This is a genomic window from uncultured Veillonella sp., from assembly GCF_963551295.1.
GTDB lineage: Bacteria > Bacillota > Negativicutes > Veillonellales > Veillonellaceae > Veillonella.
On record NZ_CAUVFT010000012.1, the window covers coordinates 1 to 57,671 of the forward strand.

Sequence of the window (57,671 nt, forward strand, 5' to 3'; positions counted from 1 at the left end):
TAGGTGATGCTAAAAACTTCCTTCTTGAAAATATGGAAGTATCCATCATGTTCTTCCAAGGTATCGTAATCGGTATCGATTTACCTGTAGCTGTTGAACTTCGCGTAGTTGAAACAGATCCTGGCATCCGTGGCGATACTGCAACTGGTGGTAATAAACCAGCTGTATTAGAAACAGGCTACACTGTAAAAGTACCTCTCTTCATTGAAGTAGATGATGTACTTCGTATTGATACTCGTACAGGACAATACATCGAACGTGCCTAATACTCATTGATATGTATTGGGGCTAGATCTTTTCATGGAATCTTATTCCCCATATATCGTAACATTTGCACTGTAAGCACTTGTCGTCTATGTAATTATATATAGGGACAAGTGCTTTTTTGAAAGAGGCCAGTATGACCAAGAAAAATACTGAACTAGAGTCTGGTAAAATCAAGATTAACGAAGATGTATATGCCACAATTGTAACAATGACTGCACTTGATACAAAGGGTATACATCATATGAGCTCCACCTTTAATGATGGTGTTAATACCTTTTTTAGACGTAAGTCCGATCATGAAGGTGTTAAGATATCTTTTAATGATGAAGGAGCTATATTAGTTACACTATATGTATGCATTCAATACGGATATCGTATTCCTGATGTTGTTTTACGCCTACAAGAGCGCATTAAAACTGCTTTAGTCTCTTATACAGAAATTGAGGTTCAAACCATTGATGTAGTTGTACAAGACATTATTTTTGATGACTTAGTAACGCCGCAACATCCATAGGAGGTATCTCTATGAGTTCAGACAATCAATTAAATTATGGCTTAGATACGGATACCATTGATATTGCAGATTCTGTCATCATTGATGTAGCGACGAAAACTTTAGGTACTATTCCTGGTATTCATTCTTTAAGTCCACGCTTTTACGATGAGTTAGTAGAGGGTATTACCCATGCGTTTGGTCAACGTAGCTTACCTGGTATCAATGTAAAACATCGTAAAGGTTTTATTGAAATTAATATTTATATCAAAGCATTGTATGGATATAATCTTATTGAATTATCCAAACAGCTGCAGTTAGAAATCAAACAAATCTTAAAAAATATGTTAGATCTTGATCATGTTAAGGTTGATGTGCATATTGAAGGGATTGTAAAAGAAAAGGAGCCAGTTTTACATGGTAACTAAGCGAAATCGGCGAGAAGCTCGTCAATACGCATTCCAAATGTTATATGCTAATGAATTTCATACCGATCAAAATGATGTTCAATTTCCTGAAGGAAATATCCATAAAGCAATGGATAAGGCATATGCCAATAGTATTATAGAGGGTGTATTATCAAATACTGAAGTAATTGATGCTACATTACAGTCATTCTGTAAATCTCGTAAGGTAGCAAATCTAGATAAGGTGGATCGGTCTATTTTACGCATTGCCGTTTGGGAAATGACAAATGAAGTGGAACCGTTAGAGCCATCTATTGCTATTAATGAAGCCATTCAATTAGCAAAAGAGTTTGGCTCTGATACATCTTATAAATTAATTAATGCAATCTTAGACGCATATAATAAGAGTAAATAATGAAACGATATTACTTAGGCATTGATACGAGTTGTTACACCACAAGTTGTGCCATTGTAGATAGCGACTTTCACATAGTAGGGGAAGCACGTAAAATCTTAGAGGTAAAACCAGGTGAGCGAGGACTACAACAATCAAATATGGTCTTTCAGCATACAAAGGCATTGCCTAAACTAATGTCAGAATTGCCTCAGGTACCAATTAGCGGTATAGGTATTAGTGGCTTTCCACGCCGTGAAGAACGCTCTTATATGCCTGCCTTTATGGTCGGATTAGGACAAGGGCAAACCTTGAGTCATCTTATGAATGTACCTTTACACATTTTTGCACACCAAGAGAATCATATATTAGCAGCACTGAGAGATTTAGCACATATTCCGACTGATCCATTTTTGGCATTACATCTGTCAGGTGGTACTACAGAGCTAGTATATTGTCATTATCAAGGTGAAGGGATTTTTGAATCTCAGATTGTTGGCGGTTCTAAAGATTTACAAGGTGGACAATATGTTGATCGCATCGGTGTCGCTATGGGCTTACCATTTCCTGCAGGTAAACATTTAGAGGCATTAGCATTACAAACTACAGAATATGAACCATTGCCATCATCTGTAAAAGACGGATGGATTAGCTTTGCCGGCCCTTGTAGTGCTGCTATGCGACGTATAAGCGAAGCTATGAGTGATACGGATAAATCTAATTTAGCTAGAGCTGTTTTTACTTCTATTGGAAATGCTCTAGAGAAAATGATAACTTATCATACTAAAGAGAAACCTGTACGTACACTTATCGCTGTAGGTGGTGTGATGAGTAATAGTTTACTTCGTAAGCGGATGGAAACCTATTGTAAACGAAATTATCTAAAATTACATGTGGCACAGCCACAATTTTCTGTTGATAATGCCACAGGTAATGCTTTTGGTGCTGCGTATTTACAAGAATCTAGAGGATAATCGTGAATGTATTAACCATTACACAATTGAACAATCTCATAAAGCGTACTTTAGATCGTGAGTATCTATTAAAGAATGTATACGTAAGTGGTACCATCATTAATGCCAAACGCCATAGTAGTGGACATATGTATTTTTCTTTAAAAGATGAGGAATCTGCTATTGATGTGACAATGTGGTCTAGTACCGTTATGCAAAAGGGACTAGCTAATGCCATTCAAAATGGTTTATTAGTAACTGTAAAAGCATCTGTTAACTTTTACAATAAGATGGGCCGTTTAAATCTCATTGCATCAGATATGCAGATAGGGGCTAAAAGTCCGTTACAGCTCGAATTTGATGCTTTAAAACGTGAATTAACTGCCCTAGGGTACTTTGATGATAGTCATAAACAAAGTTTACCGTACATGGCGAGTTGTATTGGTATCGTTACATCTCAATCTGGTGCCGTATTGCATGATATTCTACATGTCAGTGAGAGACGCAATCCATTGGTTCAATTTAAACTGTTTTCCGTTCCTGTACAAGGTAATACCGCAGGTCCAATTATAGCTAAAGGAATAGCTACGGCAGATGCTGATCCAGATGTTGATGTCATCATCATTGGTCGTGGTGGTGGATCTATGGAGGACTTGTGGTGTTTCAATGATAGAGCTGTTGTAGAGGCAATTTATAATGCTCATACACCGATTATTTCGGCGGTAGGTCACGAAACGGATTATACATTATGTGATTATGTTGCTGATGCACGTGGTGCTACGCCTAGTCATGCTGCAGAAATGGCAGTACTTCCAATTACTACATTACAAGATCAGCTGACAGAAAAAGAAGAGTATTTACACGAATATATGCGCTATACACTACAACAAAAACGTACAGATTTAACATTGCTCTTTAATCGAAGACTTGGCATTCCAGCTCTGCAATTTTTACATAAGCAAAAATCACATTTACAAGAGCTTTCACAAACTTTAACTAATGCAACTAAAGAACGTTGCAATACAGAGAGACATAGCTTAGCATTATTGGCACAACAGTTAGAGTCGCTAAACCCATTACAAATAATGGTTAAAGGCTTTGCAAAGGTTGAACATGATAACGAACCTATTACATCGGTTGTCCAATTACAAACAAATGATGATATACGAGTTACACTAGCTGATGGTTATATTACTGCTACGGTAAAGGAGGCGCACAAGGATGGCCGCATCACTAAAAAATTATGAGAAAAAATATAAGGCCTTAGAAGGGATTGTTAAGCAATTAGACGATGGGGATATGACCATTTCTGAGCTTTTATCACAATATAAAAAGGGCTTAACTTTGGTAAAAGAATGTGCTGAAATGCTTGACTCTGTTGAAGATGAAGTACAACAAATTATCGAAGAAGTCCGCATCAGTGAATAAGGAGATTCTATGTTCAAAGATTATTTAGCGTCTAGCAAACAAAATATTGAACAGTGGTTAGGGGAGGTATTAACTAGCCCAAATCAAGAATTTAAACCACTTTATGAATCTATGAATTATAGTTTAATGCAAGGTGGCAAACGAATACGACCTATTTTAACTAAGGCTGTGTTAGAAATGCTTCATAAAAAGCCAGCTGATTATAAGGAATTTCTATGTGCTATGGAGTGTATCCATACTTATTCATTAGTTCATGATGATTTACCAGCTATGGATAATGATGATTATCGCAGAGGTAATTTGACTAATCACAAAGTATACGGTGAGGGGCTTGCTATTTTAGCCGGTGATGGGTTATTAACATATGCATTTCAATTGATGACATCAAATACAATTGCTAGTGCACAGCAAAAACTAGATGCTGTACGATGTGTTGCTACTGCGGCTGGTCCTGAAGGTATGGTTGGGGGACAAGCCTTTGATTTACTCAGCGAAGACAAACATATTTCTTTAAAAGAATTAAAGGTTTTACATAGTGGTAAAACAGGTGCACTATTTAACGCTTCTGTAGAATTAGGTCTTATTCTTGGAAATGCTAATAATACTACACGAACAGCCCTTATGGAATATTCTAATTGCTTGGGATTGTTATTCCAAATCACTGATGATATTTTAGATGTAACCGGTACTATTGAAGAATTAGGGAAAACACCTGGTAGTGATATTCGCCAACATAAATCTACCTATGTATCTTTACTAGGCTTAGAGGAGGCAAAACAACAAGCCTCCTTAGTAGGACAACAAGCTCATGATGCGTTAAACTTGCTTTCTTATGATACAACTATACTGGCAGCATTAATTGATTATCTTTTAGAACGTACGAATTAATAGGTATTACCTGTAGAAGGTATAAACAATGATTGATATATTACCACAAATAACACATAATTATATCGCACAAGCTGCATTTTGGGGCTGGTTTACTGCTCAAGCTATTAAATTCGTATGGCAACTTGTAAGACATGGTAAATTTCGTCCAGAGCGCCTTGTTGGATCTGGTGGTTTTCCAAGTTCACATACATCATTTGTTATCGCTACAACAACAGCAATTTATTTAAAAAATGGTGTATCAGATCTTTTTATATTATCTTTAGTATTTTCAATTGTTGTTATGTATGATGCGTCTGGTGTACGATTAGAGGCAGGACGACAAGCTCAAATACTTAATCAAATTGTAGATTATTTTACCAAAAAGAATATACCTGTTGTCATTACACGTAAAGAAGCATTAAAAGAGTTGTTGGGACATACACCTATCGAAGTATTTGGTGGTTTAATTCTCGGCATTCTCGTGGCCTTTATTCAGTTTTATTGTATTTATCATGGTGTAATATGAGCAACAAAGAACGATTAGATATACTCCTCGTTAATCGAGGTCTTTTTGAAAGTAGAGAAAAAGCAAAAGCAGCTATTATGGCGGGCCTTATATTTATGGATACTACACGTATAGATAAAGCAGGCACCAAGATTCCTGTGGATGCCAATATTATTGTAAAAGGCAATACTTTACCTTATGTAAGTCGTGGAGGACTTAAATTAGAAAAGGCTATTCAAACTTACCCTATCGATTTACATGGGGCTGTGATGATTGATATAGGAGCTAGTACAGGTGGTTTTACAGATTGCGCATTACAAAACGGTGCGTCTAAGGTCTTTGCCATCGATGTAGGATATAATCAATTAGCTTGGAAATTACGCCAAGATTCACGTGTAATCAATATGGAAAAACAAAATATCCGTACAGTTACTGTTGAACAAATAGGTGAACTTGTTGATTTTATTTCTATTGATGTAGCATTTATTTCTTTAGACAAAGTTTTACCAGTAGCTACTAATTTATTAAAAGATACGGGCTCACTTGTGGCCTTAATAAAACCACAATTTGAGGCTGGTAAAGAAAATGTTGGTAAGGGTGGTATAGTACGAGATAGTGAGATCCATAAAGAAGTATTACATCGTATTCTACAAGTTGCGTATGACTGTGGTTTATATACACACGGCTTAACTTTCTCTCCAATCAAAGGAATGGAAGGGAATATTGAGTTTTTAGGTTATTTTAAAAAGTACGAAGAAGGGGCTTTATCGATTAACGATGAATTAATTGATTCAGTCGTTATAAACGCTCATTCACTATAGGAGATTACTATGCGTATCGGATTCTTCCCTAATATGGGGAAAAGCAATATTATGGCAGTTTTAAAAATGGCTGCACATATTTGTAAAGATGAAGGTATCGAAGTATTTTTGCCAGATGATCTCGAATCAGATGCACCTGCACGAGTACTTAAGATTCCTGAAACTCATATTTTAAGTCGCCCAGAAATTTTTAAAGAAATAGATATTGCCTTTAGTTTTGGTGGTGATGGTACCATCATCCATCTTGCAAGACAAATTTATCCATATAATGTACCTGTTTGTGGTATTAATCTTGGCGAATTAGGTTTTTTAAACCAAATTGAAGTTCACCAAATGCAAAGCCATATTAAACGTATCGCTAACGGTGATTACAATATTGAAAAGCGCGGCCACTTATATGCATATATTGACCGCAATAATGGTAATGAAGAAGAGTTAGTACCAATCATTAATGAAATTGTCATTACTCGTGCTGAACCTGCTAAAATGGCTCGAATTAATATGTCTATTAATAATCAACACACGCAAATGTATCCATCGGATGGTTTAATTATTTCCTCTGCTACAGGTTCTACGGGCTATAATCTATCGGCTGGTGGTCCAATCATGAAACCAGATAATCGATCAATCATTGTCACCCCAGTAGCACCACATTTAATTCAAGGTGTAAGCCTTGTTTTAGAGGAACATGATACGATTCAAATTACAATGCCGGAAAGAGAACCACAATTACATATTTGTATTGATGGTACATTTGACTATACTTTTACAAATAAAGAAACCTTACATATAAGCTCTAATCCTGTATATTGTTTATTTGTACGATTCAAGGATCAATGTTTCTTTGGTACACTATTTAAAAAGTTAGCATCTCGTCGAGATGAATTGTTATAACCAAATCTCAAGTGGGGTGGTTTTGTGATTAACATTAACAATGCTGTTCAATTCCAACATTTAATCTGGGATCGATGCATGGAAAATGCCAAAGTGGTAGTAGATGCTACATGTGGTAATGGCCATGATCTTTTATACCTTTCTAAACGGGCACAAAAAGCATGCCATCTATATGGAATTGATATTCAAATGAAAGCTATTAAAACTAGCAAGGAGCTTTTACAATCAAATGATATTGCGCCAGAAGTAAGTTTAACGTTTATTCATGACTCTCATGATTTGGCGGTAGCTCATCAATTAAAAGATGAAGTTATTGATTTAATGATTTTTAACCTCGGATATTTACCTGGAGGAGATCACCAAGTTGTAACAAAACCGCACCAGACCATTGATGCCATAAATGAAGGTTTACAAAAACTTTCCAAGTCTGGAGTTATTACAATAGTTGCTTACCCTGGAACAACAGAGGGATTTGAAGAAATGCAGTCTCTTAAATCGTATTTATCAGATTTAGATCAGAAAATATATAATGTATGTCATTGGCATCCGATGAACCAAATACATAATCCACCTGAGTTATTTATATTGCAAAAACGATAAAACGAAATATATCTTTATTCATTATGAATAAAACTCATACTCAGTTAGTAAAACCCCCTTTATAGGGGATTTTAATTATACATGTATATTTTTCTATTTTTAAATTATTAATTCCCTATAAATAGATGAACCTTATTAGCTATGAATTTGTACGTTGTTATTATATAGAATATTAACAATATTTTAAATATTAATATAATATGCATAAGACGTATAATATATGCGATTTATACCATATATTAATTATGAATATATGGTATAATATTATCAGAAAGATACTATTCTCTTTTATGTGCAAGGTTTAAAAAAGGGAGTTCAAAATGAAACGCTATCGCTATAACAAAATTAAAGAGATCGTGCAGTCCAAGGCGATTGAAACACAAGAGGAGTTAGCTGCGGCTTTACTAGAAGAAGGTATTGAAGTAACACAAGCTACAGTTTCTCGTGATATTAAGGAATTGATGTTAATCAAAATTCCTACAGGCGATGGACATTATCGTTATGCATTATCTCCAGAGGAAAATGTAGTTTTATCTCGTAGTCGTATTAACCGACTATTCCAAGATTCTTTGATTAAGGTTGATCACAGTTTAAACCAAGTTGTATTACATACAATCCCTGGTTCTGCTCAATCTGTAGCATTTTCTATCGACCATGCAAAATGGTCTGAAATTATTGGTACATTAGCAGGGGATGATACTATTTTGTTAATTGCAAAATCTGAAGCTGAAGTTCCAGCAATTTTAGCGAAAATTCAAGATTTAATGAAGGACTAATAATATGTTAACGCAAATGAGCATTCGCAACTTTGCGTTGATTGAGCAAATGAATATTTCATTTAATGATGGCATTACTATCTTTACCGGCGAAACTGGGGCAGGGAAATCCATTCTTATGGATGCCTTTAGTATCCTATTAGGAGAACGCGCAAGTAGCGAGTTTATTCGTCACGGTAAAGATAGTTTTGTTATTGATGGAATATTTGATATTGCTAATCACCAAAGTATTCAAGACCTATTAGAGTCTAAAAATATCATGATAGAAGAAGGCCAGTTAATTCTATCTAGATCTTTTAACCGTAATGGCAAATCTAGTATTTTGGCTAATGATCAACCAATACCTTTAAAAGCTTTAAAGGAAATCGGTCAATACTTAGCAGATATTCACGGACAATATAGCAACCAACGCTTACTAGATGCTGATACACATCATGAATATTTAGATACTTTTAATAAGGAAGGAAAAGAAGCCTATAAAGCTTATACTGATGCGTATAAAATTTATAAGCAAGCAAAACAAGATGTAGATCATTTACAAGAAAATATGTCTGAGCGAGCTCGGGATCTTGATATGCTTAGATACCAAATCGACGAAATTGAAGACGCTGGTCTAAGTGTTGGTGAAGATGTAATTATTGCTGAAGAACTTAAGCGTTTAGACAGTTTTGAACATATTGATAAGGTATTAGGTTCTTGTTATGATGCTTTTTATAATGGACGTCAACCATTACTTGATACGATTAACTCGATTAAGGCAGAGGTTAATGATTTGGTAAAATACGATAGCGAGTTAAAAGAAGTATCAGAAATGGTGGACTCTGCTTATTTTCAACTAGAAGAAGCCGCGCAATCTTTAGATCGTTACAGAGACACCATCAGTTACGATGAAGAACGTTATAAGTATTGCCAAGATCGAGATACAACCATTTATGGGTTAAAGAAAAAATATGGTGAAACCGTAGAGGAGATTTTAGCTTACGAAGAAAAGGCGCAAGCTCGCTTAGAAGAATTAGAAGGGCTTGTATTTGCGCAAGACGAATTAGAAGCTCGTTTAGAAGAAGCGAAAAAGGCAGCAGAAGAAGCCTTAACTGTTTTACACGAGGTACGTCTTAAAAATGCAAAAATTATTGCTACGGCCTTACATCAAGAACTAGTTGATTTAGGTATGCCAAAAGGGGATATTCAATTTCAGATTGAAGATGGTATTGAATTATCTTCATTAGGTGCAAAATCCATTGAAATGTTATTTTCCGCAAATAAGGGGGAGCAATTATTACCACTACATAAAGTAGCTTCCGGTGGTGAGTTAGCCCGTATTGCATTAGCCTTTAAATCTGTATTCCGTAGTGATACCTTTAAAACGATGGTGTTTGACGAAATTGACGTCGGTATCAGTGGTGATATAGCACTTAAGGTGGCAGAGAAAATACTTAATTTATCTAAAACCAATCAAGTATTTTGCATTACTCATCTGCCTCAAACTGCAAGTATTGCGAAACAACACTATCATCTATCTAAAATCGAGCAAGATGATCGTACAATTTCTACATTAGCAGTTTTAAATAAGGAAGAACGAGTAACACAAATTGCGTCTATGATGTCTGGTAAGGGAATGTCTGCTACAGCACTTGCAGCGGCGAAAGAACTTATTGACCATTTTAATTGACTAAAATCGCATAATTACTTATACTAATAGTATTAAATGAATATGTTGATAGAGGTGCGAGTATTAAGAGTAATCATGAGGAGTAGGCATGCATTGATCCATGATAAAAGGGATGCTTGCCGAAGTTCGATGATTGCGACTCATCGTTCTGGTTGTCTATTTAATAGATAGACAACTGTCATCAATCCTGTATTGGTGGAGTGCTATCATTGAGCTTTTCGTAAGAGTATATATAGTTATATAATCTATAAGGCCAGTGGATGCATCCACTGGCTTTTTTGGAGGTATATATGATTCGAGTAATGGTAAATGGCGCTGGCGGCAAAATGGGTCGTGAAGTAGTTAAAGCGGTACATAATGATCCTGAATTAACATTAGTTGGTGGTATTGATCCAACTAAGGCAGGGGAAGATGTAGGCTCCGTAGCAGGAATCGAACAATTAGGTATCAAGATGAATGCCTCCATCGATGAGGTTTTAGATACAAATAAACCTGATGTTATTGTAGATTTTACTAATCCTGCTGTTATTTATGAAAACGCGAAAAGAATGTTATCCGCTGGGATTCATGTTGTCATCGGTACTACAGGATTGACCGCAGAACAACGCGATGAACTTGATGCAATTGGTCGTTCCAATCAAGCGAATTGCTTAGTGGCTCCAAACTTTTCTCTTGGGGCAGTAATGATGATGAAAGTGTCTGCAGAGCTCGCTCCATATTTCCCTAATGTAGAAATTATAGAATTACATCATAATCACAAATACGATGCGCCTTCTGGCACAGCTATTTTAACAGCTAAATTAATTAACGATGCTAAACAAGCTGCTAAGGTAACTGCTGATGAGGATTTGACTCGTGAAAGTTTACCAGGTGCTCGTGGTGCTAAGGTTGACGATGTAACAATTCATAGTGTACGCCTTCCAGGTTATGTAGCTCATCAAGAAGTATTATTTGGTGGTTATGATGAAACATTAACCATACGTCATGATAGCTTAAGTCGTTTATCTTTTATGCCAGGCGTAGTATTAGCATGTAAAAAAATTAGTTCTAAAACTGGCTTAACATACGGTTTAGAACATTATTTATAATATTTGTGCAAGGAGATGTATCAATGAAAAAACCTAATGTTGCTATTCTAGGTGCTACTGGTGCAGTAGGTGCTGAATTTATTACACTTATTGAAGAACGTAACTTTCCTTATGAAAACTTAAAACTATTAGCTTCCGCTCGTTCTGCAGGTACAGAACTTACTGTGAATGGTAAAACATATATTGTAGAAGAAGCAAAACCTGAATCTTTTGATAATATTGATATTGCATTATTTGCAGGTGGCTCTATATCTAAAACATTAGCGCCTGAAGCCGCTAAACGCGGTGCTATTGTAATCGATAACTCTAGTGCATTCCGTATGGATCCTGAAGTTCCACTCGTAGTACCAGAAGTTAACCCAGAAGATATTTTGAAACATAAAGGTATCATTGCAAATCCTAACTGCTCTACAATCATTATGAGCTTAGGTTTAAAACCTCTTCATGATATTTCTCCTATTAGACGCGTAATTGTAAGCACATACCAAGCTGTATCTGGTGCAGGTAAAGAAGGTATTGAAGAACTTGAAAATCAAGTAAAACAATATACTGCAGGCAAAGAGATGACAGCAAATCTATTACCAACAGGCTCTGCTCCTAAACACTATCCTGTAGCTTTCAACTTATTGCCACAAATTGATGTGTTTTTAGAAAACGATTATACTAAAGAAGAAATGAAGATGGTTTACGAAACACAAAAAATTCTTCATGACGAAACTATTCAAGTAGTTCCAACTACAGTTCGTGTTCCTGTATATCGCTCCCATTCTGAATCTGTCTTGGTAGAAACAGCAGAACCGGTATCTGTAGAGGCTTTCAAAGCGGCATGTGAAAAATTCCCTGGTTTACAAGTTAAAGATAATCCTGCTGAACAAATTTACCCTATGCCATTGTATACATCTAATCAAAACGACTGTGAAATAGGTCGTATTCGTAAAGACTTATACAATGACAACGGTATGAACTTCTGGATTGTAGGGGACCAAATTCGTAAAGGTGCAGCTCTTAATGCGTTGCAAATTGCTGAGTACTTGGTGGAAAAACAAGCATTTTAATCTATCAAGGGGAGGATATATATGAAAACCTTTGGTCGAGTGTTAACAGCTATGGTGACATCCTTTAATAGTGATGGATCCGTAAATATTGAAAATTGTATTGATATCGCCAATTATCTGTTAGATAATGGCTCTGATGGTCTTGTAGTTTGTGGTACAACGGGTGAAAACCCAACTATGTCTAGAGACGAAAAATTAGCTCTATTTAATGCGATTGCAAAAGAATGTGGACATAAAGGTTCGATTATTGCCAATGTAGGCAGTAACGATACAAAAGCTTCTGCAGACTTTGTAAAGGAAGTCTCTAAAATCGATGGTATCGATGGTTTGCTAGTTGTAGTACCTTATTACAATAAACCTAACCAGCAAGGTCAATATTTGCATTTTAAAACTATTGCAGAAGCTACTACATTGCCAATCATGGTGTATAATGTTCCAAGTCGTGTGGGGACAGGTATTTTCCCAACTACCTTAGTTCAACTACATAACGAATATCCACATATTTGTGCGATTAAAGAGGCAAGTGGTAATTTGATGATTGCTTCTGAAATTAAGCGCTTAATGCCTAGAGATGATTTCATGGTATATAGTGGGGATGATGGTCTTACATTACCGATGCTTTCTATTGGGGGGTGTGGGGTAGTATCCGTAGTATCTCATGTAGCAGGCAAAGATATGAATGCTATGATTCAAGCTTATGAATCTGGTCATAACCACGAAGCGATTCGTATTCATCAAGCCTTATCAGAAATCATAAAAGCAATGTTCATCACCACAAATCCGATTCCTGTCAAATATGCAGCCCGTAAAATTGGCTTGCCTGTGGGAAAATTTAATTTACCAATGTGTGAACCAACGGCTGATGAAGCAGCATATATTGATAAAGCATTAGTAGAATATTTACAATAAAATATCAGTATAATTAAAACCAGTAACTACATTATAGCTACTGGTTTTTATTTATACTACAATCTTACTGTTATTTTTGTTTGCCATATATTTACCTTATCACCGGATATTGTTATTGGTGTTATATTAGTAGGTTGTTGTCCCGGTGGAACAGCCAGTAATGTTATAACCTATATTGCCAATGGTGATGTCCCTTTATCTGTAGGAATGACAATTACTTCAACATTAATAGCTCCCATAGTTACACCATTATTAATCCTATATATTGGTGGCGCATGAGTAGATGTTCAAGTACTACCAATGATGATTACTATGGTAAAAATTATTGTTGTGCCAATCTTATTGGGCGCTGTAATCCAATATGTATGTAAATCACATATTAATACTTTAACTAGTATTAGTCCTATCTTCTCAATGATAGCTATTATACTATTAATAGCAGCCATTATTGCTATCAACAAGGATAAACTATTGGTTTCTGGGCTGGAAACACTTATTGTCATTGGTATACATAATATACTAGGTCTACTACTAGGCTTAGGTGTAGGAGCACTGCTTAAATTAAGATATGATAAAACTACAGCGCTAGCAATAGAGGTAGGAATGCAGAATAGTGGTTTAGCCGTAACATTGGCAGCAACAAATTTTGCATTAAATCCATTAGCAACGCTAGTAGGGGCGATATTTAGTGTATGGCATAATATATCAGGTGCTATTTTTGCTACTCTACGGAGAGAAAATAGTTTACATTAAAAATAAACTTTATACATGTAACAAAAAAACGGCAACAATATGTTGCCGTTCTTTTGTTTATATTCTATCTCGTACAAGACCGATTACGAGGCCCTCAATATGACAATCATCTACAATAATTGGATCAAAATCATCATTTTCAGGCTGCAAACGAATGTGACCATTTTCTTTGTAAAAACGTTTTACTGTAGCTTCATCATCGATACGTGCTACAACTACGTCGCCATTATTAGCTGTATTTTGATGGCGTACGATGAGCATATCACCTTCATACATACCAATATTCATCATAGATTCGCCTTGAACACGAAGCAAGAAACAATCGGAATCACCAGTCAATTGAACTGGCAATGTAAGCGTGGACTCTAAGTTTTCCACAGCAGTAATAGGCATACCTGCTTGTACAGTACCGATAAGAGGTACTTGTTTAAGACCTGCGCCTAAAAACTCAAAGTTATCAGAGCTAGACGTTTCATTACCAGTTACTGAGATAGAAGGTTTAGTATCTTCTAAAACGGTAATAGCACGATTTTTATTTGGATCACGTTTAATATAGCCAAATTTTTCTAGCGCATTCAAATGAGATTGAACAGTAGAAGTGGAACTTAGCCCTACATGTGTACAGATTTCACGAACTGTAGGACAACGATATTCATTATGTAATGAATCTTTTATAAAGTCTAATATACGGCGCTGTTTTGTATTAATATCTGTAGCAGGGCGTCTCACGATAAACCTCCAAAGTCAATCTAATGTCAGATTAATGTCAATCTATATGCGTAAAAATTACCACATAATGTACTATATAATAAAAATATAAAATATTTACTTAACTTATATACCTATTATAGGCAATTTTAAAAGTTTTTGCAAACATTTGTTCTAAAACACTTGACCGAACATTCGTTCGTGTGCTATTATAAGCATGTAAACAAACAAATGTTCTCAGATATTATGTTCGATGTAAATGTGAGGTATGAGATGAAAAATATATTGATGATGGTAGGAATGTGCTTAACAGTATTATTTGGTTATAATATGTCAAATCCTGCAACAGAGGTAAATACACATAATGTACGTGAGGTAAAGGTTCAAGTAGGAGATACAATGTGGGACATTGCAGCACGTACAGCTCATAAAGATATGGATGTTCGTGAAATGGTATATGCCATGAAGGAACTTAACAATATTAGCGATTCTGGTGCACTTGTACCTGGTACAGTATTAAAAGTGCCAGCTAAAAAAACTGATAGTCCAGTTAGAGCTTTGGACTATGTGGCTCAAAACTAAATATATATGGGGATATCCCACGCAAAAAAGCAGCTACTCAATCGAGTTAGCTGCTTTTTGTTATCTAAATCGTTTCTCAAAGATCGTTGAGATAGGATTATCAACGAATTTATTGGCTTCATTAATATAACGACGAACCATATTAACACTATGATGGCGAGTTTGTCGCATAATATTACGTTCCTCAACACCATAAGCTGCTGCAGTCGTTGCGAAGCCATGACGTAAACTATGAGCGCCATACATGGTCGGATCTAGACCAATAAGAGAAATATATTTCTTTACGATTTCTGCAATCATCTTATCGGATATAGCTGTTTTACGTAAAGACATATTTTTTGTAAACCCTCTAAATACAGGTCCCTCAGTAATACCAGAAGCACGTAACCATTGTTGTAAGGCTCGTACTGCATCTAACGGAGAACCAGATAAATGTGGGATAGCTACCACTGCACCTTGACCTTCTTGATCGGCCTTAGAGGATGCTACAAAGATTTCAACACCTTGTGGTGAAAATTGAAGATTTTCTACTGTAATAGCTGCAATCTCACTGCGCCGGAAAGCACCCATAAAGCCAATCAAAAGAATAGCTTTATCGCGCAATAATTGAAGTTCCGGTACATCTAGCTTAGTCATACAGTCTATAATATCTTCAATATCTTCTAACAAAACTGGGGTTTTTCCTTGTTGGAATGTTCCTTTTAATCGTCTAATACCACGTAAGGCCTGTTTAACGATAGGAGCCATACATGGATTATCTCTTTGGCCAGAAGCATTAAAATTTTCAGATATAGCACTAATACGACGTGAAATTGTATTTGCCTTTGCATAATCTGCTAGATCGTTAATATAATTTACTATTGTTTCTGGTGTAGCTGGAAAATAAGATACCTTTTGATAAGTACACCAATCTACGAAATCGTCCCAATCCGATTCGTAAGCATCAACAGTATTCTCAGCCTTAGATAACAATATGCTTTGTTTTGCTTTCATAGACAACTTTGTACTATTCATAAGCGCATCATTATTGCGCAAATAAAAATGCTTTTGTTGTTTCTTAGACTCTGACATAATTCACCCTTACCCATAAAATATTAATATAATTGTACCATAGATTAGATCTTTATATGCTATAATTAGAGAATATAATAAATAATTCGGGAGCGTTTACGAATACATGACGAAGAAATACATATTAGTAGGAACAGTACTTGTTCTTTTGGGTACAAGTGGTTGCTCATACATTCCAACAGAAAATATTTCTTATGGTGTATATTATAATGATACAGATCTATCAAATACACCAAAGAACGAATTACAAGCACGTTTACAAGAGGTGAATGATAAGATACCTCAGATTATATCTATCGATATGGGAAATAATAAAAAACAACAGGCCACATATCATGATTTAGGTATTCAATTCGATACAGAGGCTATGGTAAAAGCTATTTCCACATACGGCTATGAGGATGATATGTGGACAGTATTGTCACATAGATTTAATGGTTTATTTTATGGTCATCATTTTAAACCACAATATAAGTTAGACGAAGTAAAAGGCAAAACATATCTCACTGAGTTAGCAAAAACAATAGATACACCTGGTCATGATGCCTATCTTACTGTTGAAAATGGACAAGTAGTAATACATCCGTCAAAAGAAGGCAAACGTATTGATATCGATGCTACCTTGAAAAAGCTAAAAGATGATCTACAGATTAGCGATAGTATAAATTCTCTTTCTATGGTATTTACTACGCAGAATACGGTAAAAGTTACTGATACTGATCTAAAACCTTTAAATACTGTATTAGCATCTTTCACAACGGAGTATAATCCAAGTAATGAAAGCAGAACACATAATATCCAATTAGCTTCTGATAAGATAAATGGTACACTCATTAAGCACGGTGCACAATTCTCTTTTAACGATGTTGTAGGCGAACGTACTGCAGAAGCTGGCTATGATGATGCGCCTGTTATGATTGATGGCAAATTAGTTCCAGGCATTGGTGGCGGTATTTGCCAAGTAAGTTCTACTATTTTTAATACAGCTTTATTATCTGGTATGAATATTGTTGAACGTACACCTCATTTTGAACCAGTTGGATATATTCAAGCTGGTAGAGATGCTACGGTAGCTTGGGGCTATTTAGACTTTAAGTTTAGAAATCCGTACCAACATTCTATTTATATCTTAAGTGTTATGAATAATGGTACGTTAACTATTTACATTATAGGTACAGCTGAAGATAAACCAAAAAATGTATCTATCTCTGTAGGCGATTATGGTGAGATTCCAAATAAAACAATAACTAAGGTAGATCCATCTTTAAAAGAAAAAGAGGTACAAGAGGGCCATGTAGGCTTAAAAATGAATACGTATAGAACCATTACATATGGTAACTGGGTTACTCAAACTGATTCCTTTGAGTCTGTATATGACCCTGTAGATACGATTATTACAATGCCTGCAACACCTGAAGCGCCACCTAAGAAAACAGATAAAAAGAAATCATAACTATAGCTTTTATGAAATATAGCCTAAACTATTGACCATTGTATATAAATAGTTTAGGCTATTATTTGGGCTGTAAATGAGAAATCATTATATACGTAAATAAATTAGTATAGATTAATTATTAAAATAAAAAGCATAATAAGACATTCTCAATAATTATCATTTAGGTAAAAGTAGAATAGAAGAGGAATTTATGGACACAATTTTACAATTTGATCACTCTTTAATCTTCTATGTACATGAACATTTTGTATATAGTTTTTTAACACCAATTATGGCATTTATCTCAAAAATTACAAGCAATGGCGCATTATGGATTATAATAGCCTTATTATTAATGCTACAAAAAAAATATCGTGTTTTAGGCGTGGCAATTATTATTGCTTTAGGATTTGTATTTATAATTGGCGACCAAGGTTTAAAACCAAATGTAGCGAGATTAAGACCATTTGTTGATTTTCCAAATGTAACGGTGCCGTTGGAATCTGCACTACCAAAAGCTACAAGCTATTCATTCCCATCAGGCCACAGTTTTGGTTCATTTGCATCATCTATGACGATTTACCTAGGCTTAACTCAAATAGCGCCTCAGAAGCGTTATTTAGGGATTTTAGCATTGTTAGGTTCAATAGTAGTAGCATTCTCTAGAGTTTACTTATTTGCACATTATCCAACAGATGTATTAACTGGTTTAGTATTAGGAATCATCGTAGGATTCATTGCCTGGAAGTTAGCAAGAATCGGCTGGAACTGGTGGACTAACCGCCATAATGATGTAGAATACGAACCATACACATTTAAACGTAAATAAGCAAAAAACTATATAACACAAGGGATTGGGCCATTTAGGCCCAATTTTTGACATTAAATTACTTCCGATAATATATCGTTATCGGAAGTAATTTAAAAACAAAAGAAAACTAGCCTATATTCCTATAAGCTAGTTTATGTAAGTTACTTCTAAAAATAACCAGATACATACTCATTATTTATCAACGGATTCTATTTTTTTAATATATGCAGCTAATAATGGTTCATCTATGGTGATCTTATCAAATTTAGGTTCAACGACTATATGGCCTTTATAATCCATTAGACCATATTTACTATCAGACTTATAAACAAATAAGTCTTTATAAAATGAGGTTATATCGTCATCAAAATGTGGTAATTCGAATAGTTTATAACCTGAATTTGTGGCAATCACATATTTTGTCTTATCATAAGTTGCTGTCGTAACTTTATTTAATACATAATTAGGCTTAGATGTATCTATACTATCATACACCACATCAAATAAAACACCCGTCTCAGCATTAAATATATGGCTTCCAATCGAATCCTTTAATACAAAACTACGATCACTTAATCTTTCATAAGAATCATAGTTCATTGCAACTACAGTTTGATTTAAGGAATCAATAATACCATACTTATTTTTTTCATTAGATACAATAAAATAAGAAAATTCTTTACCTAGATGTTGTATAGATTTATATTTCGCAGGAATTACTATTTCATTCTCACTCGTTCTCAATCCATACAAAGTATTTCCTTTTTTATCTACTTGAGTAAATAATTGATAAGTATCTGATGGTTTTCTACTATATAGACTTTCATCTGAATATCCATTCGTCCCTTGTCCAGCCCCTGTTGTTGACTTTTCATAGTCATGTGTATGAATAAGATTTAGTGCTTCATTTTCAGTCAGTAAAATGCCCTCTTCAGTAACAAATTTAATATAATCATCCGCAGTATGTATTTCAAATAAATTTTTCTTGTCATTTTTTGACCAGTAAAATTCAATATTATCCCAACCATCCTTTATAGGATTTCCCATAATTTGAACACCATTAGTTTTATTATATAGATACCAATAGTCACCTTTCTTTCCCAATATTAAATTTTCATTTATCGTACTATATTGATTTACTACATCATTAATAGCATAGGTACCATTGGAATTAACTAGTTTAAACCCTCCATTAGTCAATGCCTTAGCCAAATCATAATCAAATTGATATTCATAGCCTGCTGGTAAATAGGCTAATTCAACTAAGTTTACATACCGCTTTCGTCCATTTTCATAAAATGATCCATATACGTATTTATTATTATATTCGTCTATATATTCTACATGTAAATTATCATAAGGACCAAGTATCCAAGTCCCTTTTTCATCGACGATAGTATTACCAGTTGGGGATTCTAATGTAATATATTCTTTTGCAGATGTTATATTACATGCAGCCAATGCTATAGCTAATCCTAATATAAATTTTCTCATATATCTCTCCATAATATTATACAACACAATAATAATTAATTTTATAATACCATATTTAACTCTTTTAATTAAACGATTCCTTTATATACGCTTACATATTATAACTGTCTAATAAAAACTTACTATTAAACCAATACTGTATATTGAAATTTTTAGAATTAGATTGTAAAATAGTAATATAAATTATCTAATTTACTCATACTATTATGGAGGAATTATATGTGCTGGTGTGATATTGTAAGTAAAGCCAAAATTGGCGGTTTAAAACATTTAGGTAATGGCATGGAGAGTTCTTTAAGATTTCTTGCTGAAATTATTCTTGGTTTAAGTATTATTCGCGTATTAGTAAACTGGAGTTTTGGTATTTAAATCTCAAAATATAATACGATCATATTAAAAGGCGCTTAGTTATCTAAGCGCCTTATTTATATATATTAAGTTATATATAATTATTTCCTTAACTATATTCAATACATTATTCATATGCCTCGCTACAATCAATGTATTCCATAATAATTTGGCAGATCTGACCATCTTTATCAAATGCCCAGTATACTGGATATAAACCATCTCCAAAGCCTGATTGAATCATCGGTACGGTCAATTCTGTATCAGGAATTGTAAAGTTAATCCAATCACCTTTAGAACGTTGGTATTGTGGATATGCCATAGCATTCAATTGGAATAAATCACTATAATAATCATCGTAAATATTTTTTTCAGGGTAGTTTATATGCCATTGTTCATAAAATTTGTTATATGTCTCAATAGTTTGTGCATCTACTATTGTAGCTAAACCCGAATCTACAGGAAATCCAATATAGGTATCCCCATCATCTAAATCGGTTAAGTCTTCAGTCCCTTTTAATGCTAATTCGTAATATACAGGCTCATTACCGCTAAAAACAACTCGACTAGCTACATAACGATATTCATTTGGTTCCATTTCGATAATCTTAGTCTCTAATAGATATGTGCCTGGCTCTACCGTTCTAAGATACGTATCAGGCTTACTCGGCAATGAAACTAAAGGATCACAACATGTAATATGCCCTGTTGGGAAGTTTACCGTCCACATGGGTAATGTATGTAACGGAAATCCTTTTAACTCTTTTCGGTTAAATAAATCATGATATGGTACAGTAGGTTTTAATTTACCTTCAGAACCTAATCGGTTAAAGATTTGAATCCATTCACTAGTTAATTTAGATTGTTCCATATTACTCCTCGGCTTCGTATTTACAATGAATATATTCGCCTTCTAATACTTCGTAGGCTGCGGTTTTACGTATGATTTGCTTTACTAATGTATCTAGTTTAGAACCATTTGTATAGTCTGCAGGTGCATAATAACGGATACGATGATGACGCATCATCTTATATACCTTTTCTTTATCTTTCTTAAATGGATCATATACACCTATAGAATGACCCCCATTAGCGTTCACAAGACTCATACAAGGAATATCTGTATCGCTATCCCCAATATAAATCATGTTACGGAACGGCACTCGTTGATTTTCAGGCTTAATGTAATCATTAACACCAGTATCATTAATATCGAGAATTCCTTTTTGAATACGGAACAAAAATTGTGTCTTATTCGTATAGTTAATGGCTTGTGCAGGCCAAACAGCTACACCTTTATCATCGAACATAAATGCACTGGCATAAATTTTGGTAAAAGCTCCCTCTTTTGCCATTTCAGTGCCTTCGATCATCTCTTTTAAGCCAGATGAAATAATGTAATGTTCAATCTTAACGCCTTGTTCTAAGCCATATTCGCGAATACGTTCAAACCAAGTCCGTACCCCTTCGTATAATTCTACTTGATTTCCGTATTCCATGAGCTTATCTTTTGTTACATAGAAATGGCCTACTGCTTCTTGAATCATTTTATACATATAGGCTAAATTATTATCCATATCATGTTTTTTAGCCAACTGATTTGATTCATGCCAAAATTGTTTGATTTGCTCCTCGTTATAACCTACCGATTGAATAAATCCTTGTGCCTGCATATCGTCAGGGGTTAAAGTCTTGTCAAAGTCGTAACACATTGCTAACACGGGCATAGATGAGTCAGATGATTGTAAATTATCTTTACTATCTTTCTTATACGTTATCATAAAATGCACCTCCTTTTAAATTAAACAAAAAATACATTTACACTCTCTTATATTCCTGAGATTCCTTCTTGACAACCCCTTTGGTATCTATTTTACACGATAAGTCAATTCATTTAATTTAGTAATTCCTTGTAATTCTGCTTAAAACAAGCTATCTTGTGTTATAGTTTCCTCTACAATCCAGCTCTTCTCCGTACTTTCTTTGATAATTTCTCTTTTTGAAAGTTTTCCAATAAGTAAGCTAGAATTTGGATCATGTTGTAAACGATTATATCGAACTGCCGCTTGATTAGTATTGGCATAACAATATCGACAAAAATGACTACAGCTATCATAAGCCCCAATATCACCATGTAAATAACAATTACATTCTGGTCGTGCTGGCGTACGTTTTGGTGCTTTTAATTTTATATTCCAGGCTCTTTCATAACAATCTAAAGTAAGGCACCCCTCCGTATTAGCACCAATTTCTTTAAAGATATGCCCTTCTCCACAGGTTTTGAGAGTCATATGATGAGAACGAGCTATGGATAGAAATTCTTTAATGATCTTATTTTGAACATCTAAACTCGGTCTGTACCCTTCTGGGAAATTCTGAGCCACCTTATCAAATATATCTAAAAAGCTTACAACAACTGTATCTGTATAACCTTTAAGGGACTTGGCCATTATATAAAAGCTTTCAAAATGAAAATCTACTGTATACTCATTGGTTAAAATGATAGGATCATAGCGCCATACCATAGATTGAGGAGTAAGCAGTTTGGATATGTGTTTAAATCCCTCTATAACAGAAGCATAAGGTGGTACATAGGGCTCAATATCAGTTCCATAAGGCGTTATTGTCATATGCCAGTATTGTCTGTAGTCAACAATTTCATTTAGTAGTGGAATAAATGGTAAAGGATTCTTAGTACAGAATGCAATGCCATCTACTATCTCTTGATTAATAGGATACCGTGTCACCTGTAGCGGATTATATGGATTACGAACATCTACAAACCCTTCACGAACACGATTGATTAGCCATTGTCCATAAAAAGCAGGAATATCTGTACGTTGTCCAGTTTGTAATATCATAGCCCTGCCCTTTCATTAAAACAAAAACATAGAAGTATTATATCATACCTCATAGTTAGTATTTATGGAGTTAATGTGATTTTTGCTGTATAGTTCATTATTATTTTATGGTACTATACATACTATAGAATATGAGGAGAAGTAAAATATGAACGATATTTTTGAACGTAATCACCCTATGAAGGATGATAAAGAATTTATTACATCCTATTGGATAGATCGGGCTAAAGATTTTGGTGCTTTACGCGCTAAAGAATTGGAAAGCCCAAAGCTAAAATTATGGATAGACGAATTAACAAGTCATATATTTGATTCTGAAAGATCTTTACGTATATTGGATATCGGATGTGGAGCCGGTTTTTTCAGTATCATCCTATCCCAACTAGGTCATACAGTACATGGCATTGATATTACGCCCAATATGATAGATGAAGCGAATCAACTAGCACAGTCGCTAGATTGTGATGCAACTTTCTCCGTAATGGATGCAGAAAATCTTAGCTTTGATACTAATACCTTTGATATCGTTGTAGCTCGTAATGTGACGTGGAACTTACCTCATCCAGATAAAGCCTATGCCGAATGGTTACGTGTTATTCGCCCTGGTGGTTTAATTCTCAATTATGATGCGGAACACGCTCGTAACCACCATGACTTACCACAATCCGTTCATCATGCTCATGAACATGTAAGCGATGATTTAAAAGATCGCTGCCATACTATTTATCATATGCTTGAAATTTCATCCTTTACACGACCTCAATGGGATAAAGAACTGCTCACTAAATTAGGTGCTAGCTCTGTATCAATTGATCCCACAATAGGCCCTCGTATTTACAGCGAAGAAGATGAATTTTATATTCCTGTACCAATGTTCTTGGTGAAAGTAATAAAATAGCATTTATAGTAAAACATTATAAAATAAACCCACTCCATATAATATGTACCCCTTTATTAGTTATTTAGTAAAGGAACATATCATAATATGAGTGGGTTTTCTTTTATTTATTATTTCTTATTGTCTTTGATGATAGAGTCGTCAAAGCTATAGGTTGTTATAAATTTTGTTTTAGGGTTGGCTGCATTACCAACCTCTTCTAAATATTTATTAGAGGCTACTTGAAGATCCTTCTTATACGCATCAGCCAATGTTTGTAAATTATTCGTATCGCTCACACGTTTAAAAGTTTGATCCGAAAATTTAATAGTATCTGTTTTTGAATCATAAATAAGATCAGTATTTGGTATGTCCCTAATATCCATCTTGATTGTATTTGGATTTGAGCTCTCTGAATTACCTACTATATCATTAGCACTCATTACAAGTGTAAGGGCCGTAATATAATTTAGACGAGCTTCCTTTATATCCCCTACCATTTGGGTAGATTCAATAACAGGTCTCTTTTCAGGTGTTGTATATTGATAGTTATAGGCTTTCATATCTGCTGTATAAATCGTCTTACTATCGTTACGAGCCTTTACATTAAGGATAAAAATTGGTGTGTCTACAGCACTCACTACATTTTGAACGGTATAGCCTGAGTAAGCAATCCATTCCCCTTCAGGTCCTTTAGACTGAGAAGACGCACTATTACTACTACAACCAGCTAATATAAATAAACTAACTAGCACGATACAGAGTGAAAGGTATTGAAGTATTCTTTTTAGCATAGCAGTACCTCGCATACAAACTTATATTATATGAATACAAACCTAAATAGTACTACAATAGACAACAAGAAGTTAATCAATTACAGATATAGTTTTTTTCTAATATATTAGTTACTGAAATACGCTTGAGCCTTAGTGATTTCTGAGCGAAGTTTTTCTTCATCAATAGTAAGCAATTCTTTATCTTTCATAAGAACTTTTCCACCCACTATTGTAGTATTTACGTCAGCACTATTAGCAGAGTATACAAGAGCAGCTAAATCATTATAACGAGGCATCCAGTGCAACCCAGAAACGTCATATAACACAATGTCTGCACGATAGCCTTTAGCTAGTACTCCAAGGTCTGTATAGCCCAATGCTTTCGCACCTTCTACTGTCCCCATGTTCCATGCTGCTTGAGCAGGAATGGCTTTAGGATCGTAGAGTCGTGCTTTATGTAATGTAGCTGCAAGGCGTACTTCTTCAAGCATATCCACATTATTATTAGAAGCGGAGCCATCCGTACCAAGACCAACAGTGATACCTTTGGCAATCATTTCAGGCACTGGCGCAATACCACTTGCTAATTTAAGGTTAGATTGTGGATTATGTGCTACTGCTACATTATTTTCAGCCATAATAGCCATATCTTCATCTGTAACATGAACACAGTGTGCGGCCAAGGTAGTATTCCAGAACAAACCTAAATCATGCATATGAGCGATAGGAGTTTTACCTGTAGCTTTTATAACATTCTCCACTTCCCCTTTTGTTTCGGACAAATGCATATGAATACCACAGTTTAACTCATGAGATAAGGTGATAACCTTTTCCATGTAAGCATCTGGACAAGTATATGGCGCATGTGGTCCAAGCAATACTTTGATGCGGTCATTATCAAAACCATTCCAAGTACGGAATAAGTCAGCATTTTCAACTAATGCTTGATCTGCTGTTGGAGATACACCGGCTAAGCCACGAGATAGTACAGATCGAATGCCAGTTTCTTTTACAACCTCAGCCGTAGTATTCATAAAGAAATACATGTCGCTAAAAGTTGTAGTACCAGTGCGCAGCATTTCAGCAATGCCAAGTTGTGTGCCATAACGGACATAATCGTCGTTTAGTTTTGCTTCTGTTGGCCAAATTGCTGTTTCAAGCCATTCCATAAGCTCAAGATCATCTGCATAGTTTCTAAATAGCCCCATCGCAATATGAGTGTGCGTATTTATAAGACCTGGCGCCGCCAATTGGCCTTTACCATCTAGTACTTCCTTAGCAGAGTCTTTTGCCGTTTCAGTTTCACTGTCGTTTAAAATATCTGTAATATAGCCATTTTCAATTTCAATAGCATGATTTTTTAGAACACCCTCATCGGTGAGGACGTCTACATGAGTAATCAATAAATCAGACATAGTCTTCCCTCATAGGTATAACCGAGCCATAATAGCTCGGTTATATTTGTTTAATTTGAAAGCTAGTAATAGTTTGGATACAAAATGTATTCCAGAAACCATCATATTTCAATACAGTATTAGTTTACTTTTGTTAGATAATCGATTTGTTCTTGTGTTAAAGAGTCTAAATCATAGCCCATGGAGTTCAATTTAAGTTTAGCGATTTCCACATCTAATTCATGAGGCAATACATATACTTTTGGCTCCATTTCTTTGCCGTTTTTTAAGATATGCTCTGCAGCAAGGGCTTGCATAGCAAAGGACAAGTCCATGATTTCTGCAGGGTGACCATCACCAGCTGCAAGGTTAACTAAGCGACCTTCAGCCAATACATAGAGCTTACGGCCATCAGCCATGGTATAACCTTCGATATTTTGACGAACGCGCTCATGGCTTACAGCAAGGTCAGCTAATTCAGCTACGTTTACTTCGCAGTCGAAGTGACCTGCATTACACATGATTGCTTTATCTTTCATCACTTCGTAATGTTCTTTTACAATAACATCTTTACAGCCTGTTACAGTACAGAAGATATCACCCACTTTAGCAGCTTCAATCATAGGTAACACTTTAAAGCCATCAAATACAGCCTCAACTGCTTTAATTGGATCTACTTCAGTAACATATACGTGTGCACCAAGGCCTTTTGCACGCATAGCAACGCCTTTACCGCACCAGCCGTAACCAGCAACGACAACATTTTTACCTGTTACAGTTAAGTTAGTAGTACGCATGATACCATCCCAAACAGATTGACCAGTACCATAGCGATTATCGAAAAGATATTTACAGTAAGAGTCATTTACAGCAATCATAGGGAACGTTAATTGTTTAGCATTCTCTAATGCGTATAAACGATGTACGCCTGTCGTAGTTTCTTCGCTACCACCGATAAGACGTTCTTTAGCATCTTGGCGTGTAGTATGTAACAAGTTTACCAGGTCACCACCATCATCGATGATGATATGCGGTTTATGATCTAATGCTTTATGAAGGAAATCAAAATATTCTTCATCTGTACAATCATACCAAGCATATACAGTAATACCCATATCTACAAGGCCAGCGGCAACATCGTCTTGTGTAGACAATGGATTAGAGCCAGTTACGATAACATCAGCACCACCGCGTTTTAAAACCGTTGCAAGATATGCTGTTTTTGCTTCTAAGTGAACACTAACAACAATAGTTTGACCTTTGAAAGTTTGTTCAGCTTCAAAACGATCCCCTAATGTATTTAAGGTAGGCATAAAGTTAGAAACCCAATCAATTTTTTTACGGCCTTCTGCTGCTAAGTTAATATCTCGAATTAAGGATTGCATAATAACTCCTTTTACTAATATGAGTAGATATAAAAAAATAAACTTTTAATAGTTAATCCACTTGGATGTATTGATTCTACACCATTCAGATAATAAATTATTTAAATTCTACAATCTGGCGTAGCTTACCTATAGACTCTTCGTAATTTGGCTTTAAAACACCTTCCTCAGTAATGATTGCAGTCACTAACTCATGAGGTGTTACATCAAATGCAGGATTTAGTACTCCAATACCATTAGGGGCTGTTTGAACACCATGTAAAGATGTTACTTCATAATCATCGCGCATCTCTATAGGAATATCGGTACCCTTTTCCAAGGTAAAATCAAATGTGCTATATGGTGCCGCCACATAGAAAGGAATATTATGGAATTTAGCGAGAACTGCTACACCGTAGGTACCGATTTTATTAGCTACATCACCTTTTGTAGTGATACGGTCTGCACCGACGATTACAGCATCAATAAGACCTTGTTGCATAGCATAAGCAGCCATATTATCTGTTTCTAATGTTACAGGAATACCATCCTCATGTAACTCAAAGGCTGTAAGGCGAGCACCTTGTAATAACGGACGTGTTTCATCTGCATAAACGCGCTCTAATTGACCATTTTCATGTAGCTTACGGACAACACCAAGAGCTGTACCTAAACCACCTGTAGCTAGTGCACCAGCATTACAATGAGTTAAGATGCGAATATTCTTTTTGCCCTCAAATAATGTAGCCCCTGCTTCGGCCATACGACGATTTAAAGATACGTCTTCTTCGTGAATGATAATAGCCTCTTTAGTAATGAGGTCCGCCACTTCACTCATAGAGGACATGCTTTTAACATTAGCTTTCACAAGAGAAATGACACGATCTACAGCCCATGCCAAATTAATTGCGGTAGGACGCGTTTCCTTTAATATTTCACTAAAGTCATATAGACTCGTTAATTGCTCACTAAATGGAACCTCTTGGCGACCTGCTTCCATAGCAGCTAAAATTAAACCATAGCTAGCTGCTACACCAATAGCTGGAGCTCCACGGACGCGAAGCATTTTAATAGCCTCGGCCACTTGGCGCCAATCAGTACAGTGCACATAAGAAATCTCTGTTGGTAATTTAGTTTGATCTAATAATACTAGCGTATCTTTACGCCATTCAATATTAATCATAGCGTCTCCTTCGATGAACTATTGTTTTCTAGGATGAATGGATTATAATTTAAAACCACCATATTCATGCATGCGATTGTGAGCGTCATAACGAGCATCTACATCGATTGCATCAATAGCACCTAAGATAAGAGATTTAAGTTGAGCCGCCATATCACCCATCATTTCTACTACTTCACCATGTGTTAAAGCAGCTTCGGAAATGCCTGCTGCATAGTTTGTGATCATAGAAATTGTGGAATAAGCCATTTCAGCTTCGTTAGCAAGGTTTACTTCTGGTACATTAGTCATACCTACTGTATCCCCACCGAGCATGTGGAACATTTTAATTTCCGCAGGAGTTTCAAAACGAGGACCTTCAGTACATACATAAGTACCACCGTTATGAATAGTAAGACCTTGTTCCGTTCCCACCTTTTGAAGAATATCACGCAATTCAGAGCAGTAAGGATTTGTTACATCAAGATGTGCTACTGGACGGTCACCACCTTCATAGAATGTAGTGATGCGATTCTTAGTGAAATCTAAGAATTGATCAGTCAAAACGAAATGACCAGGCTTGAAGTTTTCATTCAAGGAACCTACCGCAGTTGTAGAAATAATAAATGTAACACCTAATTTTTTGAGCCCCCAAATATTAGCACGATAGTTAATTTTATGTGGAGGAATTGTGTGATCTTTGCCGTGACGCGCAACAAAGATGACTGTTTTTCCGTGGTATGTACCTTGTACATAATCTATTTCACCATATGGTGTCATTAAGGATTCTTCATGAATATTTTCAAAGATGGTTGGATCATAAACGCCAGTACCACCAATTACACCGATTGCACTCATTGTGACCTCCTATTATTAATAACTCTTATCTTTTATTTTCTCATAGAATACAAAAACAGGCTATAGGAAAAACCATATAGCCTGTAATTTTTATAAGGTTATTATATTCTTAATAATAATTATTGAACTGGACCTTTTGGCTTAAACATATCTTGTAGCTCTTCACGACTGAAATGATATTTTTCATTACAGTAATGACATACTAGTTCTGTCGTCTCGTCTTCTAGAATGGCTTTTTTATCATCTTCACGTAATGTCATAAGAACGCCAGCAAAACGATCGCGACCGCAACGACATTGGAAATTAACAGGCTCATTATAGACCTCATTAACAGTTAAGCCGTCTAATACGCGTTCCATAAGGCCTTTGCCATCGGGATGAGCTTTTAAATATTCTGTTACAGGACCTAGTTCATTAATGTTTTTTTCTACTTGTGCTAATGCAGCATCTGTCGCATCTGGCAAGGCTTGTACGATAAAACCTCCAGCTACAACTGTATGGTAATCAGGATTTACCAATACGCCAAGGCTGATTGTAGAAGGTACTTGCTCAGAAGCATACAAATAATAAGCCAAATCCTCTGCTACTTCACCGCTTTGAATCGGGCTTGTAGAAGTATAGTCTTGCGCCAATTGTGTAAATCGCGTAACTTGTACTTCCCCGTTATGACCTACTGCACCACCAACGTCGAGTTTACCAGCATGTTTTAATGGTACATCTACATGAGGTTCATCTACATAACCACGAACCGTATTATCGGAAAATGCATCTACATGTACCACTCCTAGTGGACCATCACCCTTAATGCGTAAACTTACGTTTTCATGGTTTTTAAAATCACCAGCTAATAAGATAGCCCCCGTCATAGCACGACCTAAAGCAGCTGTTGCTACAGGCCATAAATCGTGACGTATACGAGCAGTTTCAACTGTATCGGTTGTTACAGCTAAAGACATACGAACCCCTTCACGGGTTGTAAAACGTTTTATATAATCCATTCTATCATTCCTTATTTCTACTTATTTTCGATATTACTTTTATATTGCTTATATAGTATATCATGTCAAATATTTAACTTTCAATAATTAAGAATATATGTTCGTCTAGTTTGATTCAAATTTAAAGGAACATATTTTCGATAATATAAAAACACCCAGTACCATAAGATACTGAGTGTTATATATACAATTCTTAGATTTGATCGATAAGGTTAACCATCTCAATAGCGCCCATAGCACAATCGTAACCTTTATTACCTGCTTTTGTACCAGCACGTTCAATTGCTTGTTCAATATTTTCTGTAGTAACCACACCAAACATAACGGGAATACCAGTTTCTAATGAAACGTGGGCAATGCCTTTTGCTACTTCATTACATACATAATCATAATGAGTAGTAGAACCACGGATAACTGCACCTACACAAATAACTGCATCATAACGACCAGATAAGGCAGCTTTTTTAGCAATCAATGGAATTTCATAAGCACCGGGAACCCAGATTACTGTAATGTCCTCTTGTTTAACGTCATGACGCAATAAGCAGTCTTCTGCTCCACCAATTAATTTCGACGTGATGAATTCATTAAAACGAGAACCAATAATAGCAAATTTCTTACCAGAACCTAACAAATTACCTTCTTGAACTACCATTATGATGACCTCCTATATTCGGTACATAGAATTTTCTATGTGTGATAAAACCATTCTAAATTGAAGATAGACCATTATTAGTCTTCTAACATATGACCCATTTTTTCTTCTTTTGTTTTCAAATAGCCTGCATTAAATTTATTTGCTGCAATAATAAGTGGTACACGACTAGTCACATTAATCCCCCAATGTTCTAAGCCATGACGTTTTTCTGGATTGTTAGTTAATAAGCGAATACTATTAATACCTAAAAAACGTATAATTTGTGCCGCCAAAGAATATTCACGCATATCTGCAGGGAAACCTAATTGCTCATTCGCCTCTACTGTATCAAGGCCTTGTTCTTGTAATGCATAGGCTTTAATTTTATTAGTCAGCCCAATACCTCGGCCCTCTTGACGCATGTATACTACAACGCCTTTGCCTTCTTTTTCAATAGCATGTAAAGCATTGTCTAATTGTTCACCACAGTCACATCGTTTAGAACCAAATACATCGCCTGTCAAACATTCAGAGTGAATACGTACAAGTACATCGTTACAATTTTGAACATTACCTTTGACAATAGCTAAATGTTCTTTATGATCTAATTCATTCTTAAATACAAAGATACTAAAATCACCAAACTTAGTAGGTAATTTAGAGCATGCACCTAGTTCAACCATATCTTCATGTTGTTTACGGTATTCAATAAGTTCCGCCACAGAAGCAATTTTTAAATCATGTTCTTTAGCAAATTCCATAAGATCCGGTAAACGTGCCATATCGCCATCATCTTTTGTAATTTCACAAATAACTGCAGCCTCTTGTAACCCGGCTAAGCGACAAAGATCGATAGATGCTTCCGTATGACCTTGTCGTACCAATACGCCTCCCTCTTTATAGACAAGTGGGAACACATGACCTGGACGGCGAAAATCTTGAGGTTTTGCAGTTGGATCTAATAATTTTTGAATTGTATAGGCACGCTCTGCTGGAGATACACCGGTTGTAGTATCTACATGGTCAACAGTAACAGTGAAAGCAGTTTCATGGTTATCAGTGTTTTTAGTAACCATTGCGGGAATCCCAAGCTTTTCTAACGCTTTACGGCGCATAGGTGTACATACGATACCGCGGGCGTATTTAACCATAAAGTTAATGTTTTCTTGCGTCGCAAACTCTGCAGCAATGATAAGATCACCTTCGTTTTCACGGCTTTCATCATCAACGATAATAACAGGCTTACCTGCTTTAAGATCTTTTAAGATTTCATCAATAGAATGTAATTGTTCGCTCATAGGAACGCTCCTTACTTATATAAATCCATTCTCTACTAAGAGGGATTGCATAGATTTCTTTGTTTTATCCTCAGTAGATTCACTACTAAGATTCATAAAATGACGAATGTATCGACCAGCGATATCGGTCTCTAAATTAACCTCTGTACTAATATGAGCCGAACCTAAAATCGTTTCACCCAATGTATGAGGAATAATAGAAACGGAAAAACTGCTGTCCGTCCTGCGCATTATAGTTAGACTAATTCCGTCGATGGTAATTGATCCTTTATAGATCACATAATCCATAACGGATTTAGGGGCCTCTACGGTAAAGATAATAGCATTATCCGTTTGTTCACGGTTAATGATGCGGCCGGTACCATCTACATGGCCTGCCACAATATGACCTCCAAATCTACCATTGGCGAGCATAGCCCGCTCTAAATTGACAGGTTGATGAACTTTCAAATTAGTAAAAGTAGTCATCTTAATTGACTCTGGCATTACATCGGCAGTAAATACACCATTACCGATTGTAGTAGCCGTCAAGCATACACCATTAACAGCTACGGAGTCACCAATTTTTAAATCGCTAAAAATTTTATTTCCCCTTATCGTTATAGCTAAGGATTTAGGGCCCTTTTTAATACTTTCAACACGGCCAATTTCTTCAACAATCCCCGTGAACATAAGCGCCCCTCCTCCCTTGACGATACGCTTCAATGCGAATGTTATTATCTAATACTTTAGTCTTGGTAAAAGTTAATTGCGGCGAAGCCTCTAAACTTTCAAAACCACGGCCACCTACAGCTGGTGTAGCATCGTTACCACCAATAATAGTATTTCCAATATATGTTACGACCTTATCAAAGTTCATCGTTTCCACAAAAGAACTGATAATTGCGGATCCACCTTCAACAAGAATAGATGTGTAACCTAGTTCACCTAGTTTCGTAAGAATATCATCGATAGATAATTTCTTAATATCGATAACAATGTCAGTGCTTTTGCTTTTACGAGTAGAAATAGATTCTACTACGGTTACTTGAGCACCAACTTGTTCTAAGGCTTGTATCCGATCCTTAGGACAACCTTTAGATACAAATATATGCACCTTGCGATTTTCTACGTCAAAAACCTGACTGTTAGTTGGCGTTCTACCTAGACTATCCAATATGATTACATCTGGCTGATGAACTGGAATAGGCTCCTTTAGGACAGCTGTATCCATTAGAGCCTCACATAATTCGGTATCATTGAGGCGACAATTTAACTGGGGATTATCCGCCAAAATTGTACCAATCCCAACGAGCATCGCATCATGAGTAGCACGTAAGACATGTCCATCTCGACGAGAAGACTCGTTAGTAATCCATTGAGATTGTCCGGTAAATGTAGCAATTTTTCCATCTAAAGACATAGCACTTTTTATAGTGACAAAAGGCTTACCTGTCTGTATATACGTAAAAAAATGCTCATTTAGTTCAGCACATTCTTCACTACATACGGGGCAAATAACCTCTATACCTGCTTCGCGGAGTAAATCCATGCCCTTTCCAGATACTAGTGGATTAGGATCTGTACTACCTACTACGACTTTAGCTATGCCAGCCTCGATAATACGTAGCGCACAAGGTGGAGTTTTACCATAATGAGAACATGGCTCCAATGTTACATATAAAGTAGCACCTTTAGCATTATCACCAGCTTGGTTTAAGGCATGAACCTCAGCATGAGCTGTACCCGCTTTATGATGATAACCTTCACCGATTATTGTATTGTCTTTAACCACTACGGCACCAACCAAAGGATTTGGCGAAGTGTGACCTGTGGCTAATTTTGCCAGTTCAATGGCGCGTTTCATATATGATACGTCATCCACCATATCACCTCAATAAAAAAAGGACTATATATAGTCCTTGGGTAGTCATAAATACGCACAACAAATGTGCCTCGTCTTTTCTCATCCAGACTCTACTGTCGGTATCGGAATTGCACCGATTCATACCTAAAAGGTTCGCGGACTATACCGCCGGTAAGGAATTTCACCTATCCCCAAAGACTTATCTATTTTGTTTATGAATTAATAGTAACACTTTTATTAATGTTATGCAAGAATAAGAGTATTGTATTGAGAAAAATATTAAGTAGTTAATATAGAATAAAATTTTTATAATTATAGGTCTTGATTTTAATAAATAAATATTAATCAATCATAGCATTATAAACATATATAAACTATGTATACATCAATTAGTAACTTATATCACATAATTACATTAAAAACAGGTCTAATATAATAATATATGGGTTTAACAACCATACTTAATTGATATTATTTATTAGATATAGGTGATAATATGGCAAAAAAACGAATTTCTGATGTACTTATAGAAGTCTTAGCCAATGCGGGCATCGAACGCATTTACGGTATCACTGGCGATAGTTTAAATTCCGTAAACGATAGTTTACGTCGTAATGGTAAAATTTCCTTCGAACATGTACGACACGAAGAAACAGCAGCTTTTGCTGCCGGTGCAGAAGCCTCATTAACCAGTAAACTAACAGTTTGTGCTGGTAGCTCTGGGCCAGGTAACCTGCATTTAATTAACGGTCTTTTTGATTGTCATCGCAATCGTGTTCCAGTATTGGCTATTGCTTCTCATATTCCACAATCTGAAGTAGGGTTAAATTATTTCCAAGAAACTCATCCAGAAAACTTATTTAAAGAGTGCTCTTGTTTCTGTGAACTTGTATCTAATCCTAAACAGATGCCTGAAATTCTATTCCGCGCTATGAATGCCGCTGTAGGCAATCAAGATGTTGCCGTTATCGTCCTTCCTGGGGATGTAGCAGTTATGGAAATGGAAATTGACGAATTGCCAGTATGGCATCATCCTCGCTTACCTCATATCATTCCACAACGTGAAGATATCGAAGAAATGGTAGCACATTTAGAAAAAGGTGAACGTATTACCCTCTTCTGTGGTGCAGGTTGTGAAGGTGCTCATGATGAAGTCGTAGAATTAGCGAAACGTTTGCAAGCTCCTGTAGTACATGCTTTTAGAGGTAAAGAATGGGTTGAATGGGATAACCCATATGATGTAGGTATGACAGGTCTATTAGGCTATACTTCTGGTTATCGTGCTATTGAACAATGCGATACACTCGTTATGCTTGGTACTGACTTCCCTTACCGTCCGTTCTATCCAGAAAATGCAAAGGTAATCCAAATTGATAGAGATCCTAGTGCATTAGGTCGCCGTGTACCACTTACCCAAGGGATTATTGGCACCGTAAAAGATACATTGAAAGAATTATTACCTCTTATTGGTCAACGTAGTGATACTGAATTTATCGATACTGTCCGTAAAGCATACACTAAATTTAGAGGTGACCTAGATAGCTATGCAGTAGCTGAACCAGATGGTGTAGCAATTCACCCTCAATACTTTGTTAATCGTTTGAATAAGTTAGCAAGTGAAGATGCTATCTTTACCTTTGATGTAGGTACTCCTGTAATTTGGACGGCTCGTCATCTAAAAACCAATGGTAAACGTCGTATTTTAGGCTCCTTTAACCATGGCTCCATGGCTAATGCTATGATGCATGCCATCGGTGCTCAAAATGCTTGTCCAAATCGTCAAGTTATCTCTCTATCCGGTGATGGTGGCTTCACTATGATGATGGGCGAAATGCTAACATTAAAACAATTAAATCTACCAATTAAAATCTTCGTATTTAATAACGAAGAACTTAGTTTCATTGCTATGGAAATGAAAGCTTCTGGCTACTTAGACTATGCTACAGATTTTATAAATCCAGACTTTGGAAAACTAGCAGAAGCTGCTGGTATTAAAGGGGTTAGCATTCAAAACTCTAGCGAAGTGGATGAAAAAATTATGGAAGCCCTTAACCATAATGGCCCAGTAATCGTCAACGTTCGCGTGGACAAACAAGAACTTGCTATGCCACCTAAAATCGCTTACCAACAAGCGAAAGGGTTTAGCAAATACTTGATCAATGCAATCCTTGATGGCCGCGGTACAGAACTTAAAGAAATGGCCAAAACAAACTGGATGAAATATAAATCTCTGTACTAAAATCTGCCAAATATTAAAAATCTGTCAAAAAAATAAACTGCAAAACTTTCAAAAAGAGGTGTCATCATTCGATGATACCTCTTTTATTGCATAATTTTAATCATATACTGTTATAAAACCTTCAGTCCAGCCCCTTAAATTGAGAGTAATTGTATCAATTCCTAAACAATCTAAACCATATACTTTAAATATATCCCAGGTCTTATACCACTTTAATGCTTTCTCTGCATATTCTAAAGTGCTAAATAAACCTATGTATCCAGAACATGTATAATAATCATCTATATCATAATCATACCAAACACCATAAACTTTATTGTTTATTATTTCATAACTAACTTCATTACCTATATGAGCACAATCATTTAAATAGTGAGTTGTTATAGAAAAAGAATTATCATTTAAATCAGAAAACCCAACTAATTTTTTAGACTCAGCTATTGTCGATTCAGCCAATGAAATATCCGTAAAAAATCCCAAACCAAAATACTCTGTATAAGGTAACATTTCATTTCTTTTATAGTGTGCTAAAGCTTCATATATTGGAACTCTCATAACTAACCCACTCACTGTAATATAAAAATAATATAAATATGACATTTTAATTATTTCTATCTATAATAATCGTCCTCGTAGTCACCTTTATACCGTAATCGATCAACCTCTGATGGGGACAGTATATTCCCCTCTTCATCAACATATTCTCGGAATTCGTTAAAGTATACTCCTGGAATATCTGATGCTTCTAGATTAGGCATATCCTCTAACTCAACATCCCAAAGTTCTATTTCATCCACTTGATTTTGAAGTCGCTCTATCATATTCCAACACTCCCTAGTATCAATGATATATATTAACTGTATTGTAACAAAATATATAAAAATAAGCACTATATTCCTCTTTAGGTGTATAGTGCTTACTTTGTATGTAGTAATTTTTTGTATTAAATTATGCCCCAAAGAGTGACATTTGTTCGTCTTCTGGTAGTTCACCACAACATTTGAGGTCTTTCATAAGATCAATGATGGTATTTGATACTTTACAACGGCGTTGTAAGTCTTTTAGAGATGTAAATGGACGTTCATTTCTTTCCTCGACGATAGCATCAGCCACTGTTTCACCAAGTGAATCAATAGCTAAAAATGGTGGCAATAAAGCTCCATCCTTAATGCTAAAGCGTCTAGCTTCAGAATGTTGAATATCTACATTAATAAAACGATAGCCCCGTTGATACATCTCCATAGATACTTCCAAGGCACTCATAAGGTCCTTATCTTTAGGACTGGCAGCACGATCAAGAGCCTTAATACGGTTAAACTCTGTCAATTGTGTTTTGAGGTCCCCCGTCATAATTCGTAAATCAAAGGCCTTTGCGCGAATGGAGAAATATGCTGCATAGAATGCCAATGGATGGTATACCTTAAACCATGCAATACGGAAGGCCATCATTACATAGGCTACCGCATGGGCTCTTGGGAATAAATAGGAAATCTTTTTACAAGACTCAATAAACCATTCAGGAATATTATTTTCACGCATTTCTGCTTCAAATTCCGTTGTAGCTTGACCTTGTTTATTTCGTTTTTCAATCCCCTTCCCTTTACGTACGTTTTCCATAACGAAGAAGCTGTGCTTTCTATCCATACCACGATGGATTAAGAAATTCATTACGTCGTCACGGGTAGAAATAGCTTCGTTCAACTTACAAGTTCCATTTTTAATAAGGTCTTGCGCATTATCGAGCCATACATTCGTACCATGAGAGAAACCAGAGATACGTACTAAGTCAGAGAAGGTTTGCGGACGAGAGTCTTCCAACATGCCCCGTACAAACTTCGTACCACATTCTGGTACGGCCAAGCTGGCTACCTGGTCACCTTGCAATTGTTCAGGTGTTAAACCAATCCCCTCTGTAGAGGAAAACAAGCTCAATGTCTTTGGATCATCAAATGGTATTGTCTTAGCATCGATACCTGTCAAATCCTCTAGCATACGAATAATTGTGGGATCATCATGGCCCAGAATATCAAGCTTAGTCATACGACCTTCGATGGAGTGATAATCAAAGTGTGTCGTTAATACGCCACTTTCCTTTTTATTCGCTGGATGTTGTATGGGCGTAAAATGATGCACATCCATATCTCGAGGACATACCATAATACCACCAGGGTGTTGTCCCGTAGTATTCTTTACATTTGTAAAGCCTTTCGCTAAATGTTCAAAGAATCCATTGCGGGCTTGTATATCTCGAATTTCGGCGTACTTTTTAACATAACCAAAAGCAGTTTTATCAGCAATTGTACCGATTGTGCCTGCTTTAAATACATTGTCACGGCCAAATAATTCTTCCGTATATTTGTGAGCTTTTGCTTGGTAATCACCGGAGAAGTTAAGGTCAATATCTGGAACCTTGTCACCTTCAAAACCAAGAAAGATAGCAAATGGAATATCGTGACCATTTGTTTGTAACGCATGACCACACTTAGGACAATCTTTACGAGGCAAGTCAAAGCCCCCTGCATATTCACCCTTTTCAAAAAATTCAGAGTATTTACAATGAGGGCATACATAATGTGGAGGTAGTGGATTTACCTCTGTAATCTCAGACATGGTCGCTGCAAAGGAAGATCCTACGGAACCACGAGAACCTACGAGGTACCCATCATCAAGAGATTTTTTTACCAATTTATGAGCGATATAATACAATACACCATAACCATTGGAGATAATACAATCTAGTTCATAGTCGAGACGCTCTTGTACTACACGTGGCAATGGATCACCGTAAATAGCCTTCGCATTTTTATAGCACATTTCTGTGAAAGCTTCGTCAGCACCTTCAATCTTAGGTGAGTAGGTCCCATCAGGAACTGGTTTAATATCTTCAATGCTGTCGTTGATAGCACGTGTATTGGTAACGACTACTTCGTATCGCTTCTCTTCGCTTAAGTAAGGGAATGACGCAAGCATTTCATCTGTAGTACGTAAATGTAAATCTGGTTGTTCGTCTGCATCTGGATATCCACATGCAGTTAGCATGATTTCACGATATATTTTCTCTTCTGGTGTCAAATAATGAACGTCACAAGTAGCACATACAGGTTTATTCAATGCTTCCCCTAATTCGATAACGGTCTTATTCATATCAATGAGGGCTTGCTCATCTGGCATGAGACCTTTACGAACCAAAAACATATTGTTAGTATGTGGCTGAATTTCAAGATAATCGTAGAAGGATGCTATTTCCAAAAGCTCTTCTTTTGTAGCTCCACGAACAATAGACTGCATAAGTTCCCCTGCTTCACAAGCAGAACCGATGATAATACCTTCACGATGTTCTTCAATAACGGAACGAGGCAAACGAGGACGAACCTTGTAATGTTCAAGGTGAGAAATAGAAATCATTTTATATAAATTACGCAAACCAACCATATTTTTAGCTAATAAAATAATATGATAGCGTTTATCTTTTTCCTTCTTCTTCTTCTTTTTATCCAGTACAAGCTCCTCATCTTTTGTTACCGTTTCATCTTCAATAAGATAACCTTCTACACCATAGATAACCTTAACACCTAACTCCTTACCAAGGGCTTGCGCTTCAGGAAAGGCTTGTACAACACCATGATCTGTAATAGCAACCGCAGGATGACCCCATTTTTTAACTGTTTTAAATAAATCCTTAACAGATACGAGAGCATCTTTATCACTCATCTTAGTATGTAAATGAAGCTCTACACGAGAATCTGGACGGTTTTCAGTTCGCTCTACACTTGTAGTTTCCACTGCTTCAATACTGCGAATCGATAAGATATAATCTTTATCAAAACGATCGTCAAAGTTGACACTACCTTGTACACGAACGCGTTGTAAGCCTTTTAATTGTTTAAGTAGCGCATCCCCTTCTTCAGGGCTATTCGTAAACTTGATAAATTTAATGCTATTTGTATCATCTACAATGCTGCCATTAACGATACTTTTACCAGTCTTAGTATCACGTTTATCTAAACCTACAAAGACACCTTCAAAAATTACACTAGGTGTATCCACGGTGCCCATGATTTTAGAGGTGACTCCTTCAATTTTTGGCCCTAAAATCATGCCTTCATCAGTGGGAGCCTCCTTTGGTGCACGATGAGGATATTTACTATCACCTTCACCACTTTTAGCAGTAGCTTTTGTAGTACTTTTAGGTGCAAAACCTTTATTTACTTTAGGCATACTACTCACTGAAGCAACAATATCATTACTACTAGATGCTGCAGCCGTTTGATTCGAACGAGATACAACAACCGGGCTATTATTAAAATAGCCTAATTCAACAGCCTCTACGAATGGGGCGAAATCATCTTCGTCAACATCATCATATTCATCTTGTTGATCATAACCTGCAAAAGACTTGCCTTTAGGTACTTGTTTTTTAGCCTCTTCAGCTTCACGTTGTGCTTCAGCCGCTTCAATCCATTCACCAGCACCACAGCCACCACCATAATAATAGGTATCTAAACCTTCACCTGTTTCCGTATCCACTTTCCAAGCAAAACAGCAAGCTGTATCAGTATTGGTTGGAATATCATCAAAAGAAATATTCTTTTCCTTATACCATGCAGACAATCTGTCTCGTAAACTAAGCAATGTAGAAAATGCGGAGTCTGCAGCTTGAATCGTCACATGTTGGGTATGACAGTTCACATAGAAAGATGATTTCTTATTCTGTTTTGGTACAACGCGATAACGTACTTTCATTTTTATCCCTTATACCCACAATAGGTAATACATAAATCTCTAAATCGCCAAATATCGCCCTTGCTACTACGACTATCTAGGATAATCTCATACAAACCTTTTAACAAAGCTCGTAATGCTTTAGTAGAAATCCGAGAGCTTGCTTCATAAGCCAGTTTGATCGGATACGGTTTAAATGACGAATCATGGTCCTTACATAAATTCTGTATAGCTTGAACAGTCATTCCCGCTTGTCGACATTCACTGACTAGTAGCTGTAAACGTAATTGCCCCTCAATATAGCTCATAGCACGGTCTAATTCTTTATAGCCGAACATAAATGGAAATAGTTCAAGTAATGTATCAATATCTCGTTTTAACAGAGCCTCTTTAAAGGTAAATATATTTTTAGCTCCATAGTCACTGCCATTTTCCTCTAGGAATTCTTTGGTAATTACTTTTTCCCCAGTAATTTGCAAGAAATATCGGTCAAACTCAGTTCTCATAAAAGAAACAGGTACATCTTGCCACAAATCGATGAGATGAGCTACATATTCCTGTGCATCAGAAGTCATTTTAAATCCATTAGACGTACAATACTGACGTATCCACATCACAAGGTCTGCCCCTTCAAGACGCTTACATTCACGATTCGGTATTTTATTTAAAAGCTCTTTATTCTGCTTGATTCGTTTATCTATCATGTCATGATAAATCAAAACAATTGGATTATCCCCATTATATTCCATGATGAGCTCATATAATGGGATCCAAGCATCGCTATTTTTACCACTTTTACGAATGATAGGCAAGTTAACTAAGCAAAACACTTTTTGATCCCCAAAGAGTGAATCTTCACAGAGCTTTTCACTAATCTTCTGTGGGCCCGCCTCATCGTCTAATACGGTCACTGGAAGGTCTGGATAGGCACTTAAAAATTTGCGTTTCTCTTCTTCAATTAATTGTGGCTCATCGCCATAAATGAGTTGAATATGTGCCATGTTTCCTCCTTTCACAGATAGATATCTTTGATATAGCCGTATCCCATTATATACATATGTTCTGTTGATGGATCCACATCGCGTAAAGCACCATGAGGACTACTAAACAGAATCGTACTACGCGGTGAAATACGCCCTATTTCACTCATTACACTAGATCGACTCGTTATATATAATGAATTAATCTTATCATTTAATTTTAGATTTTTTTCTCTACTTTGTCCATTATATACGACGATTTGGTTCATACCATTTTTATATACCACCTGTGCAGAACCGTTACTGTGAAAGTACTCAACTTTTACATCTTTAGGATTTACACCATATGCCCTTATGGCCTGATTAATAAGTCTTTCGTTAGGTATAGTTTTAATATAATCTGGTGCATCAATTAATAGATATGCTCCTCTATGGTTTGGGTCTATGCAAAGTAACACATTACACTGTTTCATAGGAATATAATGGATTATTGTGTCCTTGTGATGCTGAGTCACATAGTATGAAGCACCAAAGGTTGCAACCATGCATAATAAGGACATCACTACATATACAGTATACTTATTCTTATGTGTCAAAAAATACGTAAATAAACCTAGTAAAGCATAATATATAGAAACACAATAAAGATGCATCATACCTAACCATAACAGGCTTCCACTACGACCTAGCACATGATTTAAATATAAAGACACACGTAACAATATATCTACCGTTGACCACATATATGATATGGGTAGCACATAACTAACTAAAGTATTTATAAAAATTAAAACGATTGTTATATCTAATAGGGGCGCTACTATACAGGCTGCAAATAAACTTGCAATACTAATATAGTGAAAGTAATAGAGTTGTAATGGCAATATGAGTAACTGTGCGGATACACATAATACAAGAGGTGTTTTTATCCATCTTGGAAGCCATTGTATCCATTCATACAGTACCTTCCCCCATATGAGTAAACCATAGGTTGCACCAAAGGATAGTTGAAAGCTTACATCAAACAAAGAAAAAGGATCATATACTAGACATAGAATGGCACATATACATAAAGCCTGTTTAGCTTGATATAATCGCCCTTTAACATAAGCCATGCACATGAGTATACTCATCATCGTTGCACGTACAACTGGTGCATCTCCACCAACGATACAGCAATATATACAAGCTACTACTATACCCCAAATTAAACATGTACGCTTCCGTAATTTAACAAGTCTTCCTAGCCCATAAATTAAAGCTAATAGTAAAGCAATATGCGAGCCAGATATTGATAAAATGTGGATGAGGCCAGTATAGGCAAAATCTTTCATTCGATCTTCCCCTAATTCACTATAATGACCACCCAAACATAAGGCTTGTGCTAATACCTTTTGTGGACCATCTAGATTACTAGCAATATTCTTTTCTATGGATACTCGTATTTGACCACATAGATATAAACTTCTCCTATATATTTCTTCATTAATACTCTCTTTATATAAAAATGTTTGTAAATCTTTAGCACTGGCAGGTCGATAAACTCCATCGTAGATTCGTCCTCTTGTGTTAGAGCCCATATATCTGCCTCTAAGATTAATTCGACCTTCCTCTTCAATTAGGAATAAAGGCTTTGGAGTTCCTTCAATAATGGCTTGTTCTCCCAATCTTATTTTGTTATTTGTAGCTGATACCTTAGAGTATACTTGTAAACGTCCTTGAGCATTTATATAGGAGTTTTTTGCGCTATCTTTATAAGGATGTAATTTATGAAGAATAACATTATATTTGTAATATTCCTGCCCATCAAGATTTACTATTTCAGGAGATGATACAACAGTACCTAGATATTCTCCTTCTTGCTGTAAATAGTATGATGTATAGCTATTATAATTAATAATTTGTAAATCTGTTTGATAATAGGATAATCCCATTGAAGCAAAAACTAATATTAATAAATTGGCAAATAAATGCCACCTACAATGAGATTGCATTATTTTAATAATAGTTAAACCAATAATAGATAAGGCAATCACAAAAATATAATGCATTTGACTAAGTACTGGATAATATTTACCATATCCTAATATAGTACCAATTATTATAGATCCCAATATAATATGTGCCCATTGACTATGAGTTATAGATTGCTTCTTATTGACTAAATCTAAAGGATTTAAACACAGATTAGCATACTGAAAGTTTTCATATCTACTTATTGATTTAGATTGTAATTTTGTCTTTAATCTTCTTAAATACTCCGTCACCAATGCCCTTCACCCCCTTAATACCTTCAATGGATGTAAAGGGACCCTTTTGCGAACGATATTCTTCAATTCTCTTCGCCATAGCTGGACCAATACCTGGTAATGAATCTAATTCCTTTGCAGTTGCCGTATTGATATTAATTTTGTTACCGCGCAATAAAACCTCTGGATTACCGTGAAAGTTAAATACTATATGGATATGATCTCCCGCATTTACTGGTTTTGCCATATTGACTGATTCTACATCAGCATAAGGTAGTAGCCCACCTGCAAGCTTTACCATATCTCCATAAGTAGCTGAATTTTCATATTCATACAATCCTGGTGATACAACAGCACCTGTAATATACGCAATTGGTTTATTGGGCAATTGTTCTACATTTGATATAGAAGAATTTCCATCTATTGCCCCTTCAGCTAGGACAGAATCGCTTTCATCTGTTATAATAGGCCATAGGAAATAAATTCCTACTAAAATACATAGGATTAATATAATTATCGTATACGGCTTCAATTTACTTTTCATAATGCACCTCCTACTAAAGGATTTTCCAATATAAAAGTAAACTCCTACTGTTGACTCTATTGGTCACACAAGCAGGAGTTTTATAATTGATGTCGAATATAAGGAGACTCAATGAATCAAGATACATTAAGAAAATATGCCCGTACATTATTACAATACGGCGTAAATTTACAACAAGATCAAACTTTAGTTATTTCTGTTGATGTGGAAAATAAAGACTTTGCAGTTATCGTTACAGAAGAAGCCTATCAATTGGGGGCTAAAGAGGTTGTTCTAAACTGGCGCTGTTCACCTATTGCACGTCAACGTTTAATGCATGCCAAAGAAATAGTCTTAGAAAAACCTGCTAACTGGATTCCTGAATTCTACAAACAATACATCGATGATAAAGCGGCATTCTTATCTTTAATTAGTGCCAACCCTAAAGCCCTTGCTGGCATCCCGACAAAACGTATTTCTTTACAGTCACGCAATTTAAACAAAGCATTATCCTTCTATCACACAGCCATTATGAATTCTTCTGTTACTTGGTGCGTTGCTTCTGTGCCAACTGTTTTATGGGCAGATTTACTCGGTTATGAAGGTACCGATGAAGAAAAAATCGACCAATTGTGGGCAACTTTGCTTAAACTTTGTCGCATCGAAGGCATTGAGGCAAAGGATACATACCGTCACCACATGGCTAAATTACGCCGTCGTCGCGAAGCAATTAATAAACTAGACTTAAAAGCATTACGTTACACTTGTGAAAATGGTACTGACCTCTTACTAGAATTACCAGAAGGTCATATTTGGCAAGGCGGTGAAGAAGCGTCTAAAGATGGTACTATCTTCAATGCTAATATTCCTACCGAAGAAATTTTCTCTGCACCACAGTACAATGGTGTAAACGGCATTGTATATAGCACAAAACCTTTAATTTACCATGGCAATACGATTTCTGATTTCTCCTTCACTTTCAAAAAAGGTAAAATTGTAGAATACACTGCAAAAGAAGGTTATGAAGTACTAAAAGAATTAGTTGAGACAGATGAAGGCTCACACTACCTTGGCGAAGTTGCATTAGTTGATCATTTTAGTCCAATCAGCCAATCTAATCAAATCTTCTATGAAACATTATTTGATGAAAATGCATCATGCCATCTAGCAATTGGTGCCTCTTACCCTACATGCCTCAAAAACAGTGATGGTTTATCTGACGACGAATTAAAAGAACGTGGTTTGAACCACTCTTTAACACATGTAGACTTTATGATTGGTCATAAACATATGAATATCAAAGGCTACACTCGTGACGGCCAAGAAGTTGATATTATGATTGACGGTCGCTTACAAATATAAACATAAATAAAAGATAACGAAATCCCCCATATACAACTGTATATAGGGGATTTTAAAAGCAATTAAATTTTTATTACATTACAATGTAATATTCAATGTGCGGCCTGTAGGCTTGTATTCAATAATTTCTACACCTGCGGTTTTCAACATCCGTTTAGAAGCTTTAACCTCTTTCGTATCCTTATATAGGTCATCACGATAGATAACGGCCTTAATACCACTTTGAATAATGGCTTTCGCACATTCATTACAAGGGAAAAGTGTTACATATATTTTAGAACCTTCTAAAGAACCGCCCCGATAATTAAGTATGGCATTGAGTTCACTATGAACGGTATAAAAGTATTTATTATCATCCGCCGTATCGCGTTCCCATGTGAAATCATCATCACTACAATTTAAAGGCATACCATTATAGCCAATAGATAATATTTTATTATCATTACTCACAATACAGGCACCTACTTGTGTGTTTGGATCTTTAGAACGCTGTGCCGCTAAAATGGCAACACCCATGAAGTATTCATCCCAGGAAATATAATCGTTACGTTTTGCCATAATTACCTCTCTTAAAAATAAGCCCCCATCTACCTATGTAGTTGGGGGCTTACATTATTAACAAAAAATATCATCATTTATATTTATTTAACAACGATATTTACAAGTTTACCTGGTACATAAATAACTTTTACAATGTTTTTACCTTCTGTAAACTCTTGAACACGGCTAGACTCTTTAGCCATTGTTTCTAATTCTTCTTTCGTAATATTTACGGAAACAGTAAGTTTATCGCGAACTTTACCATTTACTTGCAATACTACTTCTACTTCGTCTACTACAAGCGCAGCTTCTTCATATACAGGCCAATTTTCAGTATGAATGGATGTAGTTTCACCCAATTCATGCCATAACTCTTCTGTAATATGAGGAACGAATGGCGCTAAAAGAAGCAATAAGGAACGAGTCAATTCATTTGCTAATGCGCTATTGATAGTTTCTGCTTTGTCTTTATGAGCGTACATAGCATTTACAAGTTCCATGATTGCAGAAATTGCTGTATTGAAGTTGAAGTTATTATCGAGGTCTTCCGTAACCTTTTTGATGACACGGTGTAACTCACGACGTAATCCGAATTCGTCTTTTGTAAGTTCACCGGTAACATTTTTCTTAACTTCTTCGTTGTACGCATCAACGATACGCCATACACGACCTAAGAAACGGTAAGAGCCTTCAACACCTTGATCAGACCAATCAAGGTCACGATCGACAGGAGCCGCGAATAGAATAAACAAACGAGCAGTATCTGCACCATAAGTATTGATGATTTCTTCTGGCGAAACTACATTACCTTTAGATTTAGACATTTTGCTGCCTTCTTTAAGAACCATACCTTGTGTTAACAAACCACGGAATGGTTCGTTAGCTTCGATAAGGCCTAAGTCGTGAATAACTTTCACAAAGAATCGAGAGTACAACAAATGCAAGATAGCATGCTCAATACCACCGATATATTGGTCTACGTTCATCCAGTAGTTAGCAATTTTTTTATCGAATGGAGCTTGGTCATTTTTAGCGTCTGTATAGCGCAAGAAGTACCAAGAGGAATCGATAAATGTATCCATTGTATCTGTTTCACGACGTGCAGGGCCACCACATTTAGGACATGTAGTGTTTAGGAAGCTTTCAGATGTAGCCAATGGAGATACGGCACCAGATTCAAATTTAACATCCTCTGGCAAGCGTACTGGCAACTGTTCTTCAGGAACGAGTTGTTCACCACATGTTTCACAATATACTACAGGAATTGGCACGCCCCAGTAACGTTGACGAGAAATCAACCAATCACGAAGACGGAAGTTTACTTTACCTTCACCAATGCCGCGTTCATTAAGAGCTGCCGTGATATTGTTACGAGCCTCTACAGATGTTTGGCCGTTATAATCGCCAGAGTTAACTAGAATGCCATCTTCATGGTACCATTCTTGCCATTTTTCTAGACTATATTCTTTGCCATCACAAGCGAAAACTTGTTTAATAGGCAAATCGTATTTATGAGCAAATTCCCAGTCACGTTCATCATGTGCAGGAGAACCCATTACAGCGCCTGTACCATAGTCTACTAATACATAGTTAGCAATCCAAACTGGAACTTGTTCGCCAGACATCGGGTTTACTGCATAGGAACCAGTGAACATACCTTCTTTTGGTGCATCTGTAGATGTACGGTCGATATCGCTCATATTCCGCATACGCGTAATGAAAGCTTCCAATTCAGCTTTATTAGAAGCGTTTTCAATAAGGCGTTCTACATATGGATGTTCAGGAGCCAATACTACATAGCTTACGCCATAAATAGTATCAACTCGTGTAGTATACACAGATACACGTTCATTAATGGATGGAACTTCGAAGGAGAACTCTGTACCTTCAGAGCGGCCAATCCAGTTCTTTTGCATCAATTTAACGCGTTGTGGCCAGTGATCAAGAGTGTCTAAATCAGTTAACAAGCGATCAGCATATTCTGTAATACGCAAGAACCATTGAGACAAATCTTTTTTCTCAACAGGGTTATCACAGCGCCAACAAGCACCATCGATAACTTGTTCATTTGCTAATACAGTATGGCAAGTTTCACACCAGTTTACTTTTGCTTCCTTTTTATAGGCTAAGCCTTTTTTATAGAACTGTTCAAAAAACCATTGAGTCCATTTATAGTAATCTTCTTTACATGTTGCTACTTCGCGGTCCCAATCATAGGACAAACCAAGTGCTTTTTGTTGCAATTTCATGTTCTCGATGTTATCAAGAGTCCATGTTTTAGGTGCTATGCCATGTTTAATCGCGGCGTTTTCTGCAGGCATACCAAAGGAGTCCCACCCCATTGGATGCAATACGTTGAACCCCTTCATTTTCTTGAAGCGAGCTACTACATCACCAATGGAATAGTTACGCACATGCCCCATGTGTAAATTACCAGATGGGTACGGGAACATTTCTAATACATAGTATTTTTCTTTAGATTCATCATATTCTGTTTTAAATGTATGGTTATCTTCCCAATACTGTTGCCACTTTTTTTCAATATCTTGGGCTACATACTTTTCGTTCATGTAGGGGCCTCCTCATATGGTCAACCTCATAGGTTGCCATTTTATAATTAATATTTTCATTTTACTACGTACTGTAAAAGCAGTCAAACACTAGCGTTTTACGACTTGAATAGTTTTTATTAAATCATTTTTAGGGCTTGTATTTTGATCAGAACTATGACTAGTATATAAATCATTTTGCTCTTTAACAGTTTGTTTATTGTGTTCTTTTCTAGCTTTAGCCTCTTCTTCTAAGCGTTTTTTCTCAGCTTTTACTTTTTCAACTTCTTCTTTTGCTTTGCGTTTAGCAACTTCTTTCTCTTCTTTAGCTTTCCGTTTTGCTTCCGCTTTAGCTGCTTTTTCTTTTTGTTTTTCTTCTAAGCGCAATTTATAAGCATCAACTTTAGACAACGGCTTAGCTTCTTCTACTTTAGGTTCTGGAACAACATGGTTAGCAGATTTAGGCATACCACGACCTAAATCTTTTTCTTGAATCATAGCAATCGTAGAAGTATCTTCAAACCCTTTACGCCATGCAGCAAACCCACCAAGGTGTAATTCTTTTACCAGATCAAGTTTTAATCCTAACGATGTATTATCTTCAAACCAAATACGATCTGAACCAGAAGCTGTTGGAATAGATAAATAGTATAACTTTAATCGATCATCCCAAATCATTTTATCCCTGTAATTAGCAAAGTAATTACTTGTATTCTTCATAGCCAATGTTTCGCTTTTAGCATAACCATTCCTGTCATGCCATAAGCGCATATAGAATGGTACGCCTAATATTAACTTTTGAGAAGGAACTTCAGATAGCATTCTTTCTGTATGGCTACGAACCCAAGGATAACTTGCAACAGGACCTGCAGTAGTACTCTTAGCCCAAGTTTCGTCATACGCCATAAGAACTACATAATCTACTGTATCTGCCAAAGCTTTACGGTTATACACTAATGACCATTCTGGACTATCAGAATAGCCAGTCACATCGATAGAAGTTTTAATATTATACTGATGTAAATGATTAGACAAATAAGCTACAAATGTTGTTAAACGATCACGGTCAGCATAATCAATGTTTTCAAAGTCAAAGTTATAACCATCAAACCCATATATATAGGCATATTGAACAAGGTTATGAGCAAATTTCTTCCATACCGATTGATCCGACAAAATACCACTTGTAAAATTAGAGTCAAACCGATTAGTAATTAACGGCCAAATATGATAGCCTTTATCCTTATACGCTTTCACATAATCAATATTTACATTTGAACTTGCTTCTAAACCTAAGCTATGCAATTTAAACCAACTTGGAGAAATAATATTATCACCACTCGTATTGAGTTTTGCCTGATATGGAGTGCCCTCCATTGTCCATGGATCAAAAGCCCAAGCCAATGGTGTTTGCAATGTATAAGGTGCTTTCACCGTAGATGCTTCTGGTGCAGGTCCTAAAATAAGTTGACCATTATTTTTTGTATAGCTAACACCCAGCATAGCTGGCTCAGACTCAATATCTACATAGGATATACCATCTTTTTTGGTAATGGGCAATTTAACAGGTTCACCTACGGCTGCAGGATTTAAAATAACCGTATCACCTTGTAATTCACTTTGTGGAACATATACTGTATATGCTGTTTTATATTGATTTGCTTCGTAATGACGTGTAGTAGTGGCTAAAAATTGATCTAATGGTACCAATACCTCTGCTTGTACGATTGTACTAGATAATGCAGACATTACTATAGCTGTTAATGATTTTATAATAGTAGATTTACGAATCATGTACTCTCCTAATTCTAGGTCCCATACTGGGATACAATACCAATCTCTATATTATACCATATTATATATAGTTCATCTCTTTTCTTGCATGAAGGATATATGTAATTTATAATTTAATTTATGTACTAATAAAAATTATCACATAAGGAGTTTTATATGCATCAATATTTATTTTTCATAGGGGACTTCCCTATTAGAGCCTATGGTACCATGTTAGCTTTGGCTATCATTTGTGGTGCCTCTGTTGCCTATGTACTTTTGAAAAAGGATGGCCGCGGTTGGCATGAACACATTATCGACTTTTCCATTACTGTAGCCGTAGCTGGTCTCATCGGTGCCCGCCTATGGGACGTATTCTTCTTTGATTGGGATTATTACGGTAATCATTTATTGGAAATTCCCTTTGTTTGGCAAGGTGGCATGGCCATTCAAGGTGGCGTAGTACTAGGCACAATTGCTGGCTATTGGTATCTTCGTAAAAACAAAATTGACTTTTGGGCTTTTGCTGATTTATTTGCTCCTGCATTGATTTTGGCTCAATCGGTAGGTCGTATGGCAAACCTTTTAAACGGTGATGCTTTCGGTCATCCTACGGGCGGTAATTATGGTATTATCTATCCTGAAAGTACCCTTGCCTACCGCACCTACGGAAATCAACCGCTTTGGCCTGCCGAAGTATGGGAAGGACAAATCGATGTTCTTATCTTTGTAGCGCTTCTGTTATTTGGATCTTTCAAACATGCGAAGGGTCAAGTATTCGTACTATATGCCATTCTCTATTCTACGGCTCGTTTTTTCTTAGAGTTCTTACGTGGCGACTACGTAAACTTAACGCTAGGTTTAAAATCTGCTCAAATGACAAGTTTAATAGCTATCATTGTCGGTATCTGTGTATTCATTTATCTAGGCTATCTAGAAAAGAAAAATCAGGCTGTCATAGTGGCTACAGAACCAACTACAAAAACTAAAAAACGTAAATAAACAATACAGAAATACTTAACAAAAAAGTCCTATACTCATAGGTTTTACCTGTGAATGTAGGACTTTTTCTATTTAAACCTTAATCTAATAAATAATGTAATAAATAATGTAGTAAATAACAAATTATCTAATCAATTGATTTGTAAGATTAATGTTTAAATATTATTTTTTGAAAAAACTATTTATTAAAAGGCTATTTCTTATAAAACTATTGCTTATATATTTTCTTTTACTTTTAACGCATCCAGATCTTCTAATGCACGATTTGCAATCAATGCATTTTTCTCTTTTTTCTTACGTACTTTTTGAGGCCAAGACTCCATGATACCAAAGTTGACGTTCATTGGTTGAAAATTTGAACCTTCGTAGTTAGAAATATAGTGACTAAGGGAACCGATAGCCGTCGTCTTAGGAAATTCAATAAATGGTTGTTTTTCTAAGTAACGGTCTACTTGTAGGCCTACCATTAGACCACTAGCAGCAGATTCTAAATAACCTTCAACTCCAGTCATTTGACCAGCAAAGAATAAACGCGGTTCCTTTTTAAGCTGGAATGCATGATTCAATAACTCAGGAGAATTGATATACGTATTGCGATGCATAACACCATAACGGATGAAATCAGCATTTTCAAGGCCTGGAATCATACCGAATACACGCTTTTGCTCACCCCATTTTAAATGAGTTTGAAAGCCTACCAAGTTAAACATGGTACCTTCTTTATTCTCCTTACGCAATTGTACTACTGCATAAGATTCCTCATTGGTGCGTTTATCCACTAAGCCCACAGGCTTTAAGGGACCATAACGCAATGTATCTTCCCCACGGCTCGCCATAATTTCTACGGGCATACAGCCTTCAAAGTAGATTTCTTTTTCAAAAGCCTTTGGTTGTACGGCTTCAGCAGTAGTAAGCTCATGCCAGAACGCTTTATATTCTTCTTCTGTCATAGGGCAGTTAAGATAATCTGCATCCCCTTTATCATAACGGGAAGCAGCAAAAACTTTATCGTAATTTAAAGATTCTGCCGTCACGATAGGTGCCGCAGCATCGTAAAAATAAAAGCCTGTTTCACCAGTTAAAGCTTTAATTTTATCTCCCAATGCTTCAGATGTAAGTGGGCCAGATGCAAAGATAACAGTGCTTTCAGTAGGAATCTCCGTTACCTCTTCATGGTGAACTGTAATATTAGGATGGCCTTTTATCTTTTTCGTCACCATTTCACTAAACAAATGACGGTCAACGGCTAAGGCGCCACCTGCAGGAACAGCAGTTGCATCGGCACATTCCATAATGATGGAACCAAGTCGACGCATTTCTTCTTTCAAAAGACCTACCGCATTTTCAATATTACCAGCGCGCAACGAGTTACTACATACGAGCTCTGCAAATTGATCTGTTTGGTGCGCAGGAGAACTTTTAACAGGACGCATTTCATATAAGTCTACATGAATGCCTCGGTTAGCGAGTTGCCAAGCCGCTTCAGAGCCTGCAAGGCCTGCACCAATAACGATAACATTTTTATGATTCAATTGTAGTTTCCTCTTTTTTAGCTTTGCTAGACCTTTTAGATTCTTTTACAGACTCTTCACTAGCTTCACTCTTTTTCTTTCTTGTTTTCTTTGGTGGCCTAGTAGGACAAGTTTCATTGGAACAGAACTTTTTAACTGTACCATTTTTATATGTCTTTTCAACCATTATAGAACCACATGTTTCACAGAAATCATGAGTTGGCTTATCCCATAATGTAAAGTCGCATTGTGGGTATCGATTACAGCCATAGAAAATACGTCCACGACGAGACTTGCGTTCTACGATTTCCCCTTCTTTACATTTAGGACAAGTTACACCAGTTCCTACTGTAATAGGTTTTGTGTTTTTACATTCCGGGAAATTAGAACATGCTAAAAACTTACCATAGCGACCAAATTTATATACCATTGGACTATTGCAAAGTTCACAGATTTCATCGCTTTCCATATATGCAATTTCAATGCGGTCTACATCACTTGCATCTTCTAGCTCTTTTGCAAAGACTTCGTAGAAATCAGATAATACTTTTACATATGTATCCTTACCAGATGCAATAGCATCTAGTTCATCTTCTAGATCACGAGTAAAGCCAGTATTGATGATTTTTTCAAAGTATGCAATCAAGAAGTCTACCACCACAAAGCCTAGCTCTGTAGGCACGAATTGTTTATTCGTATTTTCCACATAATTACGGCTTACGATAGTATCTAGAATTGGTGCGTATGTACTAGGACGACCAATACCAAGTTCTTCTAATGTTTTGATGAGACTCGCCTCGGAGTAACGTGGAGGTGGTTGCGTAAAATGTTGTTCAGGTAACACCTCTACCGTATGGGCAACATCATTCTTTTTTAAAGCTGGTAATTGAGGTACATCCTCTTTTTTTGTATCTTCATAAACAGCACTGAAACCTGGGAAGATAACACGAGAGCCAGTCGCTTTAAATGTATAGTCATCTTTAACATTCAACTCTATCGTTGTTGATTCATTTTGTTGAGGTGCCATTTGGCTAGCCATAAAACGATTCCAAATCAACGTATATAGCTTAAGTTCATCACGATTCAAAAATGGTTCCACCATTTTAGGTGTTAACTCGAGAGATGTAGGACGAATCGCTTCATGCGCATCTTGTGCAGAACCCTTAGAGCCGTACACATTTGGTTTAGACGGATAATAGTCTTCCCCATAATTGCGAAGAATAAAGTCCTTAGCCATAGCTTGCATCTCTTTAGAGATACGTGTAGAGTCTGTACGCATGTATGTAATCAAACCCACGTGGCCATAGGAACCGATTTCAAGACCTTCGTATAAATGTTGAGCAATCATCATGGTACGCTTAGCACCAAAGTTCAATTTACGCACACCATCTTGTTGCAAGGTAGATGTTGTAAATGGAGGTGCCGCTTTACGAGAACGCTTCCGCTTTTCAATATTTGTCACTACTGCATCGGCTCCGCCAATAGCACCTACTACGGCTTGTGCTTCACTTTCAGTAGTAATATCGATTTTTTCACCTTTAATATGGGTCAATTCTGCTGTGAAAGCCTCTTTTTTAGGCGTTTCAAAATTGCCTTCAATCGTCCAATATTCTTGTGGTACGAAAGCTTGAATTTCGCGCTCTCTTTCACAGATAAGACGAACTGCAACGGATTGCACACGACCTGCACTAAGGCCTTTACAAACCTTTTTCCATAACAAAGGACTCAATTTATAACCTACGATACGGTCTAATACACGGCGTGCTTGTTGAGCATCTACCATGTTCATATCGATAGTACGTGGAGACTCCAAAGCCTCCGCTACCGCATTTTTAGTGATTTCATTGAACGTAATACGACATGTTGACTTAGGATCTACATTAAGAATGTACGCTAAATGCCAAGAAATAGCTTCCCCTTCGCGGTCAGGGTCAGTTGCGAGCAATACGGCACTGCTTTCATCGGCATAAGAAACTAGTTCATCAATAACCTTTTTACGTGTTACCAAATTACTATAGCGTGGCGTGAAATCATGCTCTATATCGATGCCCATTTGAGATTTAGGCAAATCTCGTAAATGTCCCATACTCGCCTTAACAACATAGTTAGGACCTAAAAATTTTTCAATTGTTTTAGATTTAGCAGGAGACTCTACGATTACTAATACTTTGCCATCCGGATTATATACGCGAGGTTCGCGTTGCTCCGGTGGCACTGAAGTTTGTAGTACAGATTTATCCCGTACAATCCCCATTGGAGTAAGGGCTTCTTTAGCTACCTTACGCTTTATCGTAGTACTTTCTTTTTTAGTATTTTTCTTTTTTGTGTCTTTACTAGTACTAGCTGCTTTCGGCTCGCCAATAACGATAGATCGTTTAATGGACAAGTATATCACTCCTAGTCATATTAATATAGCCTCTCGGCGGATGATTCTCTATAGCCCCTTCCATTTCTAACTCTAGTAATAAGGGCTGTAGTTGTTGTAATGGAATACGAGTCGCTTTCAAAATATCACTAACCGTAATACATCGATCATGAGGTATTTCACTCAATATTACATTCCTATCCACATTAAAGCTTAACATAGAGCACCCTTTTCTATCAACACTTTGACTATGATTCCCTATTTGAACGCTATCTTTTACACCTTTATTTTCATTATTCTTTGTTGATAAAAGCTTCTGTTCACTATAAAAATATTCCCGCAATGTTAAATGATATTGTTCAACTATATCCTCATAACCAGTAAGTACATATGCACCATTTCTCATTAGAAATTTATTTCCATCAGCCGTATGGTCTAATAGATTACATGGTACTACAAATACATCTCGACCTTCACTAACCGCCATATCTGCCGTAATCAAAGAACCACTACTGGACTTGGCCTCTACTACAATAACACCTCTGCATAATCCACTAATGATACGATTCCGTGCAGGAAAATGTTTTGCGGACGGCGGTGTACCTGGCGGGTATTCAGATAGGAGTAAACCATTATTTTGTAATATATGATCAAATAGTTTTGCATTTTCTCTAGGATAGGTGATATCTAAACCACATCCCATAACAACGATTCCGTACCCCTGACTAGCTAAAAGGCCTTCATGACCATATGAGTCTATACCACGAGCCCCACCGCTGACAATAATGGTGCTATATTTACCTAATTCCTTGCCGAGCATTCTCGCCACATTCCGCCCATATAAGGAGCAACTCCGTGCCCCAACTATAGCAATACGATTTAATCGTCCATCTAAAAGTGCTCGATTACCTCTCATAAACAAAATAGCTGGCGGATTATATATATGATTTAAAACAGACGGAAAGTCTTTGTCTAAAAAGGTAGTAAAATCCATCTTATATTCGTCTATTTTATGAATTATATAATCTAACTTTTCATCCTTAGCCGATGATGCTATAGCGCGTTTATCAGCGGTAGAAATATGTGTATAGGGTTTTAAATTTTCAACCTTCTTAACTGCTTGCCAAGCATCATAGGGCGACCCAAAATCTTCTATGAAACGCCGTACATGTGTCGCTCCAACATTGTATAGACTTTGCAAGCCTGCAATATAAATATTGTCATCGTATCTAGTCATATAAACACCTGGTAATTCTTTCTATGTATATAAGCTTTAATTTTATATAGAACTAAACAACTACTTTTTTCAAATAAGAAACAAATAATTTATAAAACACTTACTCTATTTGCCAGTTCTAAATAACATTGCTTCAGAAATATGATGTGGTTCTACTTTTGGATTTTCTTCTAAATCAGCAATTGTACGAGCCACCTTTAATATGCGATCAAAAGCT

The 57,671-nt window shown here is 36.2% G+C and carries 53 protein-coding genes, 2 pseudogenes and 2 riboswitches (1 of these 57 running past the window's edge); of the genes and pseudogenes, 26 read left to right on the plus strand and 29 right to left on the minus strand.

Translation table 11 applies throughout. The annotated features are described in order from the left end of the window. The 18 genes and pseudogenes from RYO55_RS04665 to RYO55_RS04750 form a co-directional block, all read left to right on the plus strand. A pseudogene (locus RYO55_RS04665) lies at positions 1 to 266 on the plus strand (elongation factor P); the annotation flags it as partial. A 134-nt stretch (positions 267 to 400) separates the two neighbouring features. Further along, the gene (locus RYO55_RS04670; RefSeq protein WP_308521062.1) at positions 401 to 781 is read left to right on the plus strand and encodes an Asp23/Gls24 family envelope stress response protein; all 381 of its coding nucleotides are present in this window, start codon (positions 401 to 403) and stop codon (positions 779 to 781) included. An 11-nt stretch (positions 782 to 792) separates the two neighbouring features. Continuing rightward, positions 793 to 1,188 carry an Asp23/Gls24 family envelope stress response protein gene (locus RYO55_RS04675; protein WP_295814311.1) on the plus strand — a complete coding sequence of 132 codons (396 nt, stop codon included), beginning with the start codon at positions 793 to 795 and terminating at the stop codon, positions 1,186 to 1,188. Next, on the plus strand, positions 1,178 to 1,582 hold the full coding sequence (gene nusB / locus RYO55_RS04680; protein WP_314984372.1) for a transcription antitermination factor NusB: 405 nt from the start codon (positions 1,178 to 1,180) through the stop codon (positions 1,580 to 1,582). The genes RYO55_RS04675 and nusB overlap by 11 nt, the downstream gene beginning before the upstream one ends. Next, positions 1,582 to 2,535 carry a metallohydrolase gene (locus RYO55_RS04685; protein WP_314984373.1) on the plus strand — a complete coding sequence of 318 codons (954 nt, stop codon included), beginning with the start codon at positions 1,582 to 1,584 and terminating at the stop codon, positions 2,533 to 2,535. The genes nusB and RYO55_RS04685 overlap by 1 nt, the downstream gene beginning before the upstream one ends. A 2-nt stretch (positions 2,536 to 2,537) precedes the next feature. Continuing rightward, the gene (gene xseA, locus RYO55_RS04690) at positions 2,538 to 3,761 is read left to right on the plus strand and encodes an exodeoxyribonuclease VII large subunit (protein WP_314984375.1); all 1,224 of its coding nucleotides are present in this window, start codon (positions 2,538 to 2,540) and stop codon (positions 3,759 to 3,761) included. Then, positions 3,736 to 3,942, plus strand: a complete 207-nt coding sequence (gene xseB / locus RYO55_RS04695) for an exodeoxyribonuclease VII small subunit (protein ID WP_314984377.1) — start codon at positions 3,736 to 3,738, stop codon at positions 3,940 to 3,942. Before xseA ends, xseB begins: the two co-directional genes overlap by 26 nt. Positions 3,943 to 3,951: 9 nt before the next feature. Next, positions 3,952 to 4,830 (plus strand): farnesyl diphosphate synthase, encoded by an 879-nt coding sequence (locus tag RYO55_RS04700; RefSeq protein WP_314984379.1) that lies wholly within the window; start codon positions 3,952 to 3,954, stop codon positions 4,828 to 4,830. Positions 4,831 to 4,858: 28 nt separating this feature from the next. Next, the gene (locus tag RYO55_RS04705; RefSeq protein WP_295814330.1) at positions 4,859 to 5,338 is read left to right on the plus strand and encodes a divergent PAP2 family protein; all 480 of its coding nucleotides are present in this window, start codon (positions 4,859 to 4,861) and stop codon (positions 5,336 to 5,338) included. Further along, positions 5,335 to 6,138, plus strand: coding sequence for a TlyA family RNA methyltransferase (locus RYO55_RS04710; RefSeq protein WP_314984380.1), 804 nt, complete (start codon positions 5,335 to 5,337; stop codon positions 6,136 to 6,138). The genes RYO55_RS04705 and RYO55_RS04710 overlap by 4 nt, the downstream gene beginning before the upstream one ends. Before the next feature lie 9 nt (positions 6,139 to 6,147). Further along, a complete protein-coding gene (locus tag RYO55_RS04715; protein WP_308521056.1) occupies positions 6,148 to 7,032 on the plus strand; it encodes an NAD(+)/NADH kinase in 885 nt (294 codons plus the stop codon). A 24-nt stretch (positions 7,033 to 7,056) separates the two neighbouring features. Continuing rightward, positions 7,057 to 7,632, plus strand: a complete 576-nt coding sequence (locus RYO55_RS04720) for a class I SAM-dependent methyltransferase (RefSeq protein ID WP_021148148.1) — start codon at positions 7,057 to 7,059, stop codon at positions 7,630 to 7,632. A 320-nt stretch (positions 7,633 to 7,952) separates the two neighbouring features. Continuing rightward, positions 7,953 to 8,408, plus strand: coding sequence for an arginine repressor (argR, locus tag RYO55_RS04725; protein WP_024065706.1), 456 nt, complete (start codon positions 7,953 to 7,955; stop codon positions 8,406 to 8,408). Positions 8,409 to 8,412: 4 nt separating this feature from the next. Beyond that, positions 8,413 to 10,077 carry a DNA repair protein RecN gene (recN, locus tag RYO55_RS04730; RefSeq protein WP_314984383.1) on the plus strand — a complete coding sequence of 555 codons (1,665 nt, stop codon included), beginning with the start codon at positions 8,413 to 8,415 and terminating at the stop codon, positions 10,075 to 10,077. Between the two features lie 41 nt (positions 10,078 to 10,118). After that, positions 10,119 to 10,291: riboswitch (Lysine riboswitch) on the plus strand. 76 nt (positions 10,292 to 10,367) lie between these two features. Continuing rightward, entirely contained in the window at positions 10,368 to 11,165 is a 798-nt protein-coding gene (gene dapB / locus RYO55_RS04735; protein ID WP_314984385.1) for a 4-hydroxy-tetrahydrodipicolinate reductase, read from the plus strand. A gap of 23 nt (positions 11,166 to 11,188) precedes the next feature. Then, a complete protein-coding gene (locus tag RYO55_RS04740) occupies positions 11,189 to 12,220 on the plus strand; it encodes an aspartate-semialdehyde dehydrogenase (protein ID WP_105086504.1) in 1,032 nt (343 codons plus the stop codon). 21 nt (positions 12,221 to 12,241) lie between these two features. Then, positions 12,242 to 13,129 (plus strand): 4-hydroxy-tetrahydrodipicolinate synthase, encoded by an 888-nt coding sequence (dapA, locus tag RYO55_RS04745; RefSeq protein WP_295815811.1) that lies wholly within the window; start codon positions 12,242 to 12,244, stop codon positions 13,127 to 13,129. A 30-nt stretch (positions 13,130 to 13,159) separates the two neighbouring features. Beyond that, positions 13,160 to 13,882, plus strand: a pseudogene (locus tag RYO55_RS04750) (bile acid:sodium symporter family protein). Positions 13,883 to 13,939: 57 nt separating this feature from the next. On the opposite strand, the gene lexA reads toward RYO55_RS04750, so the two are convergent. Further along, positions 13,940 to 14,611, minus strand: coding sequence for a transcriptional repressor LexA (gene lexA, locus RYO55_RS04755; RefSeq protein ID WP_012864371.1), 672 nt, complete (start codon positions 14,609 to 14,611; stop codon positions 13,940 to 13,942). A gap of 252 nt (positions 14,612 to 14,863) precedes the next feature. Between lexA and RYO55_RS04760 the strand changes: the two genes are divergently transcribed. After that, entirely contained in the window at positions 14,864 to 15,172 is a 309-nt protein-coding gene (locus tag RYO55_RS04760) for a LysM domain-containing protein (protein WP_314984387.1), read from the plus strand. Between the two features lie 60 nt (positions 15,173 to 15,232). On the opposite strand, the gene RYO55_RS04765 is transcribed toward RYO55_RS04760, so the two are convergent. Next, the gene (locus tag RYO55_RS04765; protein ID WP_008600957.1) at positions 15,233 to 16,243 is read right to left on the minus strand and encodes a site-specific integrase; all 1,011 of its coding nucleotides are present in this window, start codon (positions 16,241 to 16,243) and stop codon (positions 15,233 to 15,235) included. Positions 16,244 to 16,349: 106 nt separating this feature from the next. On the opposite strand from RYO55_RS04765, the gene RYO55_RS04770 reads away from it, so the two are divergent. Both RYO55_RS04770 and RYO55_RS04775 read left to right on the plus strand, forming a co-directional pair. Then, positions 16,350 to 17,696, plus strand: a complete 1,347-nt coding sequence (locus RYO55_RS04770; protein ID WP_314984388.1) for a VanW family protein — start codon at positions 16,350 to 16,352, stop codon at positions 17,694 to 17,696. A 193-nt stretch (positions 17,697 to 17,889) separates the two neighbouring features. Beyond that, the gene (locus RYO55_RS04775) at positions 17,890 to 18,507 is read left to right on the plus strand and encodes a phosphatase PAP2 family protein (protein ID WP_004695848.1); all 618 of its coding nucleotides are present in this window, start codon (positions 17,890 to 17,892) and stop codon (positions 18,505 to 18,507) included. A gap of 174 nt (positions 18,508 to 18,681) precedes the next feature. Here the strand turns inward: RYO55_RS04775 and RYO55_RS04780 are convergent, their stop codons facing one another. Continuing rightward, positions 18,682 to 19,983, minus strand: coding sequence for a WG repeat-containing protein (locus tag RYO55_RS04780; RefSeq protein WP_314984389.1), 1,302 nt, complete (start codon positions 19,981 to 19,983; stop codon positions 18,682 to 18,684). A 219-nt stretch (positions 19,984 to 20,202) separates the two neighbouring features. On the opposite strand from RYO55_RS04780, the gene RYO55_RS04785 reads away from it, so the two are divergent. Further along, positions 20,203 to 20,352, plus strand: coding sequence for a hypothetical protein (locus tag RYO55_RS04785; protein WP_278456875.1), 150 nt, complete (start codon positions 20,203 to 20,205; stop codon positions 20,350 to 20,352). A 106-nt stretch (positions 20,353 to 20,458) separates the two neighbouring features. On the opposite strand, the gene RYO55_RS04790 is transcribed toward RYO55_RS04785, so the two are convergent. From RYO55_RS04790 to RYO55_RS04800, 3 genes are all read right to left on the minus strand, one after another. Continuing rightward, positions 20,459 to 21,202, minus strand: a complete 744-nt coding sequence (locus RYO55_RS04790; RefSeq protein WP_314984390.1) for a DUF4241 domain-containing protein — start codon at positions 21,200 to 21,202, stop codon at positions 20,459 to 20,461. Position 21,203: 1 nt separating this feature from the next. Next, complete coding sequence (locus RYO55_RS04795) at positions 21,204 to 22,112, minus strand: HAD family hydrolase (RefSeq protein WP_278471579.1); 909 nt, start codon at positions 22,110 to 22,112, stop codon at positions 21,204 to 21,206. A gap of 141 nt (positions 22,113 to 22,253) precedes the next feature. Beyond that, on the minus strand, positions 22,254 to 23,192 hold the full coding sequence (locus tag RYO55_RS04800; protein ID WP_314984391.1) for a DUF1848 domain-containing protein: 939 nt from the start codon (positions 23,190 to 23,192) through the stop codon (positions 22,254 to 22,256). 148 nt (positions 23,193 to 23,340) lie between these two features. Here RYO55_RS04800 and RYO55_RS04805 point away from each other — a divergent pair, with 148 nt between their 5' ends. Continuing rightward, the gene (locus tag RYO55_RS04805; protein WP_314984394.1) at positions 23,341 to 24,090 is read left to right on the plus strand and encodes a class I SAM-dependent methyltransferase; all 750 of its coding nucleotides are present in this window, start codon (positions 23,341 to 23,343) and stop codon (positions 24,088 to 24,090) included. A gap of 110 nt (positions 24,091 to 24,200) precedes the next feature. Here the strand turns inward: RYO55_RS04805 and RYO55_RS04810 are convergent, their stop codons facing one another. The 10 genes from RYO55_RS04810 to ribD form a co-directional block, all read right to left on the minus strand. After that, positions 24,201 to 24,863 carry a hypothetical protein gene (locus tag RYO55_RS04810; protein ID WP_287528572.1) on the minus strand — a complete coding sequence of 221 codons (663 nt, stop codon included), beginning with the start codon at positions 24,861 to 24,863 and terminating at the stop codon, positions 24,201 to 24,203. 107 nt (positions 24,864 to 24,970) lie between these two features. Then, positions 24,971 to 26,260 (minus strand): amidohydrolase, encoded by a 1,290-nt coding sequence (locus RYO55_RS04815; RefSeq protein ID WP_314984396.1) that lies wholly within the window; start codon positions 26,258 to 26,260, stop codon positions 24,971 to 24,973. Positions 26,261 to 26,379: 119 nt separating this feature from the next. Then, entirely contained in the window at positions 26,380 to 27,624 is a 1,245-nt protein-coding gene (locus tag RYO55_RS04820) for an adenosylhomocysteinase (RefSeq protein WP_060924575.1), read from the minus strand. Positions 27,625 to 27,721: 97 nt separating this feature from the next. Beyond that, positions 27,722 to 28,786, minus strand: coding sequence for an S-methyl-5-thioribose-1-phosphate isomerase (gene mtnA, locus RYO55_RS04825; RefSeq protein ID WP_314984397.1), 1,065 nt, complete (start codon positions 28,784 to 28,786; stop codon positions 27,722 to 27,724). 42 nt (positions 28,787 to 28,828) lie between these two features. Further along, on the minus strand, positions 28,829 to 29,623 hold the full coding sequence (gene mtnP / locus RYO55_RS04830; protein WP_314984399.1) for an S-methyl-5'-thioadenosine phosphorylase: 795 nt from the start codon (positions 29,621 to 29,623) through the stop codon (positions 28,829 to 28,831). A 119-nt stretch (positions 29,624 to 29,742) separates the two neighbouring features. Beyond that, entirely contained in the window at positions 29,743 to 30,621 is an 879-nt protein-coding gene (hslO, locus tag RYO55_RS04835) for an Hsp33 family molecular chaperone HslO (protein ID WP_314984400.1), read from the minus strand. 193 nt (positions 30,622 to 30,814) lie between these two features. Then, entirely contained in the window at positions 30,815 to 31,276 is a 462-nt protein-coding gene (gene ribE, locus RYO55_RS04840) for a 6,7-dimethyl-8-ribityllumazine synthase (protein ID WP_101928287.1), read from the minus strand. Between the two features lie 77 nt (positions 31,277 to 31,353). Next, positions 31,354 to 32,556: a bifunctional 3,4-dihydroxy-2-butanone-4-phosphate synthase/GTP cyclohydrolase II gene (locus RYO55_RS04845; RefSeq protein ID WP_314984402.1), complete on the minus strand. Its 1,203-nt coding sequence runs from the start codon at positions 32,554 to 32,556 to the stop codon at positions 31,354 to 31,356. Positions 32,557 to 32,571: 15 nt separating this feature from the next. After that, positions 32,572 to 33,228, minus strand: coding sequence for a riboflavin synthase (locus RYO55_RS04850; RefSeq protein WP_314984403.1), 657 nt, complete (start codon positions 33,226 to 33,228; stop codon positions 32,572 to 32,574). Continuing rightward, positions 33,209 to 34,423: a bifunctional diaminohydroxyphosphoribosylaminopyrimidine deaminase/5-amino-6-(5-phosphoribosylamino)uracil reductase RibD gene (gene ribD, locus RYO55_RS04855; protein WP_314984404.1), complete on the minus strand. Its 1,215-nt coding sequence runs from the start codon at positions 34,421 to 34,423 to the stop codon at positions 33,209 to 33,211. Before ribD ends, RYO55_RS04850 begins: the two co-directional genes overlap by 20 nt. A gap of 66 nt (positions 34,424 to 34,489) precedes the next feature. Then, a riboswitch (FMN riboswitch) is annotated at positions 34,490 to 34,605 on the minus strand. A 293-nt stretch (positions 34,606 to 34,898) separates the two neighbouring features. Here ribD and poxB point away from each other — a divergent pair. Then, entirely contained in the window at positions 34,899 to 36,641 is a 1,743-nt protein-coding gene (poxB, locus tag RYO55_RS04860; protein WP_314984405.1) for a ubiquinone-dependent pyruvate dehydrogenase, read from the plus strand. A 96-nt stretch (positions 36,642 to 36,737) separates the two neighbouring features. Here poxB and RYO55_RS04865 read toward each other — a convergent pair whose 3' ends face one another. The 6 genes from RYO55_RS04865 to RYO55_RS04890 form a co-directional block, all read right to left on the minus strand. Next, the gene (locus RYO55_RS04865; protein WP_118091420.1) at positions 36,738 to 37,196 is read right to left on the minus strand and encodes a hypothetical protein; all 459 of its coding nucleotides are present in this window, start codon (positions 37,194 to 37,196) and stop codon (positions 36,738 to 36,740) included. Positions 37,197 to 37,252: 56 nt separating this feature from the next. Further along, positions 37,253 to 37,462 carry a hypothetical protein gene (locus RYO55_RS04870; protein WP_021148165.1) on the minus strand — a complete coding sequence of 70 codons (210 nt, stop codon included), beginning with the start codon at positions 37,460 to 37,462 and terminating at the stop codon, positions 37,253 to 37,255. Positions 37,463 to 37,589: 127 nt separating this feature from the next. Next, positions 37,590 to 41,384, minus strand: a complete 3,795-nt coding sequence (locus RYO55_RS04875; protein WP_314984407.1) for a PolC-type DNA polymerase III — start codon at positions 41,382 to 41,384, stop codon at positions 37,590 to 37,592. Between the two features lie 2 nt (positions 41,385 to 41,386). Further along, positions 41,387 to 42,364, minus strand: coding sequence for a DNA polymerase III subunit delta (gene holA / locus RYO55_RS04880; RefSeq protein WP_287528557.1), 978 nt, complete (start codon positions 42,362 to 42,364; stop codon positions 41,387 to 41,389). Between the two features lie 11 nt (positions 42,365 to 42,375). Beyond that, positions 42,376 to 44,610: a ComEC/Rec2 family competence protein gene (locus RYO55_RS04885; protein ID WP_314984408.1), complete on the minus strand. Its 2,235-nt coding sequence runs from the start codon at positions 44,608 to 44,610 to the stop codon at positions 42,376 to 42,378. Further along, on the minus strand, positions 44,567 to 45,136 hold the full coding sequence (locus RYO55_RS04890) for a ComEA family DNA-binding protein (RefSeq protein WP_295815867.1): 570 nt from the start codon (positions 45,134 to 45,136) through the stop codon (positions 44,567 to 44,569). Before RYO55_RS04890 ends, RYO55_RS04885 begins: the two co-directional genes overlap by 44 nt. Before the next feature lie 111 nt (positions 45,137 to 45,247). Here RYO55_RS04890 and RYO55_RS04895 point away from each other — a divergent pair, with 111 nt between their 5' ends. Further along, on the plus strand, positions 45,248 to 46,477 hold the full coding sequence (locus RYO55_RS04895) for an aminopeptidase (protein ID WP_314984411.1): 1,230 nt from the start codon (positions 45,248 to 45,250) through the stop codon (positions 46,475 to 46,477). A 78-nt stretch (positions 46,478 to 46,555) separates the two neighbouring features. On the opposite strand, the gene RYO55_RS04900 is transcribed toward RYO55_RS04895, so the two are convergent. From RYO55_RS04900 to RYO55_RS04910, 3 genes are all read right to left on the minus strand, one after another. Continuing rightward, a complete protein-coding gene (locus RYO55_RS04900; protein ID WP_004697136.1) occupies positions 46,556 to 47,035 on the minus strand; it encodes a dCMP deaminase family protein in 480 nt (159 codons plus the stop codon). 83 nt (positions 47,036 to 47,118) lie between these two features. Further along, positions 47,119 to 49,587, minus strand: coding sequence for a leucine--tRNA ligase (gene leuS, locus RYO55_RS04905; RefSeq protein WP_314984412.1), 2,469 nt, complete (start codon positions 49,585 to 49,587; stop codon positions 47,119 to 47,121). Positions 49,588 to 49,677: 90 nt separating this feature from the next. After that, positions 49,678 to 51,360, minus strand: coding sequence for a glycosyl hydrolase family 18 protein (locus RYO55_RS04910; RefSeq protein ID WP_314984414.1), 1,683 nt, complete (start codon positions 51,358 to 51,360; stop codon positions 49,678 to 49,680). Positions 51,361 to 51,516: 156 nt separating this feature from the next. Here RYO55_RS04910 and lgt point away from each other — a divergent pair, with 156 nt between their 5' ends. After that, positions 51,517 to 52,341 carry a prolipoprotein diacylglyceryl transferase gene (gene lgt, locus RYO55_RS04915; protein WP_295815877.1) on the plus strand — a complete coding sequence of 275 codons (825 nt, stop codon included), beginning with the start codon at positions 51,517 to 51,519 and terminating at the stop codon, positions 52,339 to 52,341. Positions 52,342 to 52,556: 215 nt separating this feature from the next. On the opposite strand, the gene trmFO is transcribed toward lgt, so the two are convergent. The 4 genes from trmFO to RYO55_RS04935 all read right to left on the minus strand — a co-directional run. Next, the gene (gene trmFO, locus RYO55_RS04920; RefSeq protein WP_314984415.1) at positions 52,557 to 53,873 is read right to left on the minus strand and encodes a methylenetetrahydrofolate--tRNA-(uracil(54)-C(5))-methyltransferase (FADH(2)-oxidizing) TrmFO; all 1,317 of its coding nucleotides are present in this window, start codon (positions 53,871 to 53,873) and stop codon (positions 52,557 to 52,559) included. Then, complete coding sequence (gene topA, locus RYO55_RS04925) at positions 53,863 to 56,238, minus strand: type I DNA topoisomerase (protein ID WP_314984416.1); 2,376 nt, start codon at positions 56,236 to 56,238, stop codon at positions 53,863 to 53,865. Before topA ends, trmFO begins: the two co-directional genes overlap by 11 nt. Then, positions 56,228 to 57,454: a DNA-processing protein DprA gene (dprA, locus tag RYO55_RS04930; protein ID WP_314984417.1), complete on the minus strand. Its 1,227-nt coding sequence runs from the start codon at positions 57,452 to 57,454 to the stop codon at positions 56,228 to 56,230. Before dprA ends, topA begins: the two co-directional genes overlap by 11 nt. A gap of 105 nt (positions 57,455 to 57,559) precedes the next feature. After that, on the minus strand, positions 57,560 to 57,671 hold the 3' end of the coding sequence (locus RYO55_RS04935) for a YifB family Mg chelatase-like AAA ATPase (RefSeq protein ID WP_314984418.1). It continues 1,595 nt past the right edge of the window; only the last 112 of its 1,707 coding nucleotides appear in the window; its start codon lies beyond the right edge, outside the window; it ends in the stop codon at positions 57,560 to 57,562.

Bases quoted from the DNA above. Each gene is read 5' to 3' on its own strand.
- dprA (WP_314984417.1), bottom strand. From the start codon at position 57,454: ATGACTAGATACGATGACAATATTTATATTGCAGGCTTGCAAAGTCTA.
- RYO55_RS04800 (WP_314984391.1), bottom strand. From the start codon at position 23,192: ATGATATTACAAACTGGACAACGTACAGATATTCCTGCTTTTTATGGA.
- ribD (WP_314984404.1), bottom strand. From the start codon at position 34,423: ATGGTGGATGACGTATCATATATGAAACGCGCCATTGAACTGGCAAAA.
- dapA (WP_295815811.1), top strand. From the start codon at position 12,242: ATGAAAACCTTTGGTCGAGTGTTAACAGCTATGGTGACATCCTTTAAT.
- RYO55_RS04815 (WP_314984396.1), bottom strand. From the start codon at position 26,260: ATGTCTGATTTATTGATTACTCATGTAGACGTCCTCACCGATGAGGGT.
- RYO55_RS04820 (WP_060924575.1), bottom strand. From the start codon at position 27,624: ATGCAATCCTTAATTCGAGATATTAACTTAGCAGCAGAAGGCCGTAAA.
- RYO55_RS04765 (WP_008600957.1), bottom strand. From the start codon at position 16,243: ATGTCAGAGTCTAAGAAACAACAAAAGCATTTTTATTTGCGCAATAAT.
- RYO55_RS04715 (WP_308521056.1), top strand. From the start codon at position 6,148: ATGCGTATCGGATTCTTCCCTAATATGGGGAAAAGCAATATTATGGCA.
- leuS (WP_314984412.1), bottom strand. From the start codon at position 49,587: ATGAACGAAAAGTATGTAGCCCAAGATATTGAAAAAAAGTGGCAACAG.
- RYO55_RS04670 (WP_308521062.1), top strand. From the start codon at position 401: ATGACCAAGAAAAATACTGAACTAGAGTCTGGTAAAATCAAGATTAAC.
- hslO (WP_314984400.1), bottom strand. From the start codon at position 30,621: ATGGATTATATAAAACGTTTTACAACCCGTGAAGGGGTTCGTATGTCT.
- RYO55_RS04895 (WP_314984411.1), top strand. From the start codon at position 45,248: ATGAATCAAGATACATTAAGAAAATATGCCCGTACATTATTACAATAC.
- lgt (WP_295815877.1), top strand. From the start codon at position 51,517: ATGCATCAATATTTATTTTTCATAGGGGACTTCCCTATTAGAGCCTAT.
- RYO55_RS04775 (WP_004695848.1), top strand. From the start codon at position 17,890: ATGGACACAATTTTACAATTTGATCACTCTTTAATCTTCTATGTACAT.
- argR (WP_024065706.1), top strand. From the start codon at position 7,953: ATGAAACGCTATCGCTATAACAAAATTAAAGAGATCGTGCAGTCCAAG.
- RYO55_RS04805 (WP_314984394.1), top strand. From the start codon at position 23,341: ATGAACGATATTTTTGAACGTAATCACCCTATGAAGGATGATAAAGAA.
- RYO55_RS04780 (WP_314984389.1), bottom strand. From the start codon at position 19,983: ATGAGAAAATTTATATTAGGATTAGCTATAGCATTGGCTGCATGTAAT.
- holA (WP_287528557.1), bottom strand. From the start codon at position 42,364: ATGGCACATATTCAACTCATTTATGGCGATGAGCCACAATTAATTGAA.
- RYO55_RS04865 (WP_118091420.1), bottom strand. From the start codon at position 37,196: ATGAGAGTTCCAATATATGAAGCTTTAGCACACTATAAAAGAAATGAA.
- RYO55_RS04900 (WP_004697136.1), bottom strand. From the start codon at position 47,035: ATGGCAAAACGTAACGATTATATTTCCTGGGATGAATACTTCATGGGT.
- RYO55_RS04785 (WP_278456875.1), top strand. From the start codon at position 20,203: ATGTGCTGGTGTGATATTGTAAGTAAAGCCAAAATTGGCGGTTTAAAA.
- RYO55_RS04675 (WP_295814311.1), top strand. From the start codon at position 793: ATGAGTTCAGACAATCAATTAAATTATGGCTTAGATACGGATACCATT.
- RYO55_RS04790 (WP_314984390.1), bottom strand. From the start codon at position 21,202: ATGGAACAATCTAAATTAACTAGTGAATGGATTCAAATCTTTAACCGA.
- RYO55_RS04870 (WP_021148165.1), bottom strand. From the start codon at position 37,462: ATGATAGAGCGACTTCAAAATCAAGTGGATGAAATAGAACTTTGGGAT.
- RYO55_RS04850 (WP_314984403.1), bottom strand. From the start codon at position 33,228: ATGTTCACGGGGATTGTTGAAGAAATTGGCCGTGTTGAAAGTATTAAA.
- RYO55_RS04795 (WP_278471579.1), bottom strand. From the start codon at position 22,112: ATGATAACGTATAAGAAAGATAGTAAAGATAATTTACAATCATCTGAC.
- dapB (WP_314984385.1), top strand. From the start codon at position 10,368: ATGATTCGAGTAATGGTAAATGGCGCTGGCGGCAAAATGGGTCGTGAA.
- RYO55_RS04685 (WP_314984373.1), top strand. From the start codon at position 1,582: ATGAAACGATATTACTTAGGCATTGATACGAGTTGTTACACCACAAGT.
- RYO55_RS04710 (WP_314984380.1), top strand. From the start codon at position 5,335: ATGAGCAACAAAGAACGATTAGATATACTCCTCGTTAATCGAGGTCTT.
- ribE (WP_101928287.1), bottom strand. From the start codon at position 31,276: ATGGTAGTTCAAGAAGGTAATTTGTTAGGTTCTGGTAAGAAATTTGCT.
- nusB (WP_314984372.1), top strand. From the start codon at position 1,178: ATGGTAACTAAGCGAAATCGGCGAGAAGCTCGTCAATACGCATTCCAA.
- RYO55_RS04760 (WP_314984387.1), top strand. From the start codon at position 14,864: ATGAAAAATATATTGATGATGGTAGGAATGTGCTTAACAGTATTATTT.
- RYO55_RS04740 (WP_105086504.1), top strand. From the start codon at position 11,189: ATGAAAAAACCTAATGTTGCTATTCTAGGTGCTACTGGTGCAGTAGGT.
- RYO55_RS04890 (WP_295815867.1), bottom strand. From the start codon at position 45,136: ATGAAAAGTAAATTGAAGCCGTATACGATAATTATATTAATCCTATGT.
- xseB (WP_314984377.1), top strand. From the start codon at position 3,736: ATGGCCGCATCACTAAAAAATTATGAGAAAAAATATAAGGCCTTAGAA.
- RYO55_RS04845 (WP_314984402.1), bottom strand. From the start codon at position 32,556: ATGAGCGAACAATTACATTCTATTGATGAAATCTTAAAAGATCTTAAA.
- RYO55_RS04700 (WP_314984379.1), top strand. From the start codon at position 3,952: ATGTTCAAAGATTATTTAGCGTCTAGCAAACAAAATATTGAACAGTGG.
- RYO55_RS04875 (WP_314984407.1), bottom strand. From the start codon at position 41,384: ATGAAAGTACGTTATCGCGTTGTACCAAAACAGAATAAGAAATCATCT.
- mtnP (WP_314984399.1), bottom strand. From the start codon at position 29,623: ATGAGTGCAATCGGTGTAATTGGTGGTACTGGCGTTTATGATCCAACC.
- RYO55_RS04770 (WP_314984388.1), top strand. From the start codon at position 16,350: ATGACGAAGAAATACATATTAGTAGGAACAGTACTTGTTCTTTTGGGT.
- RYO55_RS04810 (WP_287528572.1), bottom strand. From the start codon at position 24,863: ATGCTAAAAAGAATACTTCAATACCTTTCACTCTGTATCGTGCTAGTT.
- RYO55_RS04910 (WP_314984414.1), bottom strand. From the start codon at position 51,360: ATGATTCGTAAATCTACTATTATAAAATCATTAACAGCTATAGTAATG.
- RYO55_RS04705 (WP_295814330.1), top strand. From the start codon at position 4,859: ATGATTGATATATTACCACAAATAACACATAATTATATCGCACAAGCT.
- recN (WP_314984383.1), top strand. From the start codon at position 8,413: ATGTTAACGCAAATGAGCATTCGCAACTTTGCGTTGATTGAGCAAATG.
- mtnA (WP_314984397.1), bottom strand. From the start codon at position 28,786: ATGATTAATATTGAATGGCGTAAAGATACGCTAGTATTATTAGATCAA.
- poxB (WP_314984405.1), top strand. From the start codon at position 34,899: ATGGCAAAAAAACGAATTTCTGATGTACTTATAGAAGTCTTAGCCAAT.